The organism is Duganella sp. CF458 (assembly GCF_900113115.1).
GTDB lineage: Bacteria > Pseudomonadota > Gammaproteobacteria > Burkholderiales > Burkholderiaceae_D > Rugamonas.
Genome location: NZ_FOOF01000026.1, coordinates 1 through 54,277, shown reverse-complemented (window position 1 = coordinate 54,277; position 54,277 = coordinate 1). Strand labels below are relative to the sequence as shown.

The 54,277-nt window shown below is 62.6% G+C and carries 50 protein-coding genes; 14 read left to right on the top strand and 36 right to left on the bottom strand.

Annotated features, from left to right (window positions below):
- Positions 1-91: 91 nt before the first annotated feature.
- The 3 genes from BM269_RS27755 to BM269_RS27745 form a co-directional block, all read right to left on the bottom strand.
- Positions 92-943, bottom strand: a complete 852-nt coding sequence (locus BM269_RS27755) for a haloalkane dehalogenase (RefSeq protein ID WP_090445430.1) — start codon at positions 941-943, stop codon at positions 92-94.
- A 132-nt stretch (positions 944-1,075) separates the two neighbouring features.
- On the bottom strand, positions 1,076-1,699 hold the full coding sequence (locus BM269_RS27750) for a glutathione S-transferase family protein (protein WP_090445427.1): 624 nt from the start codon (positions 1,697-1,699) through the stop codon (positions 1,076-1,078).
- A gap of 64 nt (positions 1,700-1,763) precedes the next feature.
- The gene (locus BM269_RS27745; RefSeq protein ID WP_090445424.1) at positions 1,764-2,456 is read right to left on the bottom strand and encodes a helix-turn-helix transcriptional regulator; all 693 of its coding nucleotides are present in this window, start codon (positions 2,454-2,456) and stop codon (positions 1,764-1,766) included.
- 52 nt (positions 2,457-2,508) lie between these two features.
- On the opposite strand from BM269_RS27745, the gene BM269_RS27740 reads away from it, so the two are divergent.
- The gene (locus tag BM269_RS27740; protein ID WP_090445421.1) at positions 2,509-3,552 is read left to right on the top strand and encodes an HTH-type transcriptional regulator GntR; all 1,044 of its coding nucleotides are present in this window, start codon (positions 2,509-2,511) and stop codon (positions 3,550-3,552) included.
- A gap of 60 nt (positions 3,553-3,612) precedes the next feature.
- Here the strand turns inward: BM269_RS27740 and secF are convergent, their stop codons facing one another.
- The 5 genes from secF to queA all read right to left on the bottom strand — a co-directional run bounded on the left by secF (position 3,613) and on the right by queA (position 9,173).
- Positions 3,613-4,632, bottom strand: a complete 1,020-nt coding sequence (gene secF / locus BM269_RS27735; protein ID WP_090445418.1) for a protein translocase subunit SecF — start codon at positions 4,630-4,632, stop codon at positions 3,613-3,615.
- Between the two features lie 9 nt (positions 4,633-4,641).
- Positions 4,642-6,501 carry a protein translocase subunit SecD gene (secD, locus tag BM269_RS27730; RefSeq protein ID WP_090445415.1) on the bottom strand — a complete coding sequence of 620 codons (1,860 nt, stop codon included), beginning with the start codon at positions 6,499-6,501 and terminating at the stop codon, positions 4,642-4,644.
- A 65-nt stretch (positions 6,502-6,566) separates the two neighbouring features.
- Positions 6,567-6,893 (bottom strand): preprotein translocase subunit YajC, encoded by a 327-nt coding sequence (yajC, locus tag BM269_RS27725; RefSeq protein ID WP_090445410.1) that lies wholly within the window; start codon positions 6,891-6,893, stop codon positions 6,567-6,569.
- A 105-nt stretch (positions 6,894-6,998) separates the two neighbouring features.
- Positions 6,999-8,138 (bottom strand): tRNA guanosine(34) transglycosylase Tgt, encoded by a 1,140-nt coding sequence (tgt, locus tag BM269_RS27720; protein ID WP_090445407.1) that lies wholly within the window; start codon positions 8,136-8,138, stop codon positions 6,999-7,001.
- Between the two features lie 9 nt (positions 8,139-8,147).
- The gene (gene queA / locus BM269_RS27715; RefSeq protein WP_090445404.1) at positions 8,148-9,173 is read right to left on the bottom strand and encodes a tRNA preQ1(34) S-adenosylmethionine ribosyltransferase-isomerase QueA; all 1,026 of its coding nucleotides are present in this window, start codon (positions 9,171-9,173) and stop codon (positions 8,148-8,150) included.
- A gap of 67 nt (positions 9,174-9,240) precedes the next feature.
- On the opposite strand from queA, the gene recG reads away from it, so the two are divergent.
- Positions 9,241-11,319, top strand: coding sequence for an ATP-dependent DNA helicase RecG (gene recG, locus BM269_RS27710; RefSeq protein WP_090445401.1), 2,079 nt, complete (start codon positions 9,241-9,243; stop codon positions 11,317-11,319).
- On the opposite strand, the gene BM269_RS27705 is transcribed toward recG, so the two are convergent.
- Together BM269_RS27705 and BM269_RS27700 are read right to left on the bottom strand one after the other, a co-directional pair.
- The gene (locus BM269_RS27705; protein WP_090445398.1) at positions 11,316-11,657 is read right to left on the bottom strand and encodes a hypothetical protein; all 342 of its coding nucleotides are present in this window, start codon (positions 11,655-11,657) and stop codon (positions 11,316-11,318) included. The two genes, recG and BM269_RS27705, sit on opposite strands and share 4 nt — an antisense overlap.
- Positions 11,658-11,660: 3 nt before the next feature.
- A complete protein-coding gene (locus BM269_RS27700) occupies positions 11,661-12,146 on the bottom strand; it encodes a Cif family virulence factor (RefSeq protein ID WP_090445395.1) in 486 nt (161 codons plus the stop codon).
- 96 nt (positions 12,147-12,242) lie between these two features.
- Between BM269_RS27700 and BM269_RS27695 the strand changes: the two genes are divergently transcribed.
- The 4 genes from BM269_RS27695 (at position 12,243) to BM269_RS27680 (ending at position 17,073) form a co-directional block, all read left to right on the top strand.
- The gene (locus BM269_RS27695) at positions 12,243-12,617 is read left to right on the top strand and encodes a BlaI/MecI/CopY family transcriptional regulator (RefSeq protein WP_090445392.1); all 375 of its coding nucleotides are present in this window, start codon (positions 12,243-12,245) and stop codon (positions 12,615-12,617) included.
- 4 nt (positions 12,618-12,621) lie between these two features.
- Positions 12,622-14,166: a M23/M56 family metallopeptidase gene (locus tag BM269_RS27690; RefSeq protein ID WP_090445389.1), complete on the top strand. Its 1,545-nt coding sequence runs from the start codon at positions 12,622-12,624 to the stop codon at positions 14,164-14,166.
- A 67-nt stretch (positions 14,167-14,233) separates the two neighbouring features.
- Positions 14,234-16,297 carry a TonB-dependent receptor plug domain-containing protein gene (locus tag BM269_RS27685; protein ID WP_090445386.1) on the top strand — a complete coding sequence of 688 codons (2,064 nt, stop codon included), beginning with the start codon at positions 14,234-14,236 and terminating at the stop codon, positions 16,295-16,297.
- 68 nt (positions 16,298-16,365) lie between these two features.
- Entirely contained in the window at positions 16,366-17,073 is a 708-nt protein-coding gene (locus tag BM269_RS27680; protein WP_170860504.1) for a M23 family metallopeptidase, read from the top strand.
- Here the strand turns inward: BM269_RS27680 and BM269_RS27675 are convergent.
- From BM269_RS27675 to pyrC, 7 genes are all read right to left on the bottom strand, one after another.
- The gene (locus BM269_RS27675) at positions 17,070-17,639 is read right to left on the bottom strand and encodes a glutaredoxin family protein (RefSeq protein WP_090445380.1); all 570 of its coding nucleotides are present in this window, start codon (positions 17,637-17,639) and stop codon (positions 17,070-17,072) included. The genes BM269_RS27680 and BM269_RS27675 overlap by 4 nt on opposite strands.
- An 8-nt stretch (positions 17,640-17,647) precedes the next feature.
- Positions 17,648-17,776, bottom strand: coding sequence for a hypothetical protein (locus BM269_RS30020; RefSeq protein ID WP_255372316.1), 129 nt, complete (start codon positions 17,774-17,776; stop codon positions 17,648-17,650).
- 1 nt (position 17,777) lies between these two features.
- A complete protein-coding gene (locus tag BM269_RS27670) occupies positions 17,778-19,004 on the bottom strand; it encodes an MFS transporter (RefSeq protein ID WP_090445377.1) in 1,227 nt (408 codons plus the stop codon).
- Between the two features lie 76 nt (positions 19,005-19,080).
- On the bottom strand, positions 19,081-19,575 hold the full coding sequence (locus BM269_RS27665) for a hypothetical protein (RefSeq protein WP_090445375.1): 495 nt from the start codon (positions 19,573-19,575) through the stop codon (positions 19,081-19,083).
- 109 nt (positions 19,576-19,684) lie between these two features.
- Positions 19,685-20,668: a Gfo/Idh/MocA family protein gene (locus BM269_RS27660; protein ID WP_090445372.1), complete on the bottom strand. Its 984-nt coding sequence runs from the start codon at positions 20,666-20,668 to the stop codon at positions 19,685-19,687.
- A 13-nt stretch (positions 20,669-20,681) separates the two neighbouring features.
- On the bottom strand, positions 20,682-21,476 hold the full coding sequence (locus BM269_RS27655) for a DUF3025 domain-containing protein (protein ID WP_090445369.1): 795 nt from the start codon (positions 21,474-21,476) through the stop codon (positions 20,682-20,684).
- Positions 21,477-22,526, bottom strand: coding sequence for a dihydroorotase (pyrC, locus tag BM269_RS27650; RefSeq protein ID WP_090445366.1), 1,050 nt, complete (start codon positions 22,524-22,526; stop codon positions 21,477-21,479). It lies immediately after the preceding gene.
- A 109-nt stretch (positions 22,527-22,635) separates the two neighbouring features.
- On the opposite strand from pyrC, the gene BM269_RS27645 reads away from it, so the two are divergent.
- Positions 22,636-23,121, top strand: a complete 486-nt coding sequence (locus tag BM269_RS27645; RefSeq protein ID WP_090445364.1) for a VOC family protein — start codon at positions 22,636-22,638, stop codon at positions 23,119-23,121.
- Here the strand turns inward: BM269_RS27645 and BM269_RS27640 are convergent.
- From BM269_RS27640 to BM269_RS27620, 5 genes are all read right to left on the bottom strand, one after another.
- Positions 23,118-24,566 carry an amidohydrolase family protein gene (locus BM269_RS27640; RefSeq protein ID WP_229204828.1) on the bottom strand — a complete coding sequence of 483 codons (1,449 nt, stop codon included), beginning with the start codon at positions 24,564-24,566 and terminating at the stop codon, positions 23,118-23,120. The genes BM269_RS27645 and BM269_RS27640 overlap by 4 nt on opposite strands.
- A 249-nt stretch (positions 24,567-24,815) precedes the next feature.
- The gene (locus BM269_RS27635; protein ID WP_090445358.1) at positions 24,816-25,508 is read right to left on the bottom strand and encodes an amino acid ABC transporter permease; all 693 of its coding nucleotides are present in this window, start codon (positions 25,506-25,508) and stop codon (positions 24,816-24,818) included.
- Entirely contained in the window at positions 25,508-26,254 is a 747-nt protein-coding gene (locus BM269_RS27630; RefSeq protein ID WP_090445355.1) for an amino acid ABC transporter permease, read from the bottom strand. The genes BM269_RS27635 and BM269_RS27630 overlap by 1 nt, the downstream gene beginning before the upstream one ends.
- 1 nt (position 26,255) lies before the next feature.
- Positions 26,256-27,152, bottom strand: coding sequence for an amino acid ABC transporter substrate-binding protein (locus BM269_RS27625; protein ID WP_090445352.1), 897 nt, complete (start codon positions 27,150-27,152; stop codon positions 26,256-26,258).
- A 36-nt stretch (positions 27,153-27,188) separates the two neighbouring features.
- Positions 27,189-27,914 carry an amino acid ABC transporter ATP-binding protein gene (locus tag BM269_RS27620; RefSeq protein WP_090445349.1) on the bottom strand — a complete coding sequence of 242 codons (726 nt, stop codon included), beginning with the start codon at positions 27,912-27,914 and terminating at the stop codon, positions 27,189-27,191.
- Between the two features lie 137 nt (positions 27,915-28,051).
- Between BM269_RS27620 and BM269_RS27615 the strand changes: the two genes are divergently transcribed.
- Positions 28,052-29,323, top strand: coding sequence for a dicarboxylate/amino acid:cation symporter (locus BM269_RS27615; RefSeq protein ID WP_090445346.1), 1,272 nt, complete (start codon positions 28,052-28,054; stop codon positions 29,321-29,323).
- A gap of 104 nt (positions 29,324-29,427) precedes the next feature.
- Here BM269_RS27615 and BM269_RS27610 read toward each other — a convergent pair whose 3' ends face one another.
- A complete protein-coding gene (locus BM269_RS27610; protein ID WP_090445343.1) occupies positions 29,428-30,894 on the bottom strand; it encodes a M20 family peptidase in 1,467 nt (488 codons plus the stop codon).
- Between the two features lie 13 nt (positions 30,895-30,907).
- Entirely contained in the window at positions 30,908-32,746 is a 1,839-nt protein-coding gene (locus BM269_RS27605; RefSeq protein ID WP_090445340.1) for an ABCB family ABC transporter ATP-binding protein/permease, read from the bottom strand.
- Between the two features lie 60 nt (positions 32,747-32,806).
- Between BM269_RS27605 and BM269_RS27600 the strand changes: the two genes are divergently transcribed.
- Complete coding sequence (locus BM269_RS27600) at positions 32,807-33,226, top strand: acyl-CoA thioesterase (protein ID WP_090445338.1); 420 nt, start codon at positions 32,807-32,809, stop codon at positions 33,224-33,226.
- A gap of 3 nt (positions 33,227-33,229) precedes the next feature.
- On the top strand, positions 33,230-34,777 hold the full coding sequence (locus BM269_RS27595; RefSeq protein WP_090445335.1) for an alkaline phosphatase D family protein: 1,548 nt from the start codon (positions 33,230-33,232) through the stop codon (positions 34,775-34,777).
- A gap of 29 nt (positions 34,778-34,806) precedes the next feature.
- On the opposite strand, the gene BM269_RS27590 is transcribed toward BM269_RS27595, so the two are convergent.
- The 6 genes from BM269_RS27590 to BM269_RS27565 form a co-directional block, all read right to left on the bottom strand.
- Positions 34,807-35,595, bottom strand: a complete 789-nt coding sequence (locus tag BM269_RS27590; RefSeq protein WP_139232891.1) for a hypothetical protein — start codon at positions 35,593-35,595, stop codon at positions 34,807-34,809.
- A gap of 222 nt (positions 35,596-35,817) precedes the next feature.
- Positions 35,818-36,225, bottom strand: a complete 408-nt coding sequence (locus BM269_RS27585) for a lysozyme (RefSeq protein ID WP_090445332.1) — start codon at positions 36,223-36,225, stop codon at positions 35,818-35,820.
- 85 nt (positions 36,226-36,310) lie between these two features.
- Positions 36,311-37,981, bottom strand: coding sequence for a long-chain-fatty-acid--CoA ligase (locus BM269_RS27580; protein WP_090445329.1), 1,671 nt, complete (start codon positions 37,979-37,981; stop codon positions 36,311-36,313).
- 27 nt (positions 37,982-38,008) lie between these two features.
- Complete coding sequence (locus BM269_RS27575; protein ID WP_090445326.1) at positions 38,009-39,703, bottom strand: long-chain fatty acid--CoA ligase; 1,695 nt, start codon at positions 39,701-39,703, stop codon at positions 38,009-38,011.
- 170 nt (positions 39,704-39,873) lie between these two features.
- Entirely contained in the window at positions 39,874-41,004 is a 1,131-nt protein-coding gene (locus BM269_RS27570) for an aminopeptidase (RefSeq protein ID WP_229204827.1), read from the bottom strand.
- Positions 41,005-41,013: 9 nt separating this feature from the next.
- Positions 41,014-43,068, bottom strand: coding sequence for a molybdopterin-containing oxidoreductase family protein (locus BM269_RS27565; RefSeq protein ID WP_090445323.1), 2,055 nt, complete (start codon positions 43,066-43,068; stop codon positions 41,014-41,016).
- Positions 43,069-43,164: 96 nt separating this feature from the next.
- Between BM269_RS27565 and BM269_RS27560 the strand changes: the two genes are divergently transcribed.
- Positions 43,165-44,379: a M20 aminoacylase family protein gene (locus BM269_RS27560; RefSeq protein WP_090445320.1), complete on the top strand. Its 1,215-nt coding sequence runs from the start codon at positions 43,165-43,167 to the stop codon at positions 44,377-44,379.
- Here the strand turns inward: BM269_RS27560 and BM269_RS27555 are convergent.
- Complete coding sequence (locus tag BM269_RS27555) at positions 44,376-45,266, bottom strand: NAD(P)-dependent oxidoreductase (protein WP_255372317.1); 891 nt, start codon at positions 45,264-45,266, stop codon at positions 44,376-44,378. The two genes, BM269_RS27560 and BM269_RS27555, sit on opposite strands and share 4 nt — an antisense overlap.
- A gap of 148 nt (positions 45,267-45,414) precedes the next feature.
- Between BM269_RS27555 and BM269_RS27550 the strand changes: the two genes are divergently transcribed.
- Entirely contained in the window at positions 45,415-45,957 is a 543-nt protein-coding gene (locus BM269_RS27550; RefSeq protein ID WP_090445314.1) for an acyloxyacyl hydrolase, read from the top strand.
- Position 45,958: 1 nt separating this feature from the next.
- Here the strand turns inward: BM269_RS27550 and BM269_RS27545 are convergent, their stop codons facing one another.
- The gene (locus BM269_RS27545; protein ID WP_170860503.1) at positions 45,959-46,693 is read right to left on the bottom strand and encodes an SDR family NAD(P)-dependent oxidoreductase; all 735 of its coding nucleotides are present in this window, start codon (positions 46,691-46,693) and stop codon (positions 45,959-45,961) included.
- On the bottom strand, positions 46,690-47,766 hold the full coding sequence (locus BM269_RS27540) for a patatin-like phospholipase family protein (protein WP_090445308.1): 1,077 nt from the start codon (positions 47,764-47,766) through the stop codon (positions 46,690-46,692). Before BM269_RS27540 ends, BM269_RS27545 begins: the two co-directional genes overlap by 4 nt.
- A gap of 22 nt (positions 47,767-47,788) precedes the next feature.
- Here BM269_RS27540 and BM269_RS27535 point away from each other — a divergent pair, with 22 nt between their 5' ends.
- Together BM269_RS27535 and BM269_RS27530 are read left to right on the top strand one after the other, a co-directional pair.
- A complete protein-coding gene (locus BM269_RS27535; RefSeq protein ID WP_090445306.1) occupies positions 47,789-48,949 on the top strand; it encodes a phosphatase PAP2/dual specificity phosphatase family protein in 1,161 nt (386 codons plus the stop codon).
- A complete protein-coding gene (locus BM269_RS27530) occupies positions 48,946-49,563 on the top strand; it encodes a CDP-alcohol phosphatidyltransferase family protein (RefSeq protein WP_090445304.1) in 618 nt (205 codons plus the stop codon). The genes BM269_RS27535 and BM269_RS27530 overlap by 4 nt, the downstream gene beginning before the upstream one ends.
- Here BM269_RS27530 and BM269_RS27525 read toward each other — a convergent pair.
- The 3 genes from BM269_RS27525 to BM269_RS27515 all read right to left on the bottom strand — a co-directional run bounded on the left by BM269_RS27525 (position 49,514) and on the right by BM269_RS27515 (position 54,018).
- Positions 49,514-51,304, bottom strand: coding sequence for a bifunctional alpha/beta hydrolase/class I SAM-dependent methyltransferase (locus BM269_RS27525; protein WP_090445301.1), 1,791 nt, complete (start codon positions 51,302-51,304; stop codon positions 49,514-49,516). The two genes, BM269_RS27530 and BM269_RS27525, sit on opposite strands and share 50 nt — an antisense overlap.
- 10 nt (positions 51,305-51,314) lie before the next feature.
- On the bottom strand, positions 51,315-52,196 hold the full coding sequence (locus BM269_RS27520) for a phosphatidate cytidylyltransferase (protein WP_170860502.1): 882 nt from the start codon (positions 52,194-52,196) through the stop codon (positions 51,315-51,317).
- A 106-nt stretch (positions 52,197-52,302) separates the two neighbouring features.
- Entirely contained in the window at positions 52,303-54,018 is a 1,716-nt protein-coding gene (locus tag BM269_RS27515; RefSeq protein ID WP_090445295.1) for a M4 family metallopeptidase, read from the bottom strand.
- Positions 54,019-54,277: the final 259 nt, after the last annotated feature.

Sequence of the window (54,277 nt, the reverse complement as noted above, 5' to 3'; positions counted from 1 at the left end):
GATTTACGGGGTAGTTAAGTCGGGCAAACCCTTTGACCCAAAATACTTGGAAAAAGGGCTTGCCATTCAAGACGGTATCTGACCCCGACTTTTATTTTGGCAGCCAGGCGGCAATGGCGCGGCCGATGGCGTCCGGGTGATCTTCCTGGAGGTTGTGGGTGCCTTCGCCGAGCTCCACCAGCTTGCAGTTTGCACATTTCGTGGCGTAGCGTTCGGCGACTGGGCGCGGCGTCAGCACGCCGTTCGGGCTGAACAGGATCAGTTTCGGGTATTGGGCAGTGGCCATGACCGCTTCGTTGCGTTCGATGAGCTGGTACACCTCGGCCGGTTCGCCGGCAATCGGCATCATGCGGGGGAAGGCCAGCATCGGCTTGCGCGAGTCCGGCGTCGGGAAAGGCGCGCGGTAAGCTTCCATCTCGTCCGCCGTCAGCGGGCGCAGCGAACCCTTCGGCAGCATCTGCTCGATGAAGAGATTCCGCTGCAACACGAACTCTTCGCCGCTGCCCGGCGCACGCATCAGCTTGAAGCGTTCGCGCGCTTGCTCCAGCGGGTGGAAGTCTTCCCACGTCGGGCTCGGGCGCACGAATTCCATCAACGCTACGCCGCGCACCTTGGTGGGATAGCGCGCGGCCAGGTGGATGGCCAGTGCGCCGCCCCAGTCCTGCCCGACCAGGGTGAACGCTTCGATGTCCATCTGCTGCAGGAAGGCTTCGAGATAGGCCGCGTGGTCGAGGAAGCTATAGGCGATATCGGGCTTGCCGGAGGCGCCAAAGCCGATCAGGTCCGGCGCCAGGCACCAGGCTTGGGCAGCCACGTGCGGCATGATGCCGCGCCAGATAAACGAGTGGGTTGGATTGCCGTGCAAGAAGATCACGGCGTGCGCGTTGCGTTCGCCCAGCTCGCGATAGGCGATGGTGGAATTCAATGCGGGGATCGATTGCATGCTATCTCTCTCTCAGAAAAAAACGCCCACTCCGAAGAGTGGGCCAAGTCCAAAACTAGGGATGTCCTGAAAGAGACGCTTCCATCTTATGTTTGGGACTGGCCACACTCTGTGCGTGAACTCACACAAACCTTAAAATGGCCATGGGGCTTCGGTCTCTTGCCATGCAGGCAGTTGCTGGACGCGCTTGAACCAGGCCAGCAGCTGCGTATATTGCTCGACCGGAATTTTTGCGCGGCCGAGATACATCAGCGGTGCGGCGACGGCGAAGTCAGCCAGCGAGAGCTTGTCGCCGCTCAGCCATTGACGCGTTGCAAGGTGCTTGTCGAGCACGCGGGCGTGTTCGTGTACCAGCGTTTCGCCCTTGGCGATTTCGACCGGGTCCGGGCCCTGGCCGGTCACCAGCTTCTTCCACAGGTATTCCCAGGTCAGGATGCCAACGGCAGGCGAAAAGTGCTGGGCGCCGAAGAACATCCAGCGGTTGACGTCCGCGCGCTGTTTCAGGGCGGTCGGGTACAGGTCGGCGGCGCCGTGCTTGTCGGCCAGGTATTGCATGATGGCGCAGGATTCCCACAGCTGCATGCCGTCGTCCTCCAGCGCGGGCACCTTGCCGCAGATGTTCACTTCTTCCAGCCGCTTGCGGTCGCCATCGTTGGCGAAGTCGATGACGACTTGATCGAGCTTGATGCCAAGCTGGCTTGCGGTCAGCAAAACACGGCGGGCGTTGGAAGACAGTGGGTTGTGATAGAGGCGCATCGTTAAACTCCTGGGTGGGTTGATCGAATGCGCCTATCGTAACCAAGACTCCTGACAGTTTCTGTCAGGAGTCTTCGTTGATCGCGTTTTCTTCGCGCCAAAGTTTGAGCAACTCGTGGCGGGGTTTTGGATAGCGTTCTGCAAGTGCCTCGGCGTGTTCAATGCGGTCGATGCGGAAGTGGCGGTTCGCCTTGCGCATCTCGCACCAGGCAGCAAGCAGGCGGCGGCCATCGTAGAAGGCCAGCGCGAACGGCCACACCGTGCGCTCGGAGGACGATCCGCTTTCGTCGCTGTAGTGGATGCGCATCTTGTGCTGGCGGCGGATCGCTTCGCGCGCGGGCCGCACGAATTCGTCGTATTCGGGGGTGTCGCGCACCAGCGGCACCCACAAGCTGGTATCGGCCATGTCGTCGCGCAGGTCTTTCGGCGTGGCGGTGGCGATCTTGCCCAGCGCGTTGGCCGCCGCCTGCGCCAGCGTCGAGTCGCCCTGGCGACGCACCCAGCGTGCACCGAGCACCAGTGCTTCCAGTTCATCGGCGTCGAACATCAGCGGCGGCAAGAAGAAGCCGCTGCGCAGCAGGTAACCAAGGCCGGCCGAACCCTCCACCGGCGCACCCAGTTCGGCCAGGGTTTGCATGTCGCGGTAAATCGTGCGTTCGGATACACCCAGCTTTTCCGCCAGCGCGGCCGCAGTCACGGGACGGCGGCTGCCGCGCATGGCATCCATGAGCTGGAACAGGCGGCCGGTACGGCTCATTGCTGCTCCCCATTTTACGAGGCGTGCAGCTTAACATAGTTATAATCCGGGAATGACCAAGAACTCCCCTGGCAAGAGCCCCGCTACCAAAAGCCGCGCACTCGGCAAAGTCACGCTGTCCGATGTAGCCGCCCTCGCCGGCGTTGCGCCCATGACGGCGTCGCGCGCCATCAACCAACCGGAGCTGGTGTCATCCGTGCTGCGCGCACGCGTCGAGAAGGCGGTGCAGGACCTGGGCTACGTGCCGAACCGCGCTGCACGCGCGCTGGCCTCCGCGCAATCGCGGGTCATCGTGGTATTGGTGCCATCGCTGGCCAACGCGGTGTTCACCGCAGTGCTGGCCGGCGTGCAGGATGCGCTCGATCCGTGCAACTACCAGATCCTGATCGGCAACACGCGCTACTCGGATGCGGAAGAAGAGAAGCTGCTGGCCACCTATATGCAGTCAAACCCCGACGGCATCCTGCTATGCGGCCTGACCCACAGCCCGCGCGTGCAGCAGATGCTGGCCACCTCGCGCGTGCCGGTGGTGTCGATGATGGACCTGTCTTCGGAACCGGGCGCGATGTCGGTCGGCTTCTCGCAGGAAGATGCCGGCTACACCATCACCCGCTACCTGATCGACAAGGGCCGCAAGCGCATCGGCTACATGGCTGCGCAGCTCGATGAACGCACCTTGAGGCGCGGCGACGGCTACCGCAAGGCGATGGAGGAAGCCGGCCTGGCCGACCCGATGCTGGAGCTGATGTGCCCCGACCCGTCCACCATTGCGCTCGGCGCCGAGCTGCTGGGCCGCATGCTGGCCGATATGCCAGGGCTGGATGCCATCTTCTGCTGCAACGACGACCTGGCGCACGGCGCCATCTTCCAGTGCCAGCGGCGCGGCATCAAGGTGCCGGAACAGCTGGCGATCTGCGGCTTCAACGACCTGCCCGCATCGGCATGGATGAAGCCCTCCGTCACCACGGTCGGCACGCCGCGCTACCAGACCGGCTTCGAAGCCGCCAACCTGCTGCTGGCAAGTATTCGCGGCAATGAAGTGCCCGCGCGCCGCATCGACCTTGGATTCACCCTGATGGCGCGCGAGAGCGCATAACAAGCGCCAGCGCAAAAAAAGAAAGCAGCCCGAAGGCTGCTTTCTTTTCGACTTGGCGCTTCAAACCACGGCGCCGTCGGTCTCGTCTTTTTCCTTGATCGGCTTGATCAGGTCTTCGCGCTTCACGCCCAGCCACATGGCCACGGCGGCGGCAACGAACACGGAAGAGTAGATGCCGAAGCAGATACCGATGGTCAGCGCGATCGCGAAGTAGTGCAGGGTCGGGCCGCCCAGGAACAGCATCGACAGCACCATCATCTGGGTGCAGCCGTGGGTGATGATGGTACGCGAGATGGTGGAGGTGATCGCGTTGTCGATCACTTCGTGCACGGTCATCTTGCGCTGCTTGCGGAAGTTCTCGCGGATCCGGTCGAAGATAACCACCGATTCGTTGACCGAGTAACCCAGCACCGCCAGCACGGCGGCCAGCACGGTCAGCGAGAATTCCCACTGGAAGAAGGCGAAGAAGCCCAAGATGATCACCACGTCGTGCAAGTTCGCGACGATGGCGGCCACTGCGAATTTCCATTCGAAGCGGATGGCCAGGTAGATCATCACGCCAACCACCACCATCACCAGGGCGTTCAGGCCGTTCTGCGCCAGCTCGTCACCGACCTGAGGGCCGACGAATTCGACCTTCTGCAGCGACACGCCTTCGGAACCGTCGGCGTGGATACAGGCGCTCTTCATTTCGTGCGCGCCCTTGTCGGTCACCTTGTCGACCGACTTGACGCTGCCCTGCTCGGCCTTGCACAGCTCGGCGAACACTTTGGCAGCGGTATCGGCGGCGGTGGTGCCGGCCACGTTAGGCAGGCGGATCATGGCGTCGCGCGCGGTGTCGATACTCGACACCTCAGGGTGGTAGCCCAGGCTGGTCAAGGTGTCGCGCACCTTTTCCAGGTTGGCAGCCTGCGCGTACTTCACCTCCATCACGGTGCCGCCGGTGAACTCCACCGAAAAATGCAGCGGCTTGGTGATCAGGAAGAACACTGCCGCCACGAAGGTCAGCGCCGAAACCACGTTGAAGACCAACGCGTGGCGCATGAACGGGATGTCTTTACGGATGCGGAAAAATTCCATCTCTATTCCTTAGTTCGCAGGTTTCCAGACGGTGCCGATCGACAGCGACTGCAGTTTCTTCTTACGGCCGTACCACAGGTTCACCACGCCGCGCGAAACGAAGACTGCGGAGAACATCGAGGTCAGGATGCCCAGGCTGTGCACCACGGCGAAGCCGCGCACCGCACCGGAACCGAACACCAGCAGCGCGATACCGACGATCAGGGTGGTCACGTTGGAGTCCAGGATGGTGTGCCAGGCGTGCTCGAAGCCGGCGGAAATCGCCGACTGAGGATTGGCGCCGTTGCGCAGCTCTTCGCGGATACGTTCGTTGATCAGCACGTTGGCGTCGATTGCCATGCCCAGCGCCAGCGCGATAGCCGCGATACCCGGCAGGGTCAGCGTGGCTTGCAGGCGGGACAGCACAGCGATCAGCAGCAGCAGGTTGACTGCCAGTGCGAACACGCTGAAGGCGCCGAACATCATGTAGTAGACGATCATGAAGACCGCGATGGCGGCAAAGCCGTACATCGTGGAGTGGAAACCCTTGGCGATGTTTTCGGCGCCCAGTGCAGGGCCGACGGTACGCTGCTCGATCACTTCCATCGGGGCGTACAGCGCGCCGGCGCGCAGCAGCAGCGCCAGTTCGGCGGAGTTTTCCGCATTGCCCATGCCGGTGATCTGGAAGCGGCTACCCAGTTCGCTCTGGATGGTCGCCACGGACAGCACTTCAGCCTTCTTCTTCTCGAACAGCACGATGGCCATCTTCTTGCCGACGCGGTCGCGGGTTGCGTCGCGCATCTTGCGGCCGCCGTCGCCGTTCAGGTCGATGCTGACGGCAGCCTGCTGGTTCTGGTCGAAGGTGGCGGTAGCACTGGAGATGTAGTCGCCGGTCAGCACCACGTCCTTGGTCAGCACGACGGGCACGCCTTTGCCGACGGTGAACAGCTCCGAGTTGTACGGAATCGCTGCGTTCAGTTCAGTGCCCGGGGTGACGGTTTCGTCGACCATGCGCACTTCCAGGGTGGCGGTACGGCCGATGATGTCCTTGGCGTGCGCGGCATCCTGCACGCCCGGCAGCTGCACCACGATGCGGTCAGGGCCTTGCTGCTGGATCACCGGTTCGGACACGCCCAGTTCATTCACGCGCTTGCCCAGGGTGGCGATATTCTGCTGCACACCGTTGTCCAGGGTGGCTTTCAGTGCTGCCGGCTTCAGGGTCGCAACCAGGCGCAGTTCGTCGCCTTCGGTGGCGTCGACCACGTTCATGTCCGGCTGCTGGTCCTGGATGATGCCCTTGGCCTGCTGGCGCAGCGCATCTTCACGGAACCTGACGATGATGGAATCGCCCACGCGGTCAATGCCGGCATGGCGCACATTCTTCTCGCGCAGCTGGTTCTTGATGGCGGCCTGGGTGCCCTGGATACGTTTGGTCACGGCTGCCTGGGTGTCGACCTGCATCAGGAAGTGCACGCCGCCGCGCAGGTCCAGGCCCAGGTACATTGGCAGCGCGCCCACGGCGCGCATCCAGTCGGGAGTATTCGACACCAGGTTGACGGTGACGATATAGGTTGGGTCGTTCGGGTCCGGATTCAGGCCTTTTTCAAGTGCCAGGCGGCCCTTGAACTGGGCGTCGGTATCGGCAAAGCGGGCGCGCACGTAGGTGTGCATGCCGGCGCCGTCCAGCGCGACGCCGTCATTCTTGACGTTGGATTGCTTCAGGAGGGTGTCCACCTGGGTCGCCAGGGCATTGCTCACCTTGACGGTGGACTTGGCGCTGGTGATCTGCAGGGCAGGTGTCTGGCCGAAGTAGTTAGGCGCCGTGTACAGGGCGCCCAGCAGCACCACCACGACGATAAGGATGTATTTCCAGATTGGATAACGATTCATAGTCTTCAGCGTTCAGGCAATAACAAAACGGGCGGCTACTCTTGCGAGGCCGCCCGCGCCGGTTATCACAGGCTCTTCAGGGTGCCTTTCGGCAGCTGGGAGGAGATGGCGTGCTTTTGCACCCAGACTTCGGTGCCCTGGGACACTTCGATGGCCACGTTCTGGTCGTTAACCTTGGTCACTTTGCCCATGATGCCGCCGATGGTCACCACTTCGTCGCCTTTGGCGAGGGCTTCCATCATGGCTTTCTGCTCTTTCGCGCGCTTTTGCTGCGGACGAATCATCAGGAAGTACATCACCACAAACATCAGGATCAGTGGCGCAAAGGTGGTCAGGCTGCCCATGGCGCCGGCGTCGGCTGCGGTTTGGGCGTATGCGTTGGAAATGAACACGGGGACTCCAGATTCTAGTTAGGTAAAACTTATTGGGTAAAAATCAAGCGGTGTATTCTAGCACCGCCCACGCTGCCCACCTATATATAGGCGGCTTGCCGTTTTTTAAATACCACGCGCGCGATCTGCGTGGAATTGCTGCACCCAGTCCGGGAAACGGTCCGCATCCAGGGCATCGCGCATCTGCTGCATGATGTCGAGGTAGTAATGCAGGTTGTGGATGGTGTTCAGGCGCGCTCCCAGGATCTCCTGCGCACGGTGCAGGTGGTGCAGGTAGGCGCGGCTGAAGTTGCGGCAGGTGTAGCAGGAGCAGGTCGCATCCAGCGGCTCCTTATCATCCTTATAACGCGCGTTCTTGATCTTGACGTCGCCGAAGCGGGTGAAGATCCAGCCGTTGCGCGCATTCCGGGTCGGCATCACGCAGTCGAACATGTCGACGCCATTGGCCACGCCGTTGACCAGGTCTTCCGGGGTGCCGACGCCCATCAGGTAGTGCGGCTTGTTCTCCGGCAGGCGCGGGCCGACGTGCTGCAGGATGCGCATCATGTCTTCCTTCGGCTCGCCGACCGACAGGCCGCCGATCGCCAGGCCGGGGAAATCGATTTCCTCGAGTCCTGCCAGCGATTCGTCGCGCAGGTTTTCATACATGCCGCCCTGGACGATGCCGAACAGCGCGTTAGGGTTCTCGCCGGCCCTGAATTCGTTCATCGAGCGCTGGGCCCAGCGCAGCGACATGCGCATCGACTTCGCGGCTTCTTCCAGCGTGGCTGGACGGCCGTCGATTTCGTACGGGGTGCATTCGTCGAACTGCATCACGATGTCGGAATTGAGCACGCGCTGGATCTGCATCGAGATTTCCGGCGACAGGAACAGCTTGTCGCCGTTGATCGGCGAGTTGAAGGTCACGCCTTCCTCGGTGATCTTGCGCATTTCGCCCAGGGAGAACACCTGGAAGCCGCCGGAGTCGGTCAGGATCGGCTTGTCCCAGCCCATGAAGCCGTGCAGGCCGCCGAACTTGGACATCACGTCGTTACCGGGGCGCAGCCACAGGTGGAAGGTGTTGCCAAGGATGATCTGGGCGCCGATCTCCTTCAGTTCCAGCGGCGACATGGCCTTGACGGAACCGTAGGTACCGACCGGCATGAAGATCGGGGTCTGCACCTCGCCGTGATTGAGCTTGACCGTGCCGCGGCGGGCGTGGGTCTTGCCGGTGGTGTCTTTTTTGATGAGTTTAAATTCCAGCATCGGGATTCCTTATGCTCTGTTGTGCGTCGTCAGCAGCATGGCGTCGCCATAGCTGAAGAAGCGGTATTCGTTCGCGATCGCGTGCTGGTAGGCGTGGCGGATCTCGGTAAAGCCCGCGAAAGCGCTGACCAGCATCAGCAGGGTCGATTTCGGCAGGTGGAAGTTGGTGATCAGGCGCGTCACCGTCTTGAACTGGTAACCCGGGGTGATGAACAGGTTGGTGTCGCCGCTGCCGGCTTCCAGGCCGCCGCTTTGCGAGGCCGATTCCAGCGCGCGCAGCGAGGTCGTGCCCACCGCCACCACGTCGCGGCCGGCGGCGCGCGCTGCGCGCACGGCGTCCACGGTTTCCTGCGGCATGGTGTACCACTCGGTGTGCATCTTGTGCTCGGCCAGGTTTTCGGTGCGCACCGGCTGGAAGGTGCCGGCACCCACGTGCAGGGTGACGTAGGCGAATTGCACGCCCTTGTCCTTCAGCTTTTGCAGCAGCGCTTCGTCGAAGTGCAGGCCGGCAGTCGGCGCGGCGACAGCACCCGGCACCTTGTTGAACACGGTCTGGTAGCGGGTTTCGTCCACTTCACCCGGGGCGTGTTCGATGTAAGGCGGCAGCGGCAAGCGGCCATACTGCTCGATCAGGTCGAACACGTCGGCCTCGAAATGCAGGGTATAGAACTCGCCTGCGCGCTCGCCGACCGTCACGTCGAACGCATCGGCCAGGCGGATCTTCACGCCGGGGCCGGGCGACTTGGAGGCGCGCACCTGGGCCAGCACGGTGCGGGTATCGAGCACGCGCTCGACCAGCGCTTCCACCTTGCCGCCGCTGTCCTTCACGCCGAAGAAACGGGCCTTCAGCACGCGGGTATTGTTCATCACCAGCAGGTCGCCGGCCTGGAGCTGGTCGAGGATATCGGTGAACTGACGGTCGTGCAGAATCTTGCCGTCCACGTGCAGGAGGCGCGAGGCGCTACGGTCCGGCAGAGGAAATTGCGCAATTCGCTCTGGCGGCAAGTTAAAATCGAAGTCGGATAGCGAGTACATTGACGGACTACTAAAAACTGTTGGGCAACCCTCTATTTTACGACACCTGCCCAAAATTCACGCAAAAATGCCGGAAACGAAGCAAAAAAAGCCAGCTGCCCCCAAAAAACCAGCCGCCACCGCCGAGAGCAAGCTTGCCAAGCTTGGCCTGCGCACGGACATGGACCTGGTGCTGCACCTCCCCATGCGCTATGAGGATGAGACGGAAGTCCTGACCATCCGTGAAGCCTGCATGCGCGGCGGTGAAGTGTCGCAGGTGGAAGGCGTGGTCACCTCCAACGAGATCGCCTACAAGCCGCGCCGCCAGCTGCTGGTGCATATCGCCGACGAAACGGGCGACATCCAGCTGCGCTTCATGAATTTCTACGGCAGCCAGGTCAAGCAAATGGCCGAAGGCACTCGCGTACGGGCGCGCGGCGAAGTGCGGCACGGCTTCTTCGGCGCCGAGATGGTGCATCCGGCTTACAAGATCGTGAACGAAGGAGCGCCGCTGCCGACGTCCCTGACGCCGGTCTACCCTTCAGGCGAAGGCTTGTCGCAACTGGTGCTGCGCCGCGCGATCGCGGACGCGATGAAGCGCGTGGACTGGACCGACACCCTGCCGCCCGAGATCATCAAGACCATGCGCCTGCATCCGCTTGAAAACGCGGTGCGCATCCTGCACTACCCGCCCGCGGAAGTCGACGAAAACGCCCTGATCGACCGCTCCCACCCAGCCTGGACCCGTGTCAAGTTCGATGAACTGCTGGCGCAGCAGCTGTCACTGAAACGGGCGCAACGCGCGCGCCGCGCCAAGGGTGCCGCGGTGCTGGGCAAGGTCGGCACGCTGTCGTCCGCTTTCGAAGCCTCGCTGCCGTTCAAGCTGACCAAGGCGCAGCAGCGCGTGCTGAAAGAGATCCGCGCCGACATCAAGCAGCCCTATCCGATGCAACGCCTGCTGCAAGGCGACGTGGGCAGCGGCAAGACCATCGTGGCCGCGCTGTCCGCCGCGCAGGCGATCGACAGCGGCTACCAGGCCGCGCTGATGGCGCCGACCGAGATCCTGGCCGACCAGCATTTCCGCAAGATCGCCGCCTGGCTGGAACCGCTGGGCGTGAAGGTCGCCTGGCTGACCGGCAGCCTGAAAAAGAAAGAGAAGGAAGCCGCCTACGCGCTGGTGGAATCCGGCGCAGCGCAACTGGTGATCGGCACCCACGCCATCATCCAGGACGCGGTGCAGTTCGCAAAACTCGGCCTGGTGATCGTGGACGAGCAGCACCGCTTTGGCGTCGGCCAGCGCCTGACCTTGCGCAACAAGGGCAATGGCGACCATGTGCCGCACCAGCTGATGATGTCGGCCACGCCGATCCCGCGCACGCTGGCGATGACCTACTATGCCGACCTGGAAGTTTCGGTGATCGACGAGCTGCCGCCCGGCCGCACGCCCATCGTCACCGCCGTGGTCGACCAGAATCGCCGCGACGAAGTGATCGCCCGCGTGCATGCGGCCGCGCAGGAAGGGCGCCAGGCTTACTGGGTCTGTCCGCTGATCGAGGAATCGGAAGCGCTGCAACTGCAGACTGCCACCGAGACGTACGAAACCCTGGCCGCCGCCCTACCCGACTTGCGCGTCGGCCTGGTGCACGGTCGCCTCAAGCCTGGCGAAAAAGCGCAAGTGATGGATGCTTTCGCCGCGGGCGAGATCCACGTACTGGTCGCGACGACGGTAATCGAAGTCGGCGTCGACGTGCCGAATTCCTCATTGATGGTGATTGAGCACGCCGAGCGATTCGGCCTGTCGCAACTGCACCAGCTGCGCGGCCGCGTGGGACGCGGCTCGGCAGCTTCGGTCTGCCTGCTGCTGTACCAAAGCCCGCTCGGTCCCGTCGCCAAGCAGCGCCTGATGACGATGCGGGAAACCACCGACGGTTTCGAGATTGCGCGCCGCGACCTCGAAATCCGCGGCCCCGGCGAGTTCCTGGGTTCGCGCCAGTCCGGCCAGGCCATGCTGCGCTTCGCCGACCTGGAGACGGATGGCTGGCTGGTCGACCAGGCGCGCGACGTGGCGCACGCCCTGCTGCACGAAGCGACGCCCGCCAATACTGCCACGGTGGAGGCCCACCTCGAACGCTGGCTGGGCGGGCGCGAAGAATTCCTGAAAGTTTAACGCGCCGCCGGCTGCTCGAAGATGCAGCCGACGTAGGCTTGCACGACTACCTGCATGCGCTCGGTGTTGCCGATCTGCCCCGGAAAGCGGGTTGCCGTCTGGTTGGCGCACAGGTCGCCGCGCCGGTTGATCCGGTCCACGCACTCGGCTTCGGACAAGCCATATTTATTGCGTGCGCAGGATTTCTCCAGCTTGCCGCCCAGGTTTTTCAACATGCTGACATCCGCGCCGGATGCTTTCAACGCACCATTTGCGACTGCCGTATCGGCCGGCGATGCCGCTGCAACACCACACGTCAGCGCCAGCAGCAGCGCACCCAAAGTCAACGTTTTAGCCATGTTCTAGTTCCTGCCTGTCGGCGTTGCGACCAGGGATTCCACCTCCGCGGTCAGTGAAATAATGCGCGGGACGCCATCGACCAGCGCGATCTCGGCCTTCTGCTTGCTGAGCGACTCCATGCGTTCGCCCGGCAGCAGCACGACTTCTTTCGCGACATCGCGCGCCGTAGCGCTGTGGCCATTGGCGGACAGCGATACCTCGCGCTTGCTGACCTCATAGGTCGACTGGAGCTGTACCCTCCACAGTCCTTCCAGCATGGCCTTGTACTCGTCCACGCTCATGCGCGACAATCCGCCGCCGCGGCCCGGCATCGACACCATGATCATCGCGTTCGGTGCGAAATTGGCCATCATGCGGTCGGCGTCGTGGCGCTGGACCGAGGTTTCAACATTTCCCATCACGGTGAGGACTTCCGCCTCGGTCAGCCGCTTGTTGCTGCATGCAACCGTGGCGGCAACCACCGTGATAACTATTGCAAGTTTTTTCATATACGCAATGATACATTATGTGACACGTGTCGCATAAACTCCTTGCCTTCATGCGACACATGTCGCACAATGCCGTCATACGTCACAAGGAGCCCTATGGCCATTCCATCCATTACCGAATTAACGCTGCTCAAGGCACTTTGGAAACAGCATCCGCTCAGCGCCCGTGAAATCCATGAGCGCGTGGAAGAGGAACTGGCCTGGTCATACTCGTCCACCCGCAAAACCCTGGAACGGATGCTTGAGAAAGGCATGATCAGCCTGCATTCCATCCACGGTATGAACGTATACGCGCCAGTCCTCGAAAAGGTTGAAACGCTGGCTGCATTTGCCCATGATTTCAGCCATCGGGTGATGGAAATGAACGCGCCGCTGCCCGTCAACATGTTCACCGGCTCCAAGCTGGTGAACCAAAACGAGCTGAAAGAGCTGGAGCAGTTGCTGAGCGAATGGCCGGAAGAGAAGGAGTAAGACGATGTTCGCCTTAGTCTTCCTGCAAGCGAGCCTCGCCAGCTTGCTGGCCGGCGCCGGCGCCTGGCTCCTGCTGCGCAGTGTCGCCCGCGCCTGGCCCGGACTCGAAGCGCGCCGCGCGCCCTGGCTGTTGGGCGTGGCTGCGGTGGCCGGCACCCTGGCGCTGGGCTTGCTGCCCGGCACTGCTCGCCTGAGCTTGGTCCCCGCCATCGAACTGCCCGCCGTGCCGGCTTCCGCCGGCCTGGCCGATGCTTCCCGCAGCGCCGCTGGCGGCAGCGACTCCGCTTCCGGCGAGGATGGCGCAGTCGACGGCCACGGCGCCACGCCTGTCGCGCCGGCGCCGGCCCTGCTCTGGCTGGGCTACGCCTGGCTTGTGCTCTACTGCGCCGGCCTGGCCAGCGCCGCCGCACGCTGGCGGCACGCCAAACGCCGCCTCGGCGCATTGATCGCGGCCGCGCAGCGGCTGGACCGTTTCGACCTGGCCGCCCATCCCGGCTTCGCCAGCCTGCAACGCACGCTGCCGGAAGTGCGCGAAATCGACGCCCCGATCGCACCCATGCTGGTCGGCCTGGCCCGCCCCATCCTGCTGCTGCCGCGCCACCTGCGCGATTTCGATCCCATCCAACAACGCCTGGTGGCCGAGCACGAACTGACCCACCTGGCCCGGCGCGACCCGCTGTGGATGCACGCCAGCGTCCTGCTGCAAGCCATCCAATGGTTCAACCCGATGGTAGCCCGCCTGGGCCAGCGCATGGCATGGGCGCAGGAACTGGGCTGCGACCGCAGCGTGCTGCAAGACCGTCCCGCCACCCAGCGCCGCGCGTATGCCACCGCGCTGGTCGCACAATTGCGCATGCAGGCCGCGCCCGGACATGACGCCGCCCTCGCGTTTGGCGGCCGCGTGGCGGACGCCGTCGCCGCCCGCATCGGCATGGTCCGTGATGGCGTGCCCGCCATGCCGCGCGCCGTAGCAGGCGCCTTGAGCTGGGCGGCGCTGCCTGCGCTGCTTGCCGCCAGCGTGCTGCTGCAGCCGGCCCTGGCGTGGCGCCTCGATGCCTCACCACCAGCCCGCGCAGCCGAGGCGGCGCCGGCCAGCCTGCCCCGCTGGCAAGCCCCGATGGAAAGCCTGCGCGTCAGCGCCTTCTTCGGCATCCTGCACGCACCCACCGGGCGCCGGCATGGCGGCATGGACTTCGCCGCCCGCACCGGCACCCCCATCGTCGCACCGGCGGACGGCATCATCGTCGCCTCAACCAGCAACTACATGGGCGAAGAAAAGTGGGGGGAACTGGTGGCGATCGAACACGCCAACGGCCTGCGCTCCCTGTACGCCCACATGGACAAGCGCCTGGTCAAGGAAGGTGAGCGCGTCGTCGCCGGCCAAGCGATCGGCACCTCCGGCGCCAGCGGCAAAGTCACCGGCCCTCACCTGCACATGGAGGTCAGCCGCAACGGCCGGAACATCGATCCGCAAGCCTTGATCGGCAACCTGGAAGCCAACGCCACCCGGACCGCGCTGCAACGCCTGAAGACCAGCCGCTCCAGCTAACCATTCCCGCCGCCGCACAAATGCCGCGCACGCCCGGCAGTGGCGGCGCTCGCCCTGAGGAAACGCAATGAAGAGCACCATAGTCATGCTGGCAGCCGCGCTGGCAGCCCAAGCCGCGCCCGCCCAGCCCGTCGTCGAGATCAAAGCGGTGCGCCTCGACCAGCGCAAGGAAGATACCGCCAGCACCCTGGTGCTGACCCGGGAAGAATTGGCCGCGCACGGGGACCGTACCGTGGCTGACGCCCTGCGCCGGCTGCCCGGCATCACCATCAGCGACAGCGCTGGCATCCGCATGCGCGGCCTGGGCAAGGGCTACACGCAAATCCTGCTGAACGGCCAACCCGCCCCCAACGGCTTCGCGCTGGACAGCCTGGCGCCGGAAGTGATCGAACGGGTCGAAGTGATGCGCACCGCTTCCGCCGTCCTGGGCACGCAAGGCATCGCGGGCACGATCAACATCGTGCTGCGCAAATCCGTCAACCGCGACACACGGGAAATGCAGCTCGGAATGGATGGCCTGCATGGCGCATGGTCGCCGCGCCTCAGCGCGCAATCGACCGGCAAGGCCGAGGGATGGTCGCACAACGTCAGCGCTGTCCTGTCGCGCAGCAGCACGCCTGCCGACCGCACCATTACCGACAGCGCGCCCGGCATGCTGCGCACCATCCGCTCGCACGAGGACAACGCCGGCGAATCGCTCAACCTCAGCCCGCGCCTGAACTGGACTACCGCCGCCGGCGACAGCTTTGCGCTGCAAACCATCGCCACCGTCAACCGCCGCGATATCCGTTACCACGCGCAAGAAGAAGTGCAGCTCGGCCAATCCGGCGACTTTGCCGGCGTGCGCAGCCGCTTCCGCATGCGCGGCTATTTCCTGCGCAGCGAACTGACATGGCAACGCACGCTGGCCGGCGGTGCGCAATGGGAGCTCAAGCTGGGCGGCAACCAGGCGCCGCGCGGCACCGATTTCGATTTCGCCGGCTTGCCGCTGGCCGCTCCCGGCCCCACCCTGCGCCACGTCGATGGCGACATACGCGAACACGGCTTCAACTACGGCGGTAAATACTCCCACCCGCTCGGCAACGGGCATGCACTGGTGGCGGGCTGGGACGGCTCCGCCATACAGCGCATGCAAACCCGCATCGAGCACGAGTACCACCACACCGGCGCGCTGAACTTCCTGCGCGACGACCGCTACGACGGCCGCATCGAACGCCTGGCAGCCTTTGCGCAGGATGAATGGAAGCGCGACGCGGACGCCTGGTCCGCCGGCCTGCGCTGGGAAACCATGCGCACCGAAGCGCATGACCGCCACACCGCCCCGGTGCAACAGCGCAGCACCGTCGTCAGCCCGGTGCTCGAGTGGATGCGCACGCTGCCTGGCGACAGCCAGTTGCGCCTGGGCGCCAGCCGCAGCTACAAGGCGCCCAATATGCTCGACCTGATCCCGCGCCGCTTCACTGCCGACAACAACAACAGCCCGACCAATCCGGATACGCAGGGCAATCCCTCCTTGCGGCCCGAATTGGCGTGGGGTCTCGACGCCGGCATCGACTACTACTTCGGCAAGGACAGCCTGCTCAGCGCCAGCATCTACGCGCGCCGCATCGACAATGTGATCCTGTCCACCCTGTACCGCGACGGCGAACGCTGGATCAGCATGCCGGCCAACCAGGGCAGCGCCCGGGTGCATGGCTTCACGCTTGAGTGGCGCATGCCGCTCGCGGCGTCACTCTCCATGCGCGCCAACCTCACCTTCAACAGCTCGCGCCTCGACAGCGTGCCCGGGCCCGACAACCGGCTCGCAGCGCAAACGCCACTGAGCGGCGTCGCTGCCCTCAGCTACAAGCGCAGCGCGCTGACGCTGGACGCCGAGTTCTCCTACGAAGCCGGCGGGCCGAGCCGCGAGTCGGCCACCTTCACTTCAAGCGCGCCTTACCAGCGCAAGCTGGACCTGCGCGCCACCTGGAAGCTGTCGCCACGCCAGGAGTTCCGCCTTGCCTTGTCCGATGTGCTGCATCCCGACCGCGCCAGCACCGATCGCTATGAGGGTTTGGCCTGGCGCCAGACCATTATCGGCACGCGCGGCGGCACCAGCTTGAGGCTCAACTTCAAGCAGAACTTCAACTAACGAAAGAAACCTTGTCTGTTCCTTACGTATTTGCCAGATTGCATCTTATTATGCGAAACTCGTCCGCTATGCCGAAGATTACCCACCTCCTCCTGATGGCCGTGCTGGCCGCCGCCAACGTCATGCAGCCTGCAGTCGCAATGCCTGAGCCATTGGACATTCCGCCGCCGCAGGAAGAGAAAGAAACGAAAGAATCGCTGCTGCAGCAGTGGCGCCTGCCGCTGGAAGGTGGCCGTGTCAGCAGCTTCTTTGGCGCCGCACGCGGCCGCCGCGCCCACGGCGGCATCGATTTCTCCGTGCCGCACAACACGCCGGTCATGGCGACCAATGATGGCACCGTGGTGGCATCAAGCATGGGCTACCTGGGCGACCGCAAGTACGGCAACGTGGTGGTGATTGAACATGAGGGCGGGCTGCGCTCGCTGTACGCCCACCTGAACAAGCGCAATGTGAGTGTCGGCGACACCGTGGCAGCCGGCGAATTGATCGGACTGTCCGGCGCTACCGGCCGTGCCACCGGTCCTCACCTGCACCTGGAAGCCTACCAGGACGGCACCCGCATCGACCCGAACCGCTTCATGCTGGCCAACCTGGAAGACAACGCCCTGCCATCGGCCATGCACGCCAAGCGCACTGGTGTGGAAGAAGTGCCGCCGGCGCCGCACAAGGCCGGCAAGGGCAAGAAAGGCAAGGCCTCGCGCGTCGCCAGCGACAAGGCCTCGAAAAAGAAAACGCAGGTCGCCCAGAAAACCGGCAAGTCCCGCAAACAGGCTTAACGCGGCTTATCCTCGTTCAGGGCAGAGATCAGGGCATTGTAGTTCAAGCCCTCTTGCAGCCGCTTGCCGCGCACCACGAACAGGGGGAAACCGGTGCCATGCAGACGGTCGAACTGGTCCTTGCAAAACAAATCACCCTCAACGTTGCAATCGGTATAAGGAATATCGTTGGCAGCGAAGGTTGCCTTCGCTTCCTTGCAATAGCCGCACCATGGGGCGGAATACAGCATGATATCGGTCCGCTTGGCACCCGCCGCAGCGGACTGCAAGCGCTCTTCAACCGTTTCCATCATCGTATTGCCAGCGGCATCCGGCCCGCGCATCTGCGTAAAGTATTTGGAGACAGCCCATCCGACCACAACGACCAGGGCGATCTTGACCAGCGGACCCCAATCCCAGCCCTGCTTTACCTGCACCGGCGCCGAGGCATAGCGGCTCGCCGCGGATGGGGATGGCTCATTGGCTTTTGTATAACACACACCGCAAGCAGGACATTGCCACTCCGGATTGGTGGCATCGGGCGGCCGCACGTGGCTGCACTTGGGACAGATAACGGTCTTGGACATTGCCAGGATTATAAGCAAAGATAGATGCGGTTGGCCAGGTCGAGCATGAAGGCCGGCTGCAGGTAGGCCAGGAACGCCAGCGCCAGCACGGTCGCAACGAAGGCCCAGAGTCCGATATGGAGCAGCCGCTGCTTCATGTCACGCCGCCTTCAGGCCCGGTCCGCTGCGCACCAGCGGGCGCTCGTCGATCGGCAGGTTGGCCAGGCCGGCGAAGATGCCGAGGCCGAGCGTGATGCCCCACACCACGTCATAGCTGCCCAGCCTGTCGAACAGGTAGCCGCCCAGCCACACCCCGATGAAGCTGCCCACCTGGTGCGACAGGAACACCACGCCGGCCAGCATCGACATATGCTTCAAGCCGAACACACCGGCGATGATGCCGTTGGTGAGCGGCACCGTGGCCAGCCACAGGAAGCCAATGGCTGCGGCAAACAGGTAAACCGACCACTGCGACAAAGGGGCCAGCAGGAACAGGCCGATCACCACCGAGCGGGCAAAGTAGATCGAAGAGAGCAGGTAGCGCTTCGGCATGCGGCCGCCGAGCTGGCCGGCGGTGAACGAGCCGAAGATGTTGAACAGGCCGATCAGCGCCAACGCCATCACCGCCACGCCCGGCGTGGCAATGCCCTTGTCCTTCAGGTAGGCCGGCAGGTGGGCGCCGACGAAGACCAACTGGAAGCCGCATACGAAATATCCTGCCACCAGCAGCATGAAGGAACGGTTGCCCATTGCTTCGCGCATGGCCTCGCCCACGCTCTGGTGGGCGCCGCCGGCCGCCACAGCGTGTTTCGGCTCGCGCAGGAAGGCTGTCATGGGAATCATCAGCAGGAACACCACGCCGGCCAAAGCATAGAAGGCGTGCTGCCAGCCGATGGAAGAGATCAGGTGCTGCTCGACGGGCATCATCAGGAACTGGCCGAACGAGCTGGCCGCGCCCGACACGCCAAAGGCCCAGGAGCGCTTTTCCACCGGCGCCGCGCGGCCGATGATGCCGCTCACCGCGCCAAAGGCGGTACACGCCAGGCCGAGGCCGATCAACACGCCCGAGCCGATGATGAACAGGGTCGGCTGCGTCACCGTGGCCATCCACAGCAAGCCTGCCATATAGGAGAAGGCGCCGGCGATCACAACGCGCTGGGTGCCCCAGCGGTCCGCCACCATGCCGGCGAAGGGCCCGAAGGCGCCCCACATCAAGTTTTGCAGCGCCAGGGCCAGCGAATAGGTTTCGCGCGTCCAGCCATTGGCCTGCGAAATCGGCTGCATCCAGAAGCCGAAGCCGTGGCGCACGCCCATCGACAGCGTCAGCACGACGCCGGTCGTGAGCAAGATCGTCTTGAGATTGAGTTGGCGGTCGTTGCTGGTCATGGCGGCATCCTGGCTGGCTAAGAGGGCCAGTGTAAAGGATGCCGCCGAATCCTGCTGGCGGCCGCCAAAAACGGCTTTAGCGCTTCCAGTAGCTCATGCGGCCACTCATGGTGATCGTGCCGGCGCCGGTCGCCATGTCTTCGCTACCCTGCAGTTGGCCGCCGCCCGAGGCAAATATGTACTGGCCGGTGCCGCCGGTAATCTGGAAGGTGGCGCCGCTGAAGACGTAGTTGGAGCCTTGGCCGGTCGGCACGAACTGGCCGCTATAGTTCGCATACAGCTGGTCGCCGGACATGGTCATCACGATGAAGCGGCCGCGGTTGAAGTTGAACACGGGGCCGTCCGGGGTAATGCAATCGTTGGCGACAAAGGCCACGCGTCCCAAGAGGGGGCTGCTGCCGTGGCCGGTGATGGTGCCGCCGAACTTGGAGGGGCAGCGGGCCGACGGTCCAGGGATTTCCTGGATCACGCCGGTTACTTGAATATCTGTCGTAACCCATTGTGCCGAAGCGGCGCCAGATGCCAATGCCAGCGCCATTCCGCCCGCCAGCTTCAGGATTGCTTGATGCATACCACCCTCCACCCAAAGTTAAAAATACGATAATAACTTTATGGCAATTTAAAGGGCTAATGGTTTTTTGTAAAGAGTTGTCGCGTGTGGCGTGCGCGACAATCGCGCCTCAATCCACGCTGTAGCGCACTCCAAGCTGGGCCCTCAGCTCATCCAGCACGCCCATCAGCGCAACGCTTTCGTCGAGCGGCATTTCCGGGCTCTCCAGCAAGCCCTCGCGCAGGCAGCGCCCTACTTCCAGCGCTTCGTGCGCGTAGCCGTTGCCGATGCGCGGGAAGTGGAATTCGCGTTCGGAACCATCATTTAAGGCAATGGTGAAGTGCTCGGCATGATGGAAACGTCCGTGCAAGCGCAGGAAGCCCTTGTCGCCGCAAACGCTCAGCGTGGCCGGAGTGCGCGAATTCAGGCTGCAGCTACAGGCAGACAGCGAACCGTCCTCATGGTGCAGCACGAAGTTGGCCTGCATGTCGACACCGGCGGGCGTCAGTTCGCCGAAACCGCGTGCCTCCTTGATGGCGCCAAGGAAGAACGCCGCCATCGATAGCGGGTAAATGCCCAGGTCGAGCAGCGCCCCGCCGCCCAATGCAGGGTTGAACAGGCGATGCTCAGGGCCGGCATTGGCCACGAAGCCCAGGTCCGCCTGCAGGTTGCGCACATTGCCGATCTCGCCCATGTCGATCATGCGCCTGGCTTCAAGAATCGCCGGCTGGAAGCGGGTCCACATCGCCTCCATCACGAACAACTTGCGCTCGCGCGCCAGGTCCACGATCTCCTGCGCCTCGCGGCGGTTCAGGGTGAAGGCCTTTTCAACCAGCAGCGCCTTGCCGCCCTTCAGGCACATGATGGCGTTTTGATGGTGCATGGCGTGCGGTGTGGCGATGTAGATCACATCCACGCCATCGTCGTCGGCCAACGCCTGGTAGTCGCCGTGGGCGCGTGTTACGCCATATTCCCCGGCGAACTCGGTAGCGCTATCCAAGCTGCGCGAGGCAACCGCCGCCAGCTCGACATCGGGCACCTCGCGCAGTGCCGTGGCGAAGGCCTTGGCGATCTTGCCGGTGCCGAGGATGCCCCAGCGAATAATCTTGTCCATTCAAAGCTCCTGTTCAAGCGGCCTTCCGCTTCGGGCGGAATACCGTGTCGTCTGCATAAAAAGCGTCATCCTGCTGCGGCCACCAGCCGGGAACGCCGAGCACCGGCAACGGCGTGAAGCCACTCTTGGCCAAACCCTCGCCGGCCAGGCGCGCCGCTTCCTCGCGGTCCAGCCATGCCCGGCGGCCCACTCCGTCCAGCGCCCAATACGCGTCGGCCGCCAGCACCACGCGGGTGTGGGCGGTGATCGCCTTGTAAGGCGCCACCAGCTTTTCCATCAGCGCGTGGCCGAACAGCCAGAGTTCGGCGTCGCGGCCGAACATGGCTGCGCGCTCCACGAAGGCTTCGCGCCAGCGGTGGTTGCGCAAGGCATCCACCAGCGCCTCGCCTTCGGCGTCGTCGCGCACCACCAGCAGCGCCGAGTTTTCGTCGTAGATAGTAGCAGCATCGCGCGCGGGGCCGCGCGATTTGCCCACGCCATCCTGCGCAATCTGCCCGGCCTGCAAGGCGTTGAGCTGGCGCTTGATGCGTGGGAAGGTCAGCCACACCAGGCCGTTGAAGAAGTCGTGCAGGTTGTCGCGGGTGGGCACCTGGCCGGTGGCGCCGATGAATTCCTCGTAGGCTGTGCCTTCAGGGAGCGCGGCCTGCGGCACGAAGCGCAGCGGCTGGCCTGCATGGTTGACCAGCGCCAGCGCAACCGCCTGTTCGCAGAACGGCTGGACGACGCTGGGCAGGGAGAGGTCGATGCGGGAGGCCGCTTCCCGCACCGAGGCGTACCAGGCGCGGGACCAGTCGATCTCCGGCAACACTTAGGCCATTTTCCAGTTGATCGTTTCGCCGGCGTTCAGCGGAATCAGCTTGGAGTCGCCGAATGGCAGGTCGGCCGGCAGCGTCCACTGCTCGCGCTTCAGGGTGATGCTGCCCTTGTTCGGTGCCAGGCCGTAGAAGGCCGGGCCGTTCAGGGAGGCGAAGGCTTCCAGCTTGTCCAGTGCACCGGCGCGGGCGAAGGCTTCGGTGTACAGCTCCATCGCGTGCAGCGCGGTGTAGCAGCCGGCGCAGCCGCAGGCCGCTTCCTTGGCGCCCTGCGCGTGCGGCGCGGAGTCGGTGCCGAGGAAGAATCGCTCATCGCCGCTGGTTGCCGCAGTCACCAGCGCCAAGCGATGCTCTTCGCGCTTCAGCACCGGCAGGCAGTAGTAGTGCGGGCGAATGCCGCCCTTGAAGATCTCGTTGCGGTTGTACAGCAGGTGGTGGGCGGTGATGGTGGCGGCGATCGGGCCTTCCGCTTCCGCAACGTATTGCGCGGCGTCCTTGGTGGTGATGTGCTCGAACACGATGTTCAGCGCCGGCAGGTCCTTGCGCAGCGGGCGCATCACGCGCTCGATGAAGACAGCTTCGCGGTCGAACAGATCGATGTCCTGGTCGGTCACTTCGCCGTGCACCAGGAAAGGCATGCCAACTTCCTGCATGGTTTCCAGCACCTTGTAGCATTTGGCCAGGTCGGTCACGCCAGCGTCGGAGTTGGTGGTGGCGCCGGCCGGGTACAGTTTGACCGCGTGCACGAAACCACTGTCGGCGGCGCGGATGATTTCGTCCGGCGCAGTGTTGTCGGTCAGGTAGAGCGTCATCAGCGGCTCGAAGTCCATGCCCTGCGGCAGGGCGGCCAGGATGCGGTCGCGGTAGGCGGCAGCCTGCGCCACGGTGGTGACAGGAGGTTTCAAATTTGGCATCACGATCGCACGGCCGAACTGGCGCGCGGTGTCCGGCAGGACGCTGGCCATGGTGGCGCCGTCACGCAGGTGAAGGTGCCAGTCGTCCGGGCGGGTGATGGTGATGCTGTGCGGGATCTCGAAGTCACTCATGGCTGAAGGCTTTCAATAAACGAATCCCGCCATTTTACCTGTTGAACCGAAGCTGCCGCGAGAATGTGCGATATTGGCGTTTCCCCCAAATCCTTTGAGGAGGCAAGCAATGGCTAGCAAGAACACAGTCTGCCTTTGGTACGATGGCGATGCGCTTGACGCCGCCACCTTCTACGCAAAAACCTTTCCCGACAGCTCGCTTGGCGCAATCACCAGGGCGCCGGGAGACTACCCGGACGGCAAGCTGGGCGATCCCCTCGTGGTCGAATTCACGGTTGCAGGCATTCCCTGCATCGGCCTGAACGGCGGCCCGCATTTCAAGCACAGCGAAGCTTTCTCATTCCAGGTCCTGACCGAGGACCAGGCGGAAACCGACCGTTTGTGGAACGCCATCGTTGGCAACGGCGGACAGGAAAGCGAATGCGGCTGGTGCAAGGACCGCTGGGGCCTGTCCTGGCAGATCACGCCGCGCGTGCTGATGCAGGCGATTGCCGACCCGGATCGGGCGGCGGCCAAGCGGGCTTTCGACGCGATGATGGAAATGAAAAAGATCGACGTCGCAAAGATCGAGAAGGCCTGGCGCGCTCCCGCTTAAGCTTCAGGCGGCGCCGGATGCTCCTCCGCGTAGCGGCGCGCAGATTCCAGCATCGCATCCAGTTGGCTGCGGTCGTAGACCTTGCCATGGCTGACCACCATGCGCACCTTGCGGGTGTTGGCGATATCCTGCAGCGGATTGGCGTCCAACACCAGCAGGTCGGCAGCCTTGCCCTTGGCAACCGCACCGTAGCGTTCCAGCTTGCCGAGGAAACGCGCGCCATTGATCACTGACGCCCGCAGCGCCTGCTGCGGCGTCAATCCGTATTTGACGAAGATGCCCAATTCGTCGTGCAGGCCCCGGCCCGGATAGTCGAAGGAATTCAGGAAGCCCGCGTCGGTCCCGGCGATGATGTTGACGCCTTCCTGCTGCAACAGCGGCAGCAGCGATGCCGCTTTTTCGTAAGCTGCGTGGCGATAGGCGATCGCGGCCGCATCATCCTTTGCCGCGCGCTGCACGCGCCACTCATAGGTCTTGCGCAAGCCCTTGCCGATGTACTTCAGGTAGGGATCGTTGGCGTGGTCGTCCTGATCCAGGTAGGCGGTGACTTGCGAGCCCACCAGGGTCGGGGTGATCGACATGCCGGCCGCCGCCATGCGGCGGAAGGTGACGCGCGCCGTGGCCTCGTCGAAACTCTCCAGGCTGGCGCGCATCGCCTCGCGGCCCGTCATCTTGCCTTCTGCGACTTGCGCGGTCAGTTCCGCTTCACGCGGGGTGGCGCCGCGCAGGGCGTACGATTGGTGTTCGATGCTGCCCAGGCCCGCCTGCATGACCTGGTCCAGCGTAAGCTGCACCGGCAGGTGTCCGGAAGTCTGCATGCCGCGTGCCTGGGCCTGGCGTACCGCTTCCAGGAAAATCTCCGGCCTCATGGTGTTCTCGGTGATCTTCACGAAATCAACGCTGCGCGACTGCAGGTAGTCCAGCGCCTTGCTGACTTCCTCCGGCGTGCCGACTTCAATGGTGCCTTTCCACAGCGGCTTGTAGCCTTCCAGTTTCGGGCCGGATGCCAGGATGGTCGGACCAGGCAGCTTCCCCTGGTTGATCAGGTCACGCCAATCGAGTACGGTGTCGGACAAGTCGCCCGCGCAGTCGCGCACGGTGGTGATGCCGTGCGCCAGGTAAAGCCCCAGCAGCTGCTTGTTCTCCTCGATCAGGGCAGGACCGCCGCCGAAGTGCACGTGGGTGTCCCACAGGCCGGGCATCAGGTATTTACCGGGCAGCCTGACGGTGCGTTTGGGTGAATAGTCTTTCAACTTTGTGTTGTCGACAACGGCAATAATGTCGCCGCCCTTCAACAGCACGGCCTTGCCTCGCACCAGCTGCCCGGAAGCCACGTCGACAATCGTCGCCTGCGTCAGCGCCACGTCCGCAACCACACGTCCCGCAGCCTGCGCGCTACCGAACGCCCCCAGCACCAGCAAGGCGCCAACCGAAAGTTTAGTCATCGTCATGCGCCACATGGTACACACCTGGCAGCGCGCGCACCAGGCAACAAAACAAAGTGGTACACCCCTGCTACATGCCGAAACATGGCGAAAGGCCCGGCTTGGCAGGACCTTCGGGTTCCCCTGCCAGCCCTGTCGGGGAGAAGTGCTGAAATTGACCATTTAAGCGTGCTGAGCAAGCCGTTTTCAGCAGTTTTCAGCACTTGAAACACGGTGTTCCAGCACTTCCCACAGACAGGCAGCGCATGGTCACTGGATGATCGCGATGCGTCGCTGCATGCGGCGCACCAGCCAGGACAGAAGCGTGCACAGGATGAAGTAGACCAGTGCCACGAACACATACATTTCGACCAGGCGTCCGTCGCGCTGGGCAATCTTGCTGGCGGCACCGACGAAGTCAGGGACCGACAGCACATACACCAGCGACACGTCCTGGAACAGCACGATGGTCTGCGTCAGCAGTACTGGCAGCATGTTGCGGAAGGCCTGCGGCAGCACGATCTGCGACATGGTTTGCCAGTAGTTCATGCCCAGCGCCTGTGCTGCGTGAACCTGCCCTTTGGAAATGGCCTGTATGCCGCCACGCATGATCTCGCAGTAGTAGGCGGCCTGGAACAACGTGAAGGTAATCAGCGCGGACATGAACGTACCAACCTTCACCGGTTCGGAGGCGCCGATCATCCATGCGGCGATGTAGGGCACCAGGAAGTAGAACCAGAAGATCACCAATACCAGCGGCACCGCGCGCACCAGGTTCACGTAGCCGGCGGCAGCGAGCGACAGCACGCGCAGCGAAGACAGGCGCGCCATCGCCAGCAAGGTGCCCAGCAGCACGCCGCCCAGCATGGCCAGCACAGTGAGCTTGAGCGTGAACACCATGCCGACCCGGAACAGGTAGACCCACGAATTGCCGATCACGCTGAAGTCGAAGTTCGCAAACATCACGCGGCCCTCCGTGCCTCGCCGCCCAGCGTGCCGCGCAACGCGAGGCGATGCTCAAGCAGCGTCATGCCGGCAACAACAATGATGTTGGCGACCACGTAGATAACGGTGGCGGCGGCAAACGCCTCAAAGATCTGGAAGGAGAATTCCTGCATCGAGCGTGCGCTGGCAGTGAGCTCCATCAAGCCGATCGTCAGCGCGACGGAACTGTTCTTGATGATGTTGAGGAACTCGCTGGCCAGCGGCGGCAGCACGATGCGCAAGCCAAGCGGCAGCAACACGTATTCGTAGGCCTGCGCGCGTGACAGTCCCAGCGCCAGAGCCGCCAGCCGCTGGCCGCCGGCCAGCGCATTGATGCCGGCGGCCACCTGTACCGCAACGCGCGCGGAAGTGAAGAAGCCCAGGCACAGCACCGCCGTCACAAAAGGCGCGTTCGGCAGCGCCTTGAGCCAGTCGCCCGCCGCGCGCGGCAGCAGTTCGGGCAGCACGAAGAACCAAAGGAACATCTGCACCAGCAGCGGAATATTGCGGAACACTTCCACCCAGCAGATGGCGAAGCGGCGCAGCCAGCGATTGGGCGCGGTGCGCAGCGTGCCGACCGTGACGCCCAGCGCCAGCGCGATCACCCAGCCGGCCAGTGAAGTCGCCAGCGTCCACGCCAGGCCGGACCACAGCGTATCCCAATAACTGTGCACACCGTCCGGGGACAGTTCCCAGAAGATGTGCCAGTTCCAGTTGTAATGCATGCTATCTGTATGCAGCGGGATCCGGCGAATCGGTCGGCTTGGCCAGCACTGCTTTCAATGTGGCCGGCATCGGGAAGTTCAGGTTCACGCCGCGCGGCGGAATGGGGCTCATGAACCATTTCTTGTAGATGCGCAGGATTTCGTCCGACTGGTAGACCTTGCGCAGCGCCTCGTCGACCGACTTCTTGAACGGCATATCGTTCTTGCGCATCATGATGCCGTAGGGTTCCACCGACATCGCCTCCTTGCTGACGGCAAAATCGACCGGCGCCTTGGAGGTCGCCACCTGTGCCGCCAGCAGGATATCGTCGTTGGCCTCCGCCTCGGCACGCCCCGTTTCCAGCATCAGGAACGATTCCGGATGGTCTTTGCCGATCAGGATCTTCATACCAAGCTTGCGCTCATTATTCATGATCGTCATCTGCTTCAGCGTAGTAGTGCCGGCGGTAGCCACCAATACCCTGCCCTTCATGTCGTCCATCGTCTGGATATTGGCCGACTTCTTGGCCAGCAAGCGGCTGGAGATCACGAACATGGTCGGCGCGAACGCCACCTGCTGCTGGCGCTCCGCATTATTGGTGGTGGAGCCGCATTCAAGATCGATGGTGCCGTTGGCCATCAGCGGAATGCGGTTGGCGGAGGTGACAGGGTTATAACTCACCTTCAGTCCCGGCATCGCCAGCTGCGTTTTCAGGTGCTCGACGACTTTCAGGCACAGGTCCACCGAATAGCCCTGGTACTGCTGCTTGTCATCGAGATAAGAGAAGGGGATGGAGCCATCGCGAACACCCAGCACCACCTGGCCGGTGCGCTTGATCTTGGCCAGCGTGCCGGTCGGTTCCTGGGCGCTGGCCGCGGCGGCCAGGCATAAAAGGGGAAGCAGGCGCAGAAAGGTCATGGTGTCCTCCGCTGGCGGGGACGTTGACCCGCCCTGTTAGTGGATGATACGCGCTAAAAAGTCCCGTGCGCGCTCGGAACGGGGCGCGCCGAAGAATTCGTCCTTGCCGCAGTCTTCCAGGATACGGCCTTGGTCCATGAAGACCACGCGGTTGGCCACCTTGCGGGCGAAACCCATTTCGTGGGTCACTACCATCATGGTCATGCCATCCTGCGCCAAGCCAACCATCACATCCAGCACTTCATTGATCATTTCCGGGTCCAGGGCGGACGTCGGCTCGTCGAACAGCATGGCAATCGGGTCCATTGCCAGGGCACGGGCGATGGCCACGCGCTGCTGCTGGCCGCCGGACAGCTGGTTCGGGTATTTGTCCTGGTGCGCCAGCAGGCCGACGCGGTCGAGGTATTGCAGGCCCTTTTCATTGGCTTCCTCCTGCGAGCGGCGCAGCACCTTGACCTGGCCCAGGGTCAGGTTTTCGCGCACCGTCAGGTGGGGAAACAGCTCGAAATTCTGGAACACCATGCCGATCCGGGCGCGCAAGGCAGACAAGTCGGTGCCTTTGGCGCCCACTGAGGTGCCATCGACAATAATTTCGCCCTGCTGGAAGGGTTCCAGGCCGTTTACCGTCTTGATCAGGGTCGATTTGCCCGAGCCGGACGGTCCGCAGATCACCATGACGTCGCCTTTGGCCACCTCGGTGCTGCACTCCGTGAGCACCTGAAAGTTGCCAAACCATTTACTTAAGTCTTTAATTGCGATCATCTTTTTTGGGTTTCAGCAGTTTTATTCTTGCTTGACAGTGGCCTAGAACCGCAAGGATACTTCGGGACTTGCTTAATAGCTCATCAAAGAGCTATTCATTCTAACGGCAAATCCGCCCTACTTCAGGAATCTTGCTTATGGCCAACAAAAACCGCCTGACCACTTACATCCTCGTCGGCCTGGCGTTGGGTATCCTCACCGGCTACGCCATCAATGTCTCGCAAGCGGCGCCACAAGCGGCCAGCTTTGCGGACTATATGTCCCTCATTACCACCATGTTCCTGCGCCTGATCAAGATGATCATTGCGCCGCTGGTGTTCTCAACCCTGATGGTCGGCATCGCCCGCATGGGCGACACCAAGGAAGTAGGCCGGGTCGGTATCAAGACCCTGGGCTGGTTCTTCATCGCGTCCGTGCTGTCGCTGACGCTGGGCCTGGTGATGGTCAACCTGTTCCGTCCGGGTGACGCGCTGCTGGGCCATATCCCGGCTGACGGTGCTGCCGCTGCCGCCGCGCTGCAAACGTCCAGCCTGTCGCTGAAAGAATTCATCACCCACCTGATTCCATCCTCGATCATCGACGGCATGGCCAAGAACGAGATCCTGCAGATCGTGGTGTTCTCGCTGTTCTTCGGCACCGCGGCTGCCGCCGTGGGCAAGAAAGCGGAACCGCTGGTCGACGCGGTCGACGGCGTGGCGCACATCATGCTGAAGGTCACCGGCTACGTGATGCAATTCGCACCGTTCGCCGTGTTCGCCGCGGTTGCCGGCACCATCGCCAAGAGCGGCGTGGGCGTACTGCAAACCTACGGCGTGTTCATGGCGGAGTTCTACCTGTCCATCGCGGTGCTGTGGGCCATCCTGATCTTCGCCGGCTTCCTGTTCCTGGGCAAGCGCGTGATGAAGCTGATGTCGGAAGTCAAAGAGCCAACCCTGCTGGCCTTCTCCACCGCTTCCTCGGAAGCCGCCTTCCCGAAAACGCTGGAAGGACTGGAGCGCTTTGGCGTGCGTAACCGCATTGCAGCCTTCGTGCTGCCGATCGGCTACTCCTTCAACCTGGACGGCTCGATGATGTACTGCACCTTTGCGACGGTATTCATCGCGCAGGCTTACGGCATCAATATGGACCTGGGCACCCAGATCACCATGATGGCGGTGCTGATGCTGACCTCCAAGGGCATGGCCGGCGTACCGCGCGCATCGCTGGTGGTGATTGCCGCGACCCTGACCCAGTTCAAGATTCCGGAAGCGGGCCTGGTCCTGTTGCTCGGCATCGACCACTTCCTGGACATGGCACGTTCCGCCACCAACGTCGTCGGCAACTCCATCGCCACCGCCGTGGTGGCGAAGTGGGAAGGCGAGCTGACCAGCACCGACGACAGCGAACTGTCCGACCGCCCACTGCCATAAGGCATCAAGCCTCCAACATAAAAGTCGGGGTCAGCTCTGGCAATCGGACATTTATTTCGCATGCGAAATAAATGTCCGATTGCCAGAGCTGACCCCGACTTTCTTTATGCACTGTTCTTCAGCAGCTGGTGGTAGAAGCGGATCATGTCCGCGTAGCCCTTTACCGACATGCGCTCATTGGTGCCGTGGAAGCGCGGCAGGTCTTCGGGCTGGGCCCGTACGGGGCCGAACTTCAGCACGCTGTCGCTCATGCCGTCGAAGTAGCGCGAGTCGGTGGCGCCGATCATCAGGCCGGGTGCGACCACGACGTCCGGAAATACCTGGCGGATGGTGCGGTTCACTGCAGTGAAGGCTGCGCCGTCCTGGCGTGCCACGCGCGACGCTTCGGTATTGAAGTCGCCGTCGGGCGTGATGCGGATCTTGTCGTTGCCGATCACCTGGTGCATATGCTGCTCAACGCCTGCCAGCGTATCGCCCGGCAGCAGGCGGAAATTGACGGTGGCGCTGGCGGTGCCCGGCAGGACATTGTCCTTCACGCCGGCGTTGACGATGGTCAGCGCAGTTGTGGTGCGCACCAGCGCATTCACGCTCGGCGTCTTGGTCAGCATCCGTTCCAGCATGGGCTTGAACAGCCAGAAGTTCGACAGCGCCACCCGGTTCATGCCCGTCATTTCCGGTGCCATCGTCTCGAAGCTTTGTTGCGGCAGGCCGGCCATGCGCACCGGCAGCGGGTTCGCTTCCAGCGCGGCCAGGGCCTTGCTCATCATGCCGATGGCGGTGTCCTGCGGCGGCATCGAGGAATGGCCCGGCGCGGTTTCCAGCTCCAGCTTGTAGCTGGCGTAGCCCTTCTCCGCCACGCCAACCATGGCGGCGCCGGGCTGCAGGCCCGGGACCATGCCGTGCACGATCATCAAGCCTTCATCGAGCACGTAGTCGAGCTTGACGCCGCGCGACTTGAGCAGCTCGGCGATCTTCGCGGCACCGCGCTTGCCGCCGACTTCTTCATCGGCGCCGTAGGCCAGGTAGACGGTGCGGCGCGGCTGGAAGCCGCTTGCCAGCAGCATTTCGATGGCTTCCATCTGGGCATACAGGTTGCCCTTGTCGTCCCACGAGCCGCGGCCCCAGATGAAACCATCGCGCACCACGCCGGCGAAGGGCTGCTGCTGCCAGTTCTTTTCCGTGCCGGGCGCGATCGGCACCACGTCCTGGTGCGCCATCCACATCACCGGGGCCGCCTTGGCGTCACTGCCTTGCCAGGTGTAGAGCAGGGCCTTGCCGTTGACGTTCTCGCGTTTCAGCGCGGCGTGCAGGCGGGGGAAGCTGGCTTGCAGGTGGGCGTGCAGCTTGTCGAATTCGGCGGCGTTGGCGTCGGCATTCTTGTACTCGGAAATAGTGACGAAGCGAAGGGCTTCACCCAGGCGCTGCGCCGCCGCAACTTCATCGATCGCCAGCGCTTGCGCCTTCTCCACTACCAGCTGCTTGCTGCCGCTTCGCACTGTGTTGACGCCGACTGCGACTGCCAGCACACCAATTGCAGCAAAGGCTACCGCAAGAACCTTCTTCACCGCCATCCCCGTCCTCCTGTCAGTTGACCAACTCGCCGCTAACCGGCGAAGCCTGTTCCTGCTCGCCGCGTGCTTGCTGGCGCTCCCACATCTGGGCGTACAGGCCTTCGCGCGCCAACAAGGCCGCGTGCGTGCCGCGCTCCACAATCTTGCCGTGGTCGAGCACCAGGATCTGCTGGGCGTCGGCGATGGTGGAAAGGCGGTGAGCGATCACCATCGTCGTGCGGTTCTTTGCGATCTCCTTCAATTGCGCCTGGATCGCCTGTTCGGCTTTGGAATCCAGCGCGGAAGTCGCTTCGTCGAAAATCAGGATGGCGGGATTCTTCAACAGCGTACGCGCTATCGCCACGCGCTGCTTCTCGCCGCCGGACAATTTCAGGCCACGTTCGCCGACCATGGTTTCGTAGCCGTCCGGCAGGCTGGCAATGAAGTCGTGGATCGATGCCGCGCGCGCGGCGGCAATGATCTCGTCCTTGCTGGCGCCGGGGCGGCCGTAGGCGATGTTGTATTCGATGCTGTCGTTGAACAGCACCGTATCCTGCGGTACGATGCCGATCGCATGGCGCAGCGAGTGCTGCGTGATGTCGCGCAGGTCCTGGCCATCGATCGTAATGCTGCCGCTGTTCACTTCATAGAAGCGGTACAACAGGCGCGATAGCGTGGACTTGCCCGATCCGCTGTGCCCCACCACGGCCGTCGTGGTGCCGGCCGGGATGGCGAAGTCCACGTCGAACAGGATCTGGCGCTTGGGGTCGTAGCTGAAGTCCACGTGGTTGAAGCGCACTTCGGCGCCTTGCGGCTGCAGCGGCTTGGCGTGCGCCGCGTCGTCGACTTCGCGGTTCTCGTCCAGCAGCGAGAACAGGCGCTCCATATCGGCCAGGCTTTGCTTGATCTCGCGGTAGATCACGCCCAGGAAGTTGAGCGGGATGTAGAGCTGGATCATGAAGGCATTCACCAGCACCAGGTCGCCCAGCGTCATCGTGCCGTCGATCACGCCTTGCGTCGCGCGCCACAAGATCAGCGTCACCGCAATCGCGATGATGGCTGACTGGCCGGTGTTCAGCAGCGACAGCGATGTCTGCGATTTGACCGCGGCCTTCTCATAGCGCTGCAGGCCTTCATCGTAGCGATTCGCCTCATAGTCCTCATTGCCGAAGTATTTGACGGTCTCGTAGTTCAGCAGCGAGTCGATGGCCTTGGTGTTGGCCTTCGAATCGAGATCGTTCATGGTGCGGCGGAAGTGCGTGCGCCAGTTCGTCACGACGATGGTGAAGGTGATGTAGGTGACCAGCGCGGAGAAGGTGATCACCGAGAACCAGATGTCGTAATGCGTAACCAGGTAGCCCAGCACCAGCGTGATCTCGACCAGCGTCGGCAGGATATTGAACAATGTGTACGAGATCAGCGAACTGACGCCGCGCGTGCCGCGTTCGATATCGCGCGTCATGCCGCCGGTTTGGCGGTTGAGGTGGAAGCGCAGCGACAGCGAATGGAGGTGGCGGAACACTCTCAGCGCAATGGTACGCACAGCGCGTTGCGTCACCCGCGCGAACAGGAATTCGCGCAGCTCGGTGAACATGGTGGTCGACAGGCGCAGCAGGCCATACGCCACCAGCGTCGCCAGCGGCAGCACCAGCAGGGCGCGCGGGTCGCCCGCCTTGACGGTCATATCGTCGACCAATTGCTTCAGCACGACAGGCACGCCGACGTTGGCAGCCTTGGCGCCCACCAGCGCCAGCAAGGCTGCCAGCACGCGCCATTTGTATACCCACAAATAGGGCAGCAATGTTTTCAGAGTAGCAATGTCGCCGCGTTGCTGACCCGGCGGAGGTGGTGGAGTATTCGAATAACGTCGCATACGTGCGTGGGCTGGCTGGTTTAAAATCCCATCAATTGTAGTCCTTCATGAGAATTTGCGATGACCTCCCAAGAACAAACCTCCCGCGGCCTCCCACCTGGAAAGATGCCTGAACTGCGCGTGATGCCCTCGCCGTCCGACGCCAACGTGTATGGCGACGTTTTCGGCGGCTGGATCATGGCCCAGGTCGACATTGCGGGCTCCCTGCCCGCCACCCGCCGCGCCAACGGCCGCGTCGCCACCATTGCGGTGAACTCTTTCCTGTTCAAGCACCCGGTCTTCGTCGGCGACCTGCTGACCTTCTACGCCGACATCGTCAAGGTCGGCAATACCTCGATCACCGTCAACGTGGAAGTCTACGCAGAGCGCAACCGCCTGCAGGCCAATATCGTGAAGGTCACTGAAGCGACCCTGACCTACGTCGCCACCGGCCCTGACCGCAAGCCGCGCCCGGTGCCGCCGATCGAATCGCTGATGTAATTCATGCAAGAAGGGCGCCGGCTCCTGCTCCAGGCCGCGGCCCGCGTGGCCGCGCTGGCAGTGCTGGCGCCCCACCTTCCCGCGCAAGCGCGCAGCGCTGCCAACGGCGCTTATCCTTTCACGCTGGGCGTTGCATCCGGTGCACCGCTTCCTGACTCCGTGATCCTCTGGACCCGGCTCCTGCCCGATCCGCTGAACGCGGCTTCGATGCCGCCCATCGCGCAGCAGGTGCGCTGGGAAGTCGCGCACGACGAAGGTTTCACCCGTATTGCAGCGAAAGGCACGGCAGTTGCCGCGCCGGCACTGGCGCACAGCGTCAACGTCGACGTACGCGGCCTGCAGCCGGACCGCTGGTACTGGTACCGCTTCATGCTGGGCGATGCCGTCAGTCCCGTCGGCCGCACGCGCACCGCGCCGCCCCCCGGCAGCATGCCGGTGGCGTTGAAGCTGGCCGTCGCATCCTGCCAGCATTGGGAGTTCGGCCATTACGCCGCGCACCGCCACATCGCGCGGGCCGCGCCCGACCTGGTAGCCTTCCTCGGTGACTACATCTACGAATGGGGTCCCTACAGCCTGCGGCACCCTGCCGCCGCCTTGCGCCGCAATGAGAGTTTCACGTTGGCCGAGTACCGCGCGCGCTATGCGCAGTACAAGAGCGATCCCGACCTGCAGGCCGCGCACCAGGCGGCGCCATGGCTGCTGACCTGGGACGATCACGAATTGGCCAACGATTACAGCCCGACGCGCGATGAATTGCTGTCGCCGGACTTCGTGCAGCGCCGCGCCGCTGCCTACCAGGCTTACTTCGAGCACCAGCCACTGCGCGCCCAGCGCATTTACCAACGCTACGACTGGGGCCAACTGGCGCGCTTCCACGTGCTCGACACGCGCCAGTACCGCTCGACGCATGCCTGCCAGCCAACAGGACGCGGCGGCTCCAGTTCGGTCTATCGCCGCGCCTGCGCCGCGCTGGCCGATCCGCGCCGCACCATGCTGGGAAGAGAGCAGGAACAATGGCTGGCGCAAGGGCTCAAGGAATCCAAGGCGCGCTGGAATATCCTCGCCCAGCAGACGCTGATGGCGCAGTTGTCGCAGCTGCCGTTGGCCGGCGACAGCGATGGCCGCTTCTGGACCGATGGCTGGGATGGTTACACGGCCGCGCGCAGCCGCCTGCTGGATGCCGTGCGCAGCGCGCGCAACCCGGTGGTATTGTCCGGCGATGTGCACACCTTCTTCGCCGCCGATGTGCGGCGCGATCCCACGCGCACCGCCGGCGCCGCCAATCCGATCGTGGCAACGGAATTCTGCGGCACCTCCGTGACGTCCAGCTCGCGCCCACAGGCACGCACGCAGCAATACGTCGACATGAATCGCGACATGCATTTCGGCCGCAGCGACAGGCGCGGCTTCATGCTGCTGGACTTGCGCCCCGAGCGGGCCTCGGTAGCATTCCAGGCGCTCGATGATGTGCACGATGCGAACAGCGGCCTGTCCACGCTGGCATCCTTTTCGGTTGCCGACGGCAAGCCAGGCTCGCACCGCGAGGCTTGAGCCATGAACGCCGTTCGGTCAGCGATGCATCAATCGGCCTTCTCCATTTCCACGAAAGATTCGGGCATCTGGAAGCTGAGCTCTGCTTCAGGCTTAAATATGTGATCAAGACCTGGTAGGACAATAGTCATGTCGGTTCGTCGAGAAGTGAATTCAAGTTCGGCCAGCATGTAGTACTGTTGGATCAAAGCTAACAGCTCATCTTGTGATAACGTCACTTTGTCCGATTTGAGTTGATATGCCCGGATGCCTGCTACGGATATCAATGCGGCACCCAAATACCCCTGCTGAATTTCATCGGAAACTTCCAGCTCGCCTTTGAAAATATGGCTCGCCCAAATCGTGGTTTCGAGGAGACGCGCGCCCATATTCTGGGGCAAGAGTCCAGCGGCCCCGCGTCTTTCCACATTGGCTAGCAACTCTTCGTGCATGGCATCAGGGCTCATCGGCTCATTATTGAGATCCAAGTCAGTCATCCCAAGCTTCACAAAATACTTCCAATTCTGCAAAACGAAAAGTCGGTATGCGTCCTTATTGTCAGCCAATTTTTGTCGACGCAAATAATCCGCATAATTACTCCGCACCATAGCGGAGTCCTTACGGTCGTTGTACATCGAATGGAAGAAGTTGTCCCTCTTATGATTGCTTTCTTGCCCTATCAGCTCCTCCCAATCGGAATACTTGGCCGACTTGGCAATTCGGTTCAATGCATCTTGATGCTTGATACCTTCTGTCTTTTTCAATCGATCAGCATCACTGCGAAGCTGTTTAATGGAATATCCGCACGGCGTGAAGCGTGCTTTATATGACTGGCTCATGACAAACTCCCAACAAGGACTTTATCCTCCGCCCGCTGAAGATCGAAGCCCGTAGGGTTGTACGAGTAGGTTTGAAGAGGTGATGTCTGTTGTGGACGTCGCCTAAGCGGGCGACAGGCGCTCACCTAAGCACCAGTTGCTATCTTAAATAAATGGAAGCCTGAATTCAAGGGGGATTATCCGACGGCTGCCAAACGGGCGCCACCCAGGAACATCAGGCTACTAGTCGCGGAAAGGCGCGCTTTCTTCCTTGCGCCGCCCCGCCAGTCCGGCGTGCGGCACCAGCCGGCCTTCGACCGGCGCGCTGATATTGCGCAGCATGGCGTCGGCCGCGCCATCGAGATCACCGCAATCGATACGGCGCAGCACCAGCATCGCACCGCCGGCGCCAAGATTGTGCGTGTAACTGACCAGCGCATCGAACTGCGCCTGCGTGAGGGGATGGTGGCTGACCTGGCGCTGCACCGCGCGTTCTGCGCTGCGCACCGACAGGTCAAACGCTGCTTCGACCTGGTCGGGGGTCATGCCGTGACGGGAGACTTCGTAGTAGCCGCGCAGGCCTTCGCGCTGGCGCAATACGCGGCGGCCTGCGGTACTGAGGGTGAGTGCAAAGTTGTAAACCAGGCCCATATGGTCTCCGGAGGCTGTCCAGGTGGTGCGTTCCACTCTACAGCCGGCCCGGAGCCATACCCTGCGCCAGATCAAGCCTGCCGGCTTATGCTGCCTTCTTCTCGTCGCGCAATTGGCGGCGCAGGATCTTGCCGACATTGGTCTTCGGCAGTTCATCACGGAACTCAATGTACTTCGGCTTCTTGTAGGCGGTCAACTCGTGTTTGCAGAACTCGAGCAGCGCTTCCGCGGTCAGGTTCGGATCCTTGCGGACAACGAACAACTTCACCGCTTCGCCGGAGTTCGCGTCCGGTACGCCAACACAAGCCACTTCGAGCACGCCAGGGTGGGCAGCGACCACGCCTTCCACTTCGTTCGGGTACACATTGAAGCCCGACACCAGGATCATGTCCTTCTTGCGGTCGACGATGCGCACGAAACCCTTGTCGTCCATGATGCCCACGTCGCCGGTCTTGAAGAAGCCGTCCGGGGTGATCGACTTCGCGGTCTCGTCAGGACGGTTCCAGTAGCCGGCCATCACCTGCGGGCCGCGGATTGCGATTTCGCCCGGAGAGCCCAGCGGCACTTCCTTGCCGTCGTCGTCCAGGATCGAAACTTCGGTGGAAGGAATCGGTACGCCGATGGTGCCGGTGAATTCCTTGATGTCGACACGGTTGGCGGTTGCCACCGGCGAGGTTTCGGACAGGCCGTAGCCCTCGATGATCGGGGTGCCGGTCACCTTCAGCCAACGGTCGGCCACCGACTGCTGCACGGCCATGCCGCCGCCGTTGCAGATCTTGTAGCTCGAAAAGTCCAGCTTGGAGAAGTCAGGATTGTTCAGCAGCGCGTTGTACAGCGTATTCACGGCCGGGAACACGGTCACCGGATATTTGGCCAGCTCTTTGACGAAGCCGGGAATATCGCGCGGATTCGGGATCAGGATGTTCATGCCGCCCAGCTTCCAGCCCATGAAGCAGGAAATGGTCAGCGAATAGATGTGGTACAGCGGCAGCGCGGCGACAAACACCATCTGCTTGTCGCTCGGCGCCATCTGCAGCCAGGCTTCGTTCTGCAGCATATTGGCCACCACGTTACTGTGCAACAGCACGGCGCCCTTGGACACGCCGGTGGTGCCGCCGGTGTACTGCAGGAAGGCGATATCGCTTGGCTTCTGGTCGGCCGGCTTCAGCGTCAGGCGCGAGCCTTCGGACAGCACCTGCTTGAAGGTGACGTGGCCAGGGATGTTCCAGGCCGGCACCATCTTCTTCACGCTGCGCACCACGAAGTTGACGATCATGCCTTTCAGGCCGCCCAGCAGGTCGCCCATCGAGGCCACGATCACGTGCTTGACCGGGGTCGAGGCGACGACTTGCTGCACGGTGGTGGCGAAGTTCTCCAGCACGATCACGGCTTCCGCGCCGGAGTCGTTCAACTGGTGCTGCAGTTCGCGCGGGGTGTACAGCGGGTTGACGTTGACCACCACATAGCCGGCGCGGATGATGCCCGCCAGCGCGACCGGGTATTGCAACACATTAGGCAGCATGATGGCGACGCGCGCACCCGGCTTCAGGCCCTTGGACTGCAGCCAGGCGCCGAACTGCTTCGACATCTGGTCCACTTCGGAGTAGGTCATGAACTTGTCCATGCAGACGTACGCGTTGCGGCTCGCGTACTTCTGGAACGACTCCTCCAGCAGGTGGGTCACGGAGCGGTACTGCGAAATATCGATCTCCGCAGGAACGCCTTGGGGGTAAGACTTCAGCCAGATTTTTTCCATCGTAATGCCTTTCGTGTGCCTTGCCGCTTATGCAGCCTTCTTGTCGTCGGCAGGCTTCTCGTCGCGCAGCATGCGGCGCAGGATCTTGCCAACGTTCGTCTTCGGAAGCTCCGTGCGGAACTCGATATATTTCGGCTTCTTGTAGCCGGTCAGGTTTTGCTTGCAGTGCTCCATCAGCGATTCGACGGTCAGGTTCGGGTCTTTCTTCACCACGAACACTTTCACCGCCTCACCGGAATGTTCATCAGGCACGCCGATGCAGGCGCACTCCAGCACGCCCGGATGCGATGCCACCACGTCTTCGATTTCATTCGGATAGACATTGAAACCGGAGACCAGGATCATGTCCTTTTTGCGGTCCACGATCTTGACGTAGCCGCGTTCGTCCATCACGCCCACGTCGCCGGATTTGAAGTAGCCGTCGGCCGTCATGACCTTGGCGGTTTCCTCCGGACGGTTCCAGTACCCCGCCATGACCTGCGGGCCGCGGATCGCGATTTCGCCCGGGCTGCCCAGCGGCACTTCATTGCCGGCATCGTCCAGGATCGTCACTTCGGTGGAAGGAATCGGCAGGCCGATCATGCCGGAGAATTCGGTGCTGTCGAAACGGTTGGCGGTTGCCACCGGCGCGGTTTCGGACAAGCCATAGCCTTCCACGATGGTGACGCCGGTGGCGGCCAGCCACTTGTCGGCCACCGCCTTCTGCACCGCCATGCCGCCGCCGTTGGCGACCTTCAGGCCCGAGAAGTCCAGCTTGGTGAAGTCAGGATGGTTCAGCAGCGCGTTGTACAGCGTGTTCACGGCCGGCAGCATATTGAAGCGGTACTTGGCCAGCTCCTTGATGAAGCCACCGATATCGCGCGGATTCGGGATCAGTACATTCAGGCCGCCCTCGCGGATGCCCCACATGGCGCAAACGGTCAGCGCGAAGATGTGATACAGCGGCAGCGCGCAAATGATGGTGCGCTCTTCCGGCGGCAGGTCGGCCAGCTTCGGCGCCGACCAGGCTTGCATTTGCAGCAGGTTGGCGATGATGTTGCGGTGGGTCAGGGTCGCGCCCTTCGACACGCCGGTGGTGCCGCCGGTGTACTGCAGGAAGGCCACGTCTTCATGGCGCAATTCGACAGGCGTCAGCTTCATGCTGCGGGCATGGCCCAGCGCATCCTTGAAGCGCACCGCGTTCGGCAGCGAGAATGCCGGCACCAGCTTCTTCACGTTGCGCACCACGAAGTTGACGATATGGCCTTTCAGGCCGCCCAGCATCTCGCCCATATTGGCGACGATAATGTGCTTGACCTGGGTGCGCGGCAGCACCTGTTCCAGGGTGGTCGCGAAATTCTCGAGGATGATGATGGCTTCCGCGCCGGAGTCGTTCAACTGGTGTTCCAGTTCGCGCGGGGTGTACAGCGGATTGACGTTGACGACGGTGTAGCCGGCACGCAGGATGGCGGCGATGGCAATCGGGTATTGCAGCACGTTCGGCATCATGACCGCCACACGCGCGCCCTTCTTCATGCCGCGGCTTTGCAGCCAGGCGCCAAGGCGCTTGGAGTGCTGGTCCAGGTCGGCATAGGTGATGAACTTGTCCATGCACACGAAGGCATTGCGCGACGCGTACTTCTGGAACGATTCTTCAAGCAGGTGAACCAGGGAGCGGTATTGCGTGGCGTCGATTTCACTCGGGACGCCTGGGGGATACGACTTCAACCAGATTTTTTCCATCCTGTGCCTCTTTGTCTCAGTTTTATATGTTTTATTTGCGAAAATAGAACGGCCGTGCTTTCCCGCACTATAGATGCTATCGTGCGGCATGACACAGGGCAAGCTATTTTCAGGATTTGGAACGCGTACTCTAGCGGGCCTCCGTGCTGCAAAGCAGCATAGAAAAAGCGTCAATTGACGGCGCCCGGTTCCTTGGCAGCGACGGCCGTCGTGGTCTCCGTGGCTTGCGCCATCGAGCGCGCCAGTTCGTGCAGCCTGTCATGCCGTTCCACGGAGGGCAGGTTGCTCATGCTCCGCACCGCAGCATAAAACTGCGGGAATGCCTTTTCTCTTACAAGCAAGGCGCGGAAGCCTGGCAGCAAATCATTATAGGTTGCAACAGATGCCAGATGGGCATTATTCAACGGTTCCGCAAAGAATCGATCGTAGCCGTTGTAACCACCCCAGTCCGCCTTGAGCACCTTGTAGCTCTCCTGCAAGGCGGCAAAGATACGCAGCTTTTCTTCGCGCTTCTTTTTGGCGCTGGCTTTGCCGGCATAGTTATCCGCCAGCATTTGGCGATGCCTCACCAACAAATCCATGAAATCCTGGCGGCGTACGTTGTAGCGGGCGTAGGCCTCGCGCATCGCGTCGTTACCGTACAGCGCGAGCCAGTGGTTGACGCCGGCTTCTTCCACCGCGGACGCAAAGGCTTCGTTGAACTTGGAATCGCCCTGCACGTACACCACCTGGTGCGCCAGCTCATGGAAGACCAGGCGCGCCAGTTCGGCATCGGAGTGGTTGATGAAGGTCGACAGCAATGGGTCGCTGAGCCAGCCCAGCGTGGAGTAGGCCGGCACGCCGCCGACCTGCACGTCGTTGCCTTCCTTGCGCAGCTCTTCGGCATACGCTTCGGCATCGGCCTTGTCGTAATAGCCGCGATAGCTGACGCAGCCCGCGATCGGGAAACACCACTGCACCGGGCGCAACGACAGCTCCGGCGTGGCCACCACATTCCACAGCACGTATGGCCGGTTCAGCGGGGCGTAGTTTTTATAGCTGGCGTTATCCGGCAGGCCCAGCTCCTTGACCGCGAACTTGCGGATCAGCTTGGCCTTTTCGAGGCGGGCCTTGAGCTTGGGATCGGTGCTGGGGTCGCCAATCCAGTCGTCGACCGGACGGGCGTCAGACCACAGCGCGTACTGGCCCTGGGCAGCCTGGAAGTAGTACTTGAATTGCGCACAACCGGCCAGGAGACCGGCGCACACACCCGCCGTCGCCAGGTATCTGGCGCGCATTTTCAGGTGTGCTAACGTGCGCATATGGCATTCTCAGGCGGCTTTCTCGACCTGAACCAGTGTATCGTAAAACGTCGGTGCGCGACCCATGTCAGTCAGCCGTTGGCTGGTCACCTCGTTGGCGTTCTTGCCATCGCCCGCCAACTTCTTCCACCAGATCGACAGCCCTACGACCAGGCCCTGCCGGGCCTTCGGCGTCACGCGAGCCTTGCACATGAAGGAACCGCGATCGTTGAAGATGCGCACCATATCGCCGTGGTTGATGGCGCGTGTTGCCGCATCGTCAGGGTGGATGTCGAGCTGCGGCTGGCCCTCCGTGGCGCGCAGGCTTTGCACGTTGACAAAGGTCGAGTTCAGGAAGTTGCGCGCCGGGGGAGATATCATCGCAAGCGGGTATTTTGCCGCCAGATCGGGGGCAGATGCTGCCGATTCGTAGTTCGGGATGTAGCTTGGCAGGGGGTCGAGCCCATCCTTCTTCATGCTTTCCGAATAGAACTCACATTTTCCTGAAGCTGTGGGGAAATTGCCGCATGCAAAGGGCGCATCAGGAACTTCCAGTTTCTGCCAGCCCTTCCGCTTGAGTGACTCCCAGTCGAATTGTACGAATGCCACCGATGCCAGGGCGTCATCGCTGTCGCGGAAGCAGGGATCGTCGAAGCCCATGCGCGCTGCCAGCAGGCGGAAGATCTCGGTGTTCGCCTTCGACTCGCCGATCGGCGCGATGGCCGGATTGTTGGCCATCATGTACAGGTGGCCGTAGGCGCTGTGCGCGTCGGTGTGCTCCAGCTGCGTCGTGGCGGGCAGCACGATGTCGGCATAGTCGGCGGTATCGGTCTGGAAATGCTCCAGCACCACCGTGAACAGGTCTTCGCGCGCAAAGCCGGCCTGCACCTTGGACGAATCCGGCGCCACCGCCAGCGGGTTCGAGTTGTAGACGATAACCGCCTTGACCTGCGGCCCGAACTCGGGCGAGGCCGGGCGCAGCAAGTCGTCGCCGATCGTGGTCATATTGATGGTGCGCGGCTGCTTCGCCAGCAAGTCCGGGCGCTGCAGGGCGGCCAGGTTTTTCTTGAAGGTGCCGGAGGCGGAGAGCTGCACCCCGCCCGCTGCGTGGCGCCACGCGCCCACCAGCGCTGGCAAGCAAGCAATATTGCGCACGGCCATGCCGCCGCCATGCACGCGCTGCACACCGTAATTCATCCGGATGGCAACCGGCTCGCCACGCTTGGCAGTCTGGCCATAGTCGCGCGCCAGGCCTTCCACTTCCTCGACCGTGATGCCACAGGTCGATGCCACACGCTCCGGCGTCCATTCAGCCACGCGTTGGCGCAGCGCCTCGAAGCCCACCGTGTAGTCGGCAATGTAGTCGTGGTCCAGCAGGTCGTCGCGCACCAGGATATGCATCAGGCCCAGTGCCAGCGCCGCGTCCGTGCCCGGCAGGACGGCGATGTGCTGGTGGCATTTCTCGGCCGTCAGCGAGCGGTAAGGGTCGATGGCGATCAGCTTTGCGCCATTGCGCTTGGCTGCCTGGGCCCGGGTCCAGAAATGCAGGTTGGACGCGATCGGGTTGCCGCCCCAGATGATGAGCAGCTTGGCGTCCTGGAATTGCTCGATATCGGTGCCGATCGAGGCGCCGACCGTGTATTTGTAGCCGGTGGCGCCGGCGGTGGCGCAAATGGTGCGGTCCAGCAGCGAAGCGCCGATCTTGTGGAAGAAACGGGACGACATGGACTCGCCCTGCACCAGCCCCATGGTGCCGGCATAGCTGTACGGCAGGATGGCTTCCGGCTCGCTCGCAGCCAGCGGCTTCAGGCGCGCCGCGATCTCGTCCAGCGCCTGTTCCCAGCTGATGCGCTCGAACTTGCCCTCGCCCTTCCTGCCGACCCGGCGCATCGGGTACAGCAGGCGGTCCGGCGCATAAGTACGCTCGGTATAGCGGGAGACCTTGGTGCAGAGTACCCCGGCAGTGGTCGGGTGTTCCGGATCGCCTTTCACCTCGGTCGCCACGCCATCTTCGACGGTGACGAGCAGGGCGCAGGTATCGGGGCAATCGTGCGGGCAGGTGGCGCGGACTTGTGTGGATGACATCTTGATCTGGGTTGGCGACGGCTGAAAACAGTATCGTAAACGATTCCAGAAAATCGCATCGGGAGGCTAGAATGGCAACACCGATGGAGACCAATGATGAAACTGATCGACCCGATTATCGCGTTTCAGTCCGAGTTGCAGCAGATCCGACGCGACCTGCATGCCCACCCGGAACTCTGCTATGAAGAAGAACGTACCGCCGACGTCGTGTGCGCCAAGCTGACCGAATGGGGCATTCCCTTCGAGCGCGGCCTGGGCAAGACCGGCGTGGTTGGCATCATCAGGAATGGCACGTCCGAGCGCGCCATCGGCCTGCGCGCCGATATGGACGCCCTGCCCATGCAGGAGATTAATACCTTCGCCCATGCGTCGAAGCATCCCGGCAAGATGCACGCTTGCGGCCATGACGGCCACACTGCCATGCTGCTTGGCGCGGCCCATCACCTGGCCCGCCACCGCAACTTCGACGGCACTGTCTACCTGGTGTTCCAGCCGGCCGAAGAAGGCGGTGCCGGCGCGCGCGAAATGATCAAGGATGGCTTGTTCGAGCGCTTCCCGATGGATGCGATCTACGGCATGCACAACTGGCCCGGCATGGCGCAAGGCGAGCTGGGGGCTTGCGAAGGCCCGATGATGGCCTCGTCCAACGAATTCCACGTGACCGTGCGCGGCAAGGGTGCCCACGCGGCCCAGCCGCACAAGGGCATCGACCCGATCATGATCGCGGTGCAGATTGCGCAGGCGTGGCAGACCATCGTCACGCGCAACAAGAGTCCGCTGGACACGGCCGTGCTGTCGATCACCCAGATCCACGCCGGCAGCGCCACCAACGTGATTCCAGACGATGCAAAGCTGGTCGGCACCGTACGCACCTTCACCACCGAGGTACTGGACATGGTCGAAAGGCGCATGCAGGCGCTGGCGCAAGGCATTGCCGCCGCCTTCGACGCCCAAGTGGAATTCACCTTCCGCCGCAATTATCCGCCGCTGGTAAACCACGCCAAGGAAACCCGCTTCGCTTTAGGCGTCATGCAGTCCGTCGTCGGCGAATCGATGGTGGACGCCAATGTTGAACCCACCATGGGCGCCGAGGATTTCGCCTTCTTCCTGCAGGAGAAGCCCGGCTGCTACATCTTCATCGGCAACGGTGAAGGGGACCACCGCGACGGCGGCCACGGCCTCGGTCCCTGCGTGCTGCACAACGCCAGCTACGATTTCAACGATCGCCTGCTGCCGATCGGCGCCAGCTTCTGGGTGCACCTGGCCGAAGCGGCTTTGCCGCAGGCGCTAAGGCAGCCTGGGACAGCCTAAGGCAGCTTGTCGGCCTGCGTGCCGACCCGCACACCGTCATTCAGCCGCTCCAGCGCCAGCAGCGCGGCTGAATGGTCGGCGCACGGATACGCATCCTTGATCGACGCATAGCGCTCGGTCACCAGGCTGGTGACCGGCAACGCCACGCCGGCCGCTGCCGCCGCTGCCAGGATATTGTGCTGGTCCTTCAATTGCGTCAGCACCTGCCCGCCCGGCAGGAAATTCCGCTCCAGCATGCGCTGGCCATGCACCTCCAATACGCGGCTCTCGGCAAAGCCGCCGCGGATCGCCTCGCGTACCGCCGCTGGATCTGCGCCCGCCGCCTGCGCCAGCAGCAAAGCCTCCGCCACGATGTTGATGGTGCCGCCGACGATCAACTGGTTGCACAGCTTTGCCACCTGCCCGCTGCCGGCAGGACCGACCAGCTTGGGCTTGCCCATCGCTTCCAGCACCGGCCGCGCAGCTTCGAAATCCGCCGCGCTGCCGCCGGCCATGATGGCCAGTGCGCCGGCCTGCGCACCGCCAACGCCGCCCGACACGGGAGCATCGACGAAGCGATGTCCGCGCGCCGTCAGCAGCGCATGGAACGCCTGCGCCTCGTCCTGCCGCGTCGAACTCATATCGATCCACAGCGTACCGGGACGCAGAACATCGAGTGCCGCGTCGATCACGCCGCCGACCGCATCGCCGGCCGACAGCATCGACACCACCACCGCGGCATCGGCCACCGCATGCGTCAGTACGTCGTCCGGATCCGCGCCGGCGGCAGCCAGCACACCGGCCTTGCCCGCAGTGCGGTTCCACGCGGTCACCTTGAAACCTGCCGCCAGCAGACGGAGTACCATAGGCTCTCCCATCAAGCCTACGCCCAGAAATGCAATTCGCAGAGGATGCGCCACTATAAGCTCCAATATGCCAACATTGCAGTGATTCTAACAATTAAGAGGTCGCCTGAAAAAAATTCAGAACGAAAGTAAAATTGCCGGCATTGCCTCAGCAAATATGAAGACTGTGGCAAGGACTAGAGAGAAAAACATGCAAATCAAAAAACTGCTCGCTGTTGCTGCCGCTGCATTGGTAGCGCAATCCGCTTTCGCCTTCGACATCAATTCCGCCTACGTGGAAGCCGGTTCCGCTTCCAAGATCCGCATGGTACGCCTGGGCGCCACGCAAAACTTCAAGCCTGAATGGACCTGGTTCAATTCCAACGGCACCCACCTTACCGGCTACTGGGACGCCAGCGTTGGCTTCTGGCAGGCGCGCCAATGGCATAACGTGCCCGGCGATAAGGAAAACCTCTTTGACCTCGGCTTTACTCCGGTAGTCCGATTCGAGAATACCAGCAAGAAGGGCTTCTACGTTGAAGGCGGCATCGGCGCGCACCTGCTGTCCAAGACCTATTACAGCAATGATGACGGCCTGTCGACCGCCTTCCAGTTCGGCGACCATATCGCGGTGGGCTATGTGTTCGACAAGTGGGAAGTCGCGCTCAAGGCGCAGCACTATTCCAATGGCGGCATCAAGAGGCCGAACAGCGGCGTCGACGTGATCCTGCTGAAGGCAGCTTACCGTTACTGATTCACTTCTTGCGGTAGCGTTGCAATCCCTTTGGCAGCAGGTTGAACACACGCACCATGGCGTGTAGCTGCCAGGGGAAAATGCAGCGCGCATCCCGCTCCGCGATCGCGCGGACAATGCGGCGCACAGCCTCGTCTTCGGTCTGCAGGAACGCCTTGCGCCGCGCACTTCCCCCGTTCAGATCCCTCAGCTTCTGCGTATCGACGTAGCCCGGCACCACGACAGTCACGCCGATCCCGTGCGGCGCCAGCGCCTTGCGGTAGGAATCACTGATCGCAATCGCGGCGCGCTTGCTCGCGCTGTACAGCGAGCCATTCGGATACTCGTGCAGCAGTCCCGCCATCGAGGCCACCACCACCATCTGGCCGCGCCCATTGCGCAGCATGGCCTGCGCGCCCGCATCAAACGCATGGCACAGGCCGGACACGTTGGTCCGCACCACCGGCAGGCTGTGCATCGGGTCCTGCGCCAGCGCATTGGCATCGGCATACTGGCCGGCGGTGACCACCAGCAGGTCCAGGCCCTCTTCCGCAAAATCGTTGACAGCGTCAAACACTGCCTGGCGCTCGCCGATGTCGAAGCCGTAGCGGCGCAACCCTGCCTGCGCGGTGATGGGGTGTCCGTCCAGCCGCGCAGGATCGCGTCCGCATAGCGCCAGCTCGGCCCCCTGCTGCGCGTAATGCATTGCCAGGGCCAGCCCGATGCCGCTGGTACCGCCGATGATCATCACCCTCATGTGCTTCCCCTGTTGAATCGGGTGGCGTGCCGCAGGCGCAGGCCGGGACTGGCATACGCTTCGATGCCGCGCCGGTAGCCGTACTGCCATTGCGCTTCCACGTCCTTCGCATATTCCGCAAGGCGGGCTGGCATCTCGAGCCTGATCCGGTTGCCCAGCCAGTCAATGCGCTTTTGCATGCCGCTGCCGCGCAGGGCGCTGGAAATATCGCTGGTGTCTACCCAGGCATCGGCGTGCTGCGCATGCACGTGCTTCAGCCGCGCGTTGCCGTCGATGCCGAACACCTTGCGCAGTGCCGGGATCGCCAGCATTTGCCCGAACGGCGGCTTGGCCTCCATCGTCACGTGCCTTGCCAGGCCATGCGCAATCTCGATCGGGAACAGGTCGATCACGCCGCCCATATAGTGTTCGCCTGCGTGGGCATGGCAGGGGAAGTACAGCATGTCGGTGATCGAGCTGCGCACGGCATCGGCGACCGGCATCGCGCTATCGAGCAGCAGGCCGGGCGCCACAGCGCCGCAGCTCCACGCGGGAGAACTGGCCGGTGCCTGCCATCCCTCCAGCAGGCTGCATGCGCGCTCCGGGCCGAAGACGACTTCCGCGAACAGCGCGCGGCTGCCTCGCGCCTGGCCGGTGTGCTCGCGGCCGAACAGCAGCCTGGTTGCCACAATGGCGAGCGACATCTGCGGCTGCCCGGCGGCCGGCAAGGGCAATTCCCCCGGCAGTTCGAACATGAAGTCGTCGAAAACGTCCGGCACGCGCTTGGCCCGCCCGCGCGACAGTCCGCGCAGCAAAGCCGCCCCCAGCACCTGCAGCGGACGCGCATGCGGCGCCGCGCGCAAGCCGCACATGAAGCGGTACATCTCCTGTGAGGCAAGCCATTGCTTGCGCTGCGCGGCATCCGGCAAGGCATGGATGATGGCCGCTGCCAGCGAACCGCCGCAACTGGCGAGGATGATATCGGGCGCCATGCCGCTGTCTTCCGCCGCAGCGTGCATGCCAAGGTAATAGCCGAAGCGGAATCCTCCACCCGCCATCACCATGCAGCGCTGGTACTTTTGATCTTCACTCATATCGCGTGACATAATGCCATGAATGCAACTCCTGCACCTGATCATCAACGCCCTCTTGTTCGGGCTTTGCTACACGCTCACGAACCATGCTGCCGAAACGGCGCAGGTCCAGCGTACGCTGGCGCTTCCGTTCGAGCAGTCCATCCCGTTCCTGCCGTGGATGATCATTCCCTATGGCAGTTCCGGTCCCTTGCTGGCATGGGCCTTCTTCAAGGTGCGCAAGGGAGATGCGCTTCGCGTGTACAGCCGCCGCCTGATGTTCTGCACCGTCGCCGCCGGCCTGGTGTTTGCCGTTTTTCCCGCGCGCTTCCCAGCCGGCAGGGCCGTGCCCGACCACAGCTTCCTCCAATTGGCCTATGGCATGCTTGACGCCTCGGATCGCCCGTACAACCAGTTCCCTTCGCTGCACATCACCTACTGCATCCTGCTGTGGCTCGCGCTGCGGCCAACCATTGCGGGCCGCGCCTGGAAGGTTACGTTGGCATGCTGGCTGCTGCTGGTGGGCGCCAGCACGCTGCTGACCTGGCAACATGCCATCGCCGATATCGCAGGCGGTATTGCGCTGGCCGCTGTCGCCTGCTACGCGGTGCGTCCCGGCACCACCGCCCGCCACAGCGTTTCGTTCTACTACGCCATCATGACCGGATTGGCGCTGCTCGCGGCGAGCCTGTCCGCTCCCGTATGGCCCTGGCTCTACCTCGCGGCCAGCCTGCTGCTGGTAGCCTTGGCGTACGCCCGCCGCAACGCGGCCTTCCTGCGTAAGAAAGAAGGCCGGCATCCAGCCTGGATATGGCTGCTGTTCTGGCCCTACCTCTTTGGCTACACCGCAACGTGGATGCTGGTGCGCTGGCGCCATCGCAACAAGCCGCCGTTCGCACAAGCAGCCGAAGGCCTGTGGGTTGGCCGCCGCCTGAGCGCCAGCGAAGCGCGGCAACTGCCTCCAGGCTGCAGCATCATCGATCTGAGCGCAGAACTCAGCGAAACCGAATCGCTGCGCCGCGGCCATTACCGCCACCTTCCTTTACTGGACCTGCAGGCGCCGACCCGCGCGCAGGTCCGTACTATCCTTGCGGCTGTCGCCACGGAGCGCCGGCAGGGTCGTCCCGTCTACCTGCATTGCGCGATGGGCTATAGCCGCAGTATTTTCATCGCCCGCATCTATCTTAACTCTTGCACGTCATGAGCATCTCCATCTACCAGCTTAAGCCTCGCTTCCAGCGATTGCTGAACCCCTTCCTCAGCCTGCTCACGCGGCTCGGCATCACCCCGAACCAGGTGACGCTGGCCGCGATGATGCTCTCTGTGGGCTATGGCGCGGCATTGGCCCTAGCCCCGCAATGCCTTGGCCTGTGGCTGGGCCTGCCCTTCTTCCTGCTGCTGCGCATGGCCTTGAACGCCATCGACGGCATGCTGGCAAATGCAACCGGCAACAAGACCGCAATGGGAGCCTTGCTGAACGAATTGTGCGACCAGGTTTCCGATGCGGCGCTCTATCTGCCGGTAGCCCTGCTGGCTGGCATCTCGCCGCACCTGCTGGTGCTGGTGGTGCTGTTTGCCCTGCTGGCCGAATTTGCCGGCGTGCTGGCCAGCAGCATCGGCGTGGCGCGCCGCTTCGATGGCCCGATGGGCAAGAGCGATCGCGCCTTCGCCTTCGGCCTGCTTGGATTGCTGGTGTGGGCGGGCGTGGCACCGGTCTGGCACAACGCCCTGCTTACCGTGGTCCTGCTGCTGTCGCTGGTGACGGTGTTTAATCGCCTTCGTCAGGCACTGCGGATTTCTGCGCAAGTGAAACAGTAAAGATCCCTTCCAGCCCGATCATGGTCCGGAGCTTGCGGCAACCGGCCAAGGTGACCAGGCCATCCATCTCGGCTTGTGCGCGCGGGCGCATGCGCCATGGCTCGCCGCGATGGTTGGTCAGCGTATAGGCGATCATATCCAGTTGCGGATGCCATGGCTGGCCGGTGTAAAGCAAGCTTCCCCCTTCGCGCAGGCTGGCCGCAACGCCGCGCAGCGATTGCAGGACCAGCGAGTTGTCGCTGAACAGTTCATACAGGCCGGACACCACGGCGATGTCGTAGCGTCCTTCCTGCCCCTGGTAGCTGTCAGCGCTGAAGGCATCCCGGCGGCAATATTCGATGCGGGCGCTGATCTGCAGCTTTTCCGCCAGCTTCCTGGCCTGCTCCAGGTTGTGCTGCTCATAGTCGCATAGCGTGACCTCGATTTCGCGGTCCTGGAAGCGCTTGATGGTCTCCAGCACATAGCGTGCGGAACCCGCAGCGATATCAAGGATGCGAACCGGCCCCGGTCCTGCGTGCGCTGCGATCTGCTGCGCCAGCATCTGTTGCATCTGCACCTTGCGCAGGCGGATGCCGCGCCAGCCCACCGCGTCCAGGTAGCCACGGTCCATCATGCCGCCGAAGCCAAGCTTGCCGCCCGCCTGGTTGCGATAGACATAGTCCAGCGACTCGCCCGAATCAAAGCCGTGGCGCAGGCCGATCTTCATGCCATCGCTCAGCGGCCCCATGACCTTCAGCATATTCCGCTGCAATCCGAACCAGGCTCGCGTGAGCGCGTTGCCGGTCTGGTTGTTCAGCAGCGCTGCGTAATGCCGGGCGCCCTGTCCTTCCCTATCGGCAGCCGCGAAGCGCACTGGTGACGCCGGCCGTGTCGCGAAGCATTCCTCGATAAAGCTGCGGCTCGCCTGCATCGCAACGGAAGTGTCTTCCTCGTAGAAGATGGCATGACGGCAGCGCTGCAGCCTGACATAGCGCTTCAATGACGACGACAGGCGATCAAAGAACAGCTTCTGCGGCGCTTCGTGCACGACATAGTCCTGGTCGGCGGAAAGCATGAGAACCGGCGTGTCGATGGCGGCGGCATCATGCACGATGCGCTGCGCAGTATCGGCAAGTTCCAGCAGGATCTGCGCCGAAATGCTCTTGGCGATCAACGGATCCTCATCGTAGGCCCGCGCCTGCTCCGCCGAATGCGTCAGCATGGTGGAACGGATATAGCTGGTCACGAACAGTTCCGGTTTGAAGCGCCGCGCGAAGCGCAGGCCCGGCTTTGCCAGCGGCACATACAGCTTGATCGCAAAGGCCGCAGCAGCCATCACCAGTCCGCGTACGCGCGGCGCATAATCGTGCAGCCAGGTTGCCGCCACCACAGCGCCAACACTGTTGGCCACCACCAGCACGTCCTCGACGGCAATGCCATGCTTGCTGCAGATATGGCGTACGAAGGTATCGAGGTCGTCAACCATGGTGGCGAAGCTCGGCGCCGAACCGCGTTCGCCTGGCGAGTATCCGTGCCCACGCGCGTCGTAAGCGAAAGCCCAATCGCCATGGAAGCCGAACTGCTCGACCAGCGTACCGATACGGCCAGAATGTTCATGCCCGCGATGCAGGAAGACCAACGCGCGCGGCGCGCCACTGCGTGGCGCCAGCGGCATCCAGCTCCGGTAGAACAGGCGCGTGCCGTCGGCCGCCTCAAATCCGGACTGGGTCTCGCTCCAGGCGAGGCCTCGTTCAATCTTCATTCTTTTTTCCTTATCGATAAATGAGCAACAGGTAAAGCAAGGGAGCCGTAACCACCAGGCTGTCGGCGCGGTCAAGCATGCCGCCGTGGCCCGGTATCAGGTTTGAAAAGTCTTTGATGCCGAGCTTGCGCTTCGCCGCGGAGAACATCACGTCGCCGGCAAAGCCGCCAACCGAAAGCAGCACCGCGATTGCCGCCAGCCAGGCTGGCTGGCCCAGTCCAAAATAAGCGCCCAAGACAAGCGACAGCAGGGTGGAAACCACGACGCCGCCCAGCAAACCTTGCCAGGTTTTTTGCGGGCTAATCTGCGGGACGATTTTCTGCTTACCGAAAAGTTTGCCGCTGGTGAACTGGGCGATGTCGTTCAATGCTGTCACGATGAACAGGTAAAACAGCCAGGACAGGTTCCCCTTCGGCCCGAAAGGCAGGTGTACAAAGGCAGGCACGAAACTGATGCCGAAGCAAGTCAGCGCAAATAGAAGCCAAGGCAAGGCGCCCGGCTCGCGCGAACGCCAGAGATATGCCGCAGCAGCGAGACTGGCCAACGCAAACGCTGCAGGCAAGGAAGAAGGTGCGAACGTGCCGGCGCACACCGCTGCCAGCAGGCTGGCGATGGCGACGCCAAGGAAGCGGCCGGACGCCGCTCCGCAATAAGGCGCAAGTTCGCGCGCAGCCAAGCCGCAAATGACGAGTGCCAGCAAGGGCGCTCCGACCGGATACAGGATCAGGCCGCAGCTAACAATGGGAAAGATGAACCACCAGGCATTCACCTGGTCGCGCAACTGGCTGGTACGCGAGCCAAGTGCCAACCCCACCCCTGTTGAGACAACACCCAGCAGCACGTACAAGGCAGCCATGGCGTACCCGAGCTGCGCGGTAAAGATACCATTCATGACTTGCATTTTGCCAACAACTGGCCGATGCACAATCACACATTGTCACGATGCACAAAAAAAACCGCCAGGTTGCCCCGGCGGTTCCTGTGCGTTGCTGCGCGGCTTATTCTGCTACGTCGGCACCCACGTTAATGGCAGCATAGGCGCGCTGGACTGCTTTCGCCTCGGCGCTATTGGCGCCGTATAGTTCCTGCGCTGCTGCCAGCACTTTCAAACGAGCATCTGCATAATTGGTGGACGACGTGAACTTGGTGGTATTCGCGCGGAACCAGATACGGTAAGCCTTGTCGATGCCAATGCCGGTCATGTTCTTCGGCAACTTGGTCAAATATTGCGAGTAGTAATCGCTACCCGAGGTTGCGCTGGAACCCATCGCCAGGAAATAGAACATGCGGTTGTTGGGGCCGCTGCTGTAGTGGACGTCCAGGCGCTTGATGGTCGACTTCCATGCGTCCGGCGACTTGCCATCCTTGCTTGGCTTGTACATCCAGCGCAGCGGCTGGCCGTTCTTGGAAATTTCCTTGCCCATCACCCAGTCGTTGCCCGATGGAACAGGCAGCGAAGTGCCGGTGCCGCCGGCGCGTGCGTAGGCTTCCACTGCTTCACCCGCGATGTCGGACGAAGACTCATTCAGGCCGCCGGATTCAGCCCGGTAGGTCAGGTTCGACGTGGCGGCGGTGATGCCGTGCCCCATTTCGTGACCAATCACATCAATCGAACCAAGGTTGTTGAAGTAACTGCCGCCATCGCCGATGAACATGCACTTGCAGCCATCCGAGTAGTAAGCGTTGTCGTAGGCAGTGTTGACGTGCACGGCGATGTAAGTCGCAGTGTTGTTACCGTCGAGCGAAGACCAGTTCAACACGTTCTTATGCATGTCGTAGGTGTTCATCAGGCCCCACAGTGCATTCACCGCAGCGGTCTGGCCGTTGGCATTGGTAGTGCTGCCGCCGGCGATGTACTGCTTGCCGTCGCCCCAGACATTGGTGGCATTGGTGTATACCGCGCCGGCACTGGTGCCGTGGTTGGCATTAGTGATCGCCATGGCGCCGAAGGTACCGCCGGTGCCGCGACTGCCGTCGATCATCTTGTACACGCCGCCGGACAAGGTGGTATTGATTGGCACATCGCCGTTGTATTGGCTATGGCCGGTGCCGACCACGTTTTGCATCGCGCTCCACTGGTCGAGGATGCGGCCGTCGCGTGCGCTGACAATGGTGTCGTAGAAGGCGCCATGGTGGCGGGTCTTCACCACGTAGGCCAGTTCATGACCGGACACGACGTCCTGCACGTCAACGGCATTCAGGTCTGCCTCAGCCTTGTTTTCGGCGCCGGCGGCACGCACGGTCTTCACAATCGGGAAGATGACCAGTTCGGCCGATGGCGGGTCGATTTCGGTGCCGGCAGCAAGCATGCTGCGGCGCGCCTTGGCAATCGCCTCCTTGCCGCTAATGGCTGGCTTCACATTGAAGCGCTTGCCCGACAGGCCCTGGCGGCGTTCGCCGACCGATTCACTCACGATATTGCCGCCCTGGTCGGTGACTACCACGGATTCGGATTCAAAAATACGCACGCCTTTGTAGGTGTGGTTCACGCGGCTGATCGCCTTGCCATGTTCGCCCGGGTGCTGGCTGGCGATGGCGTAGCCGTGGTCGGTATCCAGGCCATATTTGCCCCGCTCACCGTTCAGGGTGGATACCAGGCGAGTTTTCTCCTGTGCGGAGAACGCAACTGGGCTGGCCATCATGTTTGGGGCGGCGCTGGCGTTTGCAGCAACCATGGCGATCGCGGCTGCGATCAAGCTTTTGCGAAATTCCATTTCTGTCTCCAAATGTCCCGATGAGGTGGGGTGTTATAGGGAAGGTAACACTATCGGGGTATGAAGGCTGAGTCAAAATTTCTACAAATTGAGACATATTTCTATTGCTTGTCTCGAATGCAACTTAACAATGCAAAAAGCCCGCTGGCAGATGCCTAGCGGGCTTTTCTAATAAGAGCCTGACGATAACCTACTTTCACACTGGTTGCAGCACTATCATCGGCGCAAAGTCGTTTCACGGTCCTGTTCGGGATGGGAA

Excerpts from the sequence above, each read along its gene's own strand:
- BM269_RS27755 (WP_090445430.1), bottom strand. The coding sequence starts at position 943 with ATGCAATCGATCCCCGCATTGAATTCCACCATCGCCTATCGCGAGCTG.
- BM269_RS27750 (WP_090445427.1), bottom strand. The coding sequence starts at position 1,699 with ATGCGCCTCTATCACAACCCACTGTCTTCCAACGCCCGCCGTGTTTTG.
- BM269_RS27745 (WP_090445424.1), bottom strand. The coding sequence starts at position 2,456 with ATGAGCCGTACCGGCCGCCTGTTCCAGCTCATGGATGCCATGCGCGGC.
- BM269_RS27740 (WP_090445421.1), top strand. The coding sequence starts at position 2,509 with ATGACCAAGAACTCCCCTGGCAAGAGCCCCGCTACCAAAAGCCGCGCA.
- secF (WP_090445418.1), bottom strand. The coding sequence starts at position 4,632 with ATGGAATTTTTCCGCATCCGTAAAGACATCCCGTTCATGCGCCACGCG.
- secD (WP_090445415.1), bottom strand. The coding sequence starts at position 6,501 with ATGAATCGTTATCCAATCTGGAAATACATCCTTATCGTCGTGGTGGTG.
- tgt (WP_090445407.1), bottom strand. The coding sequence starts at position 8,138 with ATGCTGGAATTTAAACTCATCAAAAAAGACACCACCGGCAAGACCCAC.
- queA (WP_090445404.1), bottom strand. The coding sequence starts at position 9,173 with ATGTACTCGCTATCCGACTTCGATTTTAACTTGCCGCCAGAGCGAATT.
- recG (WP_090445401.1), top strand. The coding sequence starts at position 9,241 with ATGCCGGAAACGAAGCAAAAAAAGCCAGCTGCCCCCAAAAAACCAGCC.
- BM269_RS27705 (WP_090445398.1), bottom strand. The coding sequence starts at position 11,657 with ATGGCTAAAACGTTGACTTTGGGTGCGCTGCTGCTGGCGCTGACGTGT.
- BM269_RS27700 (WP_090445395.1), bottom strand. The coding sequence starts at position 12,146 with ATGAAAAAACTTGCAATAGTTATCACGGTGGTTGCCGCCACGGTTGCA.
- BM269_RS27695 (WP_090445392.1), top strand. The coding sequence starts at position 12,243 with ATGGCCATTCCATCCATTACCGAATTAACGCTGCTCAAGGCACTTTGG.
- BM269_RS27690 (WP_090445389.1), top strand. The coding sequence starts at position 12,622 with ATGTTCGCCTTAGTCTTCCTGCAAGCGAGCCTCGCCAGCTTGCTGGCC.
- BM269_RS27685 (WP_090445386.1), top strand. The coding sequence starts at position 14,234 with ATGAAGAGCACCATAGTCATGCTGGCAGCCGCGCTGGCAGCCCAAGCC.
- BM269_RS27680 (WP_170860504.1), top strand. The coding sequence starts at position 16,366 with ATGCCGAAGATTACCCACCTCCTCCTGATGGCCGTGCTGGCCGCCGCC.
- BM269_RS27675 (WP_090445380.1), bottom strand. The coding sequence starts at position 17,639 with ATGTCCAAGACCGTTATCTGTCCCAAGTGCAGCCACGTGCGGCCGCCC.
- BM269_RS30020 (WP_255372316.1), bottom strand. The coding sequence starts at position 17,776 with ATGAAGCAGCGGCTGCTCCATATCGGACTCTGGGCCTTCGTTGCGACC.
- BM269_RS27670 (WP_090445377.1), bottom strand. The coding sequence starts at position 19,004 with ATGACCAGCAACGACCGCCAACTCAATCTCAAGACGATCTTGCTCACG.
- BM269_RS27665 (WP_090445375.1), bottom strand. The coding sequence starts at position 19,575 with ATGCATCAAGCAATCCTGAAGCTGGCGGGCGGAATGGCGCTGGCATTG.
- BM269_RS27660 (WP_090445372.1), bottom strand. The coding sequence starts at position 20,668 with ATGGACAAGATTATTCGCTGGGGCATCCTCGGCACCGGCAAGATCGCC.
- pyrC (WP_090445366.1), bottom strand. The coding sequence starts at position 22,526 with ATGAGTGACTTCGAGATCCCGCACAGCATCACCATCACCCGCCCGGAC.
- BM269_RS27645 (WP_090445364.1), top strand. The coding sequence starts at position 22,636 with ATGGCTAGCAAGAACACAGTCTGCCTTTGGTACGATGGCGATGCGCTT.
- BM269_RS27640 (WP_229204828.1), bottom strand. The coding sequence starts at position 24,566 with ATGACTAAACTTTCGGTTGGCGCCTTGCTGGTGCTGGGGGCGTTCGGT.
- BM269_RS27635 (WP_090445358.1), bottom strand. The coding sequence starts at position 25,508 with ATGTTTGCGAACTTCGACTTCAGCGTGATCGGCAATTCGTGGGTCTAC.
- BM269_RS27630 (WP_090445355.1), bottom strand. The coding sequence starts at position 26,254 with ATGCATTACAACTGGAACTGGCACATCTTCTGGGAACTGTCCCCGGAC.
- BM269_RS27625 (WP_090445352.1), bottom strand. The coding sequence starts at position 27,152 with ATGACCTTTCTGCGCCTGCTTCCCCTTTTATGCCTGGCCGCCGCGGCC.
- BM269_RS27620 (WP_090445349.1), bottom strand. The coding sequence starts at position 27,914 with ATGATCGCAATTAAAGACTTAAGTAAATGGTTTGGCAACTTTCAGGTG.
- BM269_RS27615 (WP_090445346.1), top strand. The coding sequence starts at position 28,052 with ATGGCCAACAAAAACCGCCTGACCACTTACATCCTCGTCGGCCTGGCG.
- BM269_RS27610 (WP_090445343.1), bottom strand. The coding sequence starts at position 30,894 with ATGGCGGTGAAGAAGGTTCTTGCGGTAGCCTTTGCTGCAATTGGTGTG.
- BM269_RS27605 (WP_090445340.1), bottom strand. The coding sequence starts at position 32,746 with ATGCGACGTTATTCGAATACTCCACCACCTCCGCCGGGTCAGCAACGC.
- BM269_RS27600 (WP_090445338.1), top strand. The coding sequence starts at position 32,807 with ATGACCTCCCAAGAACAAACCTCCCGCGGCCTCCCACCTGGAAAGATG.
- BM269_RS27595 (WP_090445335.1), top strand. The coding sequence starts at position 33,230 with ATGCAAGAAGGGCGCCGGCTCCTGCTCCAGGCCGCGGCCCGCGTGGCC.
- BM269_RS27590 (WP_139232891.1), bottom strand. The coding sequence starts at position 35,595 with ATGAGCCAGTCATATAAAGCACGCTTCACGCCGTGCGGATATTCCATT.
- BM269_RS27585 (WP_090445332.1), bottom strand. The coding sequence starts at position 36,225 with ATGGGCCTGGTTTACAACTTTGCACTCACCCTCAGTACCGCAGGCCGC.
- BM269_RS27580 (WP_090445329.1), bottom strand. The coding sequence starts at position 37,981 with ATGGAAAAAATCTGGCTGAAGTCTTACCCCCAAGGCGTTCCTGCGGAG.
- BM269_RS27575 (WP_090445326.1), bottom strand. The coding sequence starts at position 39,703 with ATGGAAAAAATCTGGTTGAAGTCGTATCCCCCAGGCGTCCCGAGTGAA.
- BM269_RS27570 (WP_229204827.1), bottom strand. The coding sequence starts at position 41,004 with ATGCGCACGTTAGCACACCTGAAAATGCGCGCCAGATACCTGGCGACG.
- BM269_RS27565 (WP_090445323.1), bottom strand. The coding sequence starts at position 43,068 with ATGTCATCCACACAAGTCCGCGCCACCTGCCCGCACGATTGCCCCGAT.
- BM269_RS27560 (WP_090445320.1), top strand. The coding sequence starts at position 43,165 with ATGAAACTGATCGACCCGATTATCGCGTTTCAGTCCGAGTTGCAGCAG.
- BM269_RS27550 (WP_090445314.1), top strand. The coding sequence starts at position 45,415 with ATGCAAATCAAAAAACTGCTCGCTGTTGCTGCCGCTGCATTGGTAGCG.
- BM269_RS27545 (WP_170860503.1), bottom strand. The coding sequence starts at position 46,693 with ATGAGGGTGATGATCATCGGCGGTACCAGCGGCATCGGGCTGGCCCTG.
- BM269_RS27540 (WP_090445308.1), bottom strand. The coding sequence starts at position 47,766 with ATGAGTGAAGATCAAAAGTACCAGCGCTGCATGGTGATGGCGGGTGGA.
- BM269_RS27535 (WP_090445306.1), top strand. The coding sequence starts at position 47,789 with ATGCAACTCCTGCACCTGATCATCAACGCCCTCTTGTTCGGGCTTTGC.
- BM269_RS27530 (WP_090445304.1), top strand. The coding sequence starts at position 48,946 with ATGAGCATCTCCATCTACCAGCTTAAGCCTCGCTTCCAGCGATTGCTG.
- BM269_RS27525 (WP_090445301.1), bottom strand. The coding sequence starts at position 51,304 with ATGAAGATTGAACGAGGCCTCGCCTGGAGCGAGACCCAGTCCGGATTT.
- BM269_RS27520 (WP_170860502.1), bottom strand. The coding sequence starts at position 52,196 with ATGAATGGTATCTTTACCGCGCAGCTCGGGTACGCCATGGCTGCCTTG.
- BM269_RS27515 (WP_090445295.1), bottom strand. The coding sequence starts at position 54,018 with ATGGAATTTCGCAAAAGCTTGATCGCAGCCGCGATCGCCATGGTTGCT.